Below are 56,671 nucleotides of genomic sequence, written 5' to 3'. Positions count from 1 at the left end.
TGCGCCGCACCGACCTCCGCTGGCTGCTGATCATGGACAACGCGGACGAGGTCGAGGGCGTCCTGCCGTACGTGCCGGACGGCAAGGGCCACGTGCTGATCACGTCCCGGAACCTCCAGTGGGTCGAGCGGGCCACCACCGTCCAGGTCGACGTGTTCAAGCGCGCGGAGAGCATCCAGCACCTCACCGAGCGGGTGCCGACCATGCGCGTCGACCAGGCCGACCGGATCGCCGCCCTGCTCGGTGACCTGCCGATCGCCGTCACCGCCGCCGCGGCCTGGCTGGCCGACACCGGCCACTCGGTCGACAGCTACCTCACCGAGATCGCCAAGTTCGGTCCGGGCGCGGTGATGGAGCCGAACAGCAACGTCTCCGTCGAGGCCACCTGGGAGCTGTCCCTCAACCACCTGCGCACCCGCAACCCGGCCGCCTACCGGGTGCTGCAACTCTGCTCGGTGTTCGCGCCGGAGATCTCCGCCGACCTCGTCTACAGCGACGAGTTCGCCGAGGCGCTCGTGCCGTTCCACCCGCAGGCGAAGGAGCGGCTGGTCCGCCAGCAACTGGTGCAGCAGGCCAACCGGCTCGCCCTGGTCCGGGTCGACCTGCGGGCCGAGAACCCGTCCGGTGGCGAGCGGGGCCGGGGCGGCCTGGTGCTCATGCACCGCCTGCTCCAGCACGCCGTCCGGTCCCGGATGACGGAGGCGCAACTCGACGAGGCGCGTCAGCAGGTCCACCTGGTGCTCGCCGCCGCCCGGCCCGAGGGCGAGGTCGACGACCCCGACGGCTGGCCCCGGTTCCGGGTCATCTGGCCGCACCTGGAGGCGTCGAAGGCGCCGCTGAGCCGCAAGGTTGAGGTGCGGGCGCTGATGATCGACCGGGTCCGCTACCTCCAGTTGCGCGGCGACCTGGAGACCGGCCGGCGGCTCGGGCAGGAGGTCGCGCAGACCTGGGAGCGGATGCTGGCGGAGGAGACCGACCCGCGGGCACGCGACGACCTGCGCCGCCAACTGCTGCATCTCCAGTTCAACCTCGCCAACATCCTCGCCTTCCTCGGGCAGTTCACCGAGTCCCGGGCGCTGGACGAGGAGGTGCTGGCGGCCCAGCGGGAACTGCTCGGCGAGGACCACCCGCACACGCTGATGACCGCCGGCGGGCTCGCCCGCGACCTGCGCGGCATGGGCATGTACAACGAGGCGCTGCGCCTGGACGAGATCACGTTCAACGCGTGGAAGCGGAACTTCACCGAGGAGCACCCGCGTACCCTCGCCGCGCTCAACAACCTCGCCAGCACGCAGCGCCTGATGGGCGACTTCCGGGAGGCCCGCAAGAACGACGAGATGGTGCTGGCCGGGCGCCGCGCGATCCTCGGGGAGAACCACCCGGACACGCTCGCCTCGTCGGCGTACGTCGGCATCGACATGCGCGACGCGGGCGACTTCGAGCAGTCGGTCACCCGCCTGCGCAGCGTCCACCGGGATCTGCTGCACACCGCCGGGGCCGAACACCTGATCACCCTGCGGACGCAGACGAACCTGGCGGTGTCGCTGCGCGCGGCCGGGCACGCGGTCGAGGCGGGCAAGCTCCTCGAAGCCGCGTACGAGCTGCTGAACGAGCGGTTCGGGCCGGACAACCCGGAGACCCTGACCTGCCGGCTGAGCCTGTCGATCAACCTGCTCACCGTCGACCTGTTCCAGCGCGCCAGCCGGGAACTCACCGAGGTGCACCGCATCTACCAGCGCAACCTCGGCCCGATGCACCCGCTGACCCTGGTCTGCATGGTCAACCTCGCCATGGTGGCCCGCCGCGCCGGGGACTTCGCCGAGGCCCGGCAGCTCGCCGGCCGGTCCGCCGACGCGCTCGCCGGCGTACTGGGCAGCGGGCACCCGTACCCGCTCTCCGGCTGGATGAACCAGGGCATCTGCATCGCCGAACAGCCCGACCCGCCGGAGGGCCGGGAGGCCGCGGACCTGGAGGCGCTGAGCCTGCTGCGGCGCGCCCACGACGGCCTGGTCCGGACCCTGGGCCGCGACCACACGAACACGCTGCGCTGCCGGGCGAACCTGGTGGTGATGCAGGAGCGGGTGGAGAGCGGCCGGCGGGCGGAGCTGGAGGCGGTCACCCGCGAGCTGACCTACCGGCTGGGCGAGAACCACCCGGCGGTCGAGGCCGTCCGGGAGAGCCGGTTGCAGCGGCGCATCATCGACCCGCATCCGATCTGACCGCGGCGCGCTCCACCGGGTCGGCCAGCCAGGCGAGGATCTCCGGCAGCACCTCCACCGCGCCGAAGTGCGCGCTGCGCGGCTGCACGTGCAACTGCGCGCCGGGGATCTGCTCGGCCAGCCAGCGGGTGTGGCTGGCCGGGGCGAAGTTGTCGTCGGCGCCGTGCCACAGCCGGACCGGCATCCGGATGTCCGCCAGCGTGATGCCCCAGTCGGCGCGCAACGCGAGCACGTCGTCGATCCAGCCGTGCGGCCCCTGGCGCAGCGCCTCGGCATAGGCGTCGGTGAGCTGCCGGCGGATCGGCACGCCGGCCACCACCCGGCGGTCGGCCTCGGTCATCTGCTCGACCAGCAGCGCCAGCAGCGAGCCCGGGTCGTCCATGGTCCGCTCGGCCCGCAGCCGCAACTGCTCGGCGAGCACCGGCACGTCGTGCTCGGCGGCGCCGTAGTCCCGGACGTTGGCGTCGGTCATGCCCCCGAACCAGTCCAGCCCGGCCGCGCCGGCCGGGGCGAGACCGACCAGGACGGCGGTCCGCCGTACCCGATCCGGCAGCAGCGCGGCGCAGGCCAGAGCGTGCGGGCCGCCGCCGGAGCGCCCCACCACCGAGAACCCGTCCAGGCCCAGGTCGTCGGCGATGGCCGCGACGTCCGCGGCGGCGTCCGCGACCCGGCGGCCGGGCAGCCGGCTGGAACCGCCATAGCCCGGCCGGTCGTACGAGATCAGCCGTACGCCCAGCCGGTGCAGCACGATGGACCGTGGTCGTGGACCGTTGCGGCTGCCGGGTGTGCCGTGCATCAGGAACACGGGCCAGCCGCGTTCCGCCCCGGCGATGTCGACCGCCAGGTTCCTCCTTCCCGTTCGGACGATGTGCTCTCGGTGCCGGGGCGAGTGTGCCAATCGGGGCCTCCGAACGGGTGGTGGTCGGTACGGGTGGCGTGGTCAGACCGCCTCGGCGGCCGGTACCTGGCCGGTGTGATCGGATCGGCCGGCCTGGTCGGCGGACGGGTCGGACGCTGCGAGGACGCGCAGCGTGTCGAGGGCGGACGCCAGTGAGACCTCGGCCGGCGCCCGGTCGTAGGCCCGCAGATAGTCCAGGAGCAGCCGGCACAGGCTCGCCTCGTCCAGGAACTCGTCCGGCAACCGGTGCGCGAGCAGGGCGTCCATCGTCCTCGGCGGGATCTTCGGCCAGGCCAGTTCGGCGTACTCGCTCAACGCCATCAGCAGCCACAACGCGGTGCGGTTGTCGACCCGCGCGGCGGCGAACTGCTCGGCCATCTCGGCCGACACCACGCCGTCCTCCAGCGGCAGCTCCGCGAGCCGGTCCTCGATGTCGGCGAGCACCCGGCGGACCCGGGGCACGTACCGCTGGGGCAGCCGGTGGAGCCCGTGCCGCAGGATGAGCGCGTGCAGCACCGCGTGGTCGTCGGTCGTGCCGAGCGAGTCGACCAGCTCCGGGAACTCGTCGATCAGGTACGGGCACGAGATGATCAGCTCGGGCGGCGCGGTCGGCGAGTCGGGCAGCCGGCTCAGCGCCACCCGGGTCAGCCCGCACACCACCTCGCGGGGCAACTGCGCGCCGTCCTCGGCGAGGCACTCCAGCAGGACCGTGGCGCTCGTGCTGGACACCGCCTCCGGTGACTCGGCGGCACGCGCCCACAGCCGCCGGTAGCTGCGCTCGTCGTACAGGATGAGCTGGTGGAGGGACGGCACCGGCCAGCGGCGGGTGGCGAGCGACACCAGGTCGGCGTGGAACCGGCCGGCCTCGAAGCTGTCCGGCTGCTGGCCGCGCCACGTCCGCGCGCCCGCCTGCAACTGGCCGTAGGTGGTGATGTCGCCGAGCAGCCGCGCCTCCTCGGCGGCCACGTTCACCGTCTCCCCCCGGCGTTCGCGCCGCCGCTCGGCGATGATCCGGCCGTCGGCGTCCCGGCCCAGCCAACTGATCATCGCGAGCTGGCCCTTCTCGTCCAGCCCCGCCCGCCACAGCCGGACCGTCGACACCCAGGTCGCCTCGTCCATCAGGTCGGTGTGGCGTACTCCGTCCGGTGACACCAGCGCGGCGAGCGCGACCAGGTTGGCGGTGTACGCGGCGAGCAGCCGCACCGGGTCGTACGGGGCGGGCCGGTAGCCGTCCACGCCGGCCAGGTTGGTCCGCTGCCGGGCCTCGGCCAGCAGGCCGGCGATGGTCTCCACGATCCCGTCCCGCTCCTGCGGGTGGCGGGAGGCGAGCTCGCGGGCGAAACCGACCACCGCCTCCCGCTTCACCAGCGGCTGGTGGGAGAGCAGCGCCCGGAACTGGCCGGTGTCCAGCTGGTAGCCGAAGCCGGCCGGGCTGCGGGTGTGCCGGCGCAGCACGGCCAGGCTCCGCAGCGCCCCGATGACGTACTCGGCGATCAGGAAGTCGCCGATCGTGGTGTGCAGGAACTCGTACGTGCGCCGGGCGTCCTCGCCCTGCACGTCGTCCGGGCCGTACACCACGAAGAACGCGGCGGTGACCAGTTGTTCCGGGCCGAGCACGTCGCCGAGTTCGAAGCGCGAGCCGTCTCCGGGCCCGGAGCCGAAGCAGTCCAGGTCGAGACGGAGCGCGGCCCGGTTCACCAGTTCCCGGTTGCGGTTGAACATGGCGAACGCGGTGATCGCCAGGTCGCGCCGGAGCTGGTGCTCGCGGGCCTCCCGCTCGTGGTTCGCGAGGGCGGTCGGCGCCTTCTCGCTCACCTGCCGCCTGATGAACGCGGTGAGCAGGCCGGTGAACAGGTCGGACCGGGAGATGGCGGCGCCGGGACGGCGGTCGGCCCAGTGCTCGTTGTAGTAGATCGCCAGCAGCGTGAGCAGCAACGGCTGACGGGCCAGCTCGCCGTGGGACAGCAGCTCCCGGGCGGACAGCCGGCGGTAGCCGGGCCGGTCCTCGTTCGCCGCGTTCACGGCGGTCAGCCAGGCCGTCACCTGGGCGTCGGTCAGGTCCTCCAGCCGGACCAGCACTGTGCCCTGCGGCACGCTGGCGCGGTCCATCACCAGGATCCGCGACGTGATGATCGGGATGACCGAGTAGCCCAGATCCCACTGGGCCTCCTGGAACTCGGCCACCCGGTCGATGTACTGGGAATGGGCCGTGCCGGTGACCTGGACGAGTTCGTCGAACCCGTCGAAGATCACCACGACGGTGGTGTGCTGGGTGGCCCGACGCAGGTCCGCCCAGCGGATGCGCTCGTCCATCACCTGCTCGATCGCGGCCTCGATCTGCTCGGTCGGCGACGTGTCCCCGGACATCCGGCGCAGCGGCACCACTATCGCGGTGAACCGGCTCGCCGGCAGCCGGGCCGCGATCACCCGGGTCAGCAGCGTCTTGCCGGCGCCCGGCTGGCCGAGGAGCAGCAGCGGACGGTGCAGGCTCGCCGGGTCGGTCAGATACTCGGAGAGGAACCCGACGAGGTCACCCCGGCGCGGCTGGTCCTCCCACCAGTGCTCCCGCTCCGGTGACGTGTGCTTGCCGTACTCGGCGGCCCGGAAGTCGGGGCTGATGAACCCGCTGTCCACGTTCGGCAGCCGCAGGTGGAAGTCGACGTCCTTGATCCGCAGCAGCGGCTGCCGGAACACCGCCGCCAGCGAGCCGGTGAGCCGGTCGAGCGACTCGCGGAGCAGGTCGGGCCGGTCGGCGGCCACCGGACCGGACAGCTCGGACAGGTTGCGGTAGAGCTGCGCCAGCGCGTCCAGCCGGGCCGAGACCTCGGTGGTGAGCTTCCGGTTGTCGATCAGGTTGTGCTCGATCGCCTGCCGGATCATCCGGAACCCGAACTCGGGGAGGTCCGCGGCGAGCCGGTCGAAGCGGTCCTCGTAGTGCCACATGGCCCGGCCCACCACGCGGGAGCGCATCGACGTGAGGTCGAGCCCGCGCCGCACCGACGGCCAGGCGGCGAGACCCTCGCAGAAGGCGATGGTGGCGTCGTAGAGCTTGACGTACGCGGCCTCGACGTCCCGCCGGGTGTCGTCCATGCCGTGCACGGAGGAGGGCAGCGGGAAGTAGCCGCCGTCGATCTCCTGCGGAAGCGTGTGGTGCCGCCGCTCGGCCGGCACCATGCCGACTTTTTCCTCGTCGGTCAGTTCCAGCCTGTCGAAGCCCGGCCCGACCTCGTCGCGGAATCCGTCGAAGAACGCGGAGAGGGCCAGCACGGTATGGCTGGCCTCCAGTAGCTCGTAATACGATTTTCCGCCGGTCGCGCGGATGCGCCCGGCCTGGTTTCCGGTGGCGTCCCGGACGAGCTGCATGAGCGCGTTCTTCGGGCCGAGCAGCGCGAGCGCCGTACCGCCGGAGAGGGCCCCGGCGCCCAGGATCCCCGCGCTGACAACCTTGTCGGTTTCGGTGATGCGCGCGCTGCCCGGGGCCAGCAGTCGTAACGCATCTCGATAGCTGAGGCTCGAACGGCGCGGCATGCCGCCCCTTCCGCTGCTGGCGATCGGGATTCTTCAAGGATAGAAACTTCAGTGACGGAAAGCTATCGATTCCTCACCGGGAGGCGGCTTTGCGACGACTTTTCCATTCATTCATCTCATTCATCCGGTAAATGCGGCCAAGGCGCCCGAGCGCTATGGTCGACGGGTGGACCACACACGGGTACGGCAGGCGTACGGGGCGGTCGCGACGCTCTACATCGAACTGATCGGCACCACCGGGCATGTGCACGCGGACGACCTCGCCCTCATCGGCCGTCACCTGACCGTCCGAACCGGCCCGGTGCTCGACCTGGGATGCGGGCCCGGTCACCTGACGGACCACCTCCGTTCGCTGGGCGTCGACGCCACCGGGATCGACATGGTTCCCGAGTTCGTCGCGCACGCGCGGGCGACGCACCCGGGCGGCGCGTACCGGCTCGGGTCGCTGGACGACCTCGCCGTCCCCGATCACTCCGTCGCCGGCATCCTCGCCTGGTACTCGCTGATCCACCTCCCGCCACCGGATCTCGACGCGGTGCTGGCCGAGTTCCGCCGCGCGATCGTCCCGGGTGGACCGCTCGTGGTCGGCATCTTCGTCGGTGACGAGTTGGGCGCCTTCGACCACAAGGTCGCCACCGCGTACCGCTGGCCGGTGGACGAGTTCTCCGCGCGGTTGCGGCAGGCCGGGTTCGCCGAGGTCGAGCGCCTGACGCGCCTGGACGACGAGACCCACCGGCCGCACGCCGCCGTCGCGGCCGTCGCGGCCGGCGGTTGATCGCCCGACCGTCGCTCCAGACGCGTCGTGACCCAGGCCGGGCCGCCGCGCCCGGAACCTCGGGATCGTCGTCGGGTCGCCGCCGGCCACCCGCCCGGCCGTACGCCTGATTCACTGTCGACGGACAGCCGTGAGTGACGGACGACAGTCCTGTTGACAGCGGTGATCGTTACGGCTGGAGTGATTCGCCATGGATGACACCGCCGAATCGCGGCTCGACAGTGAGCAGCCCGCCCTCGGAGACCACGACGACAAGACGAGCCGTACCGCGCTGGCGCTGGTCAACACCGTCAACAAGGTGGTGCGGAACGGCATCGGCCCGGTGACCGGCTCGGCGGCCTGGGCCGAGTCCCGGCTGCATCGGCATCGCCGCCGGCCCGGTCACCGAACCGGACACGGCACCGGAGAAGGCCGTCGCCCAGGAGGTGCCGACCGTGGCAGCGCCCACCACCACGGTCCCCACGGCCGAGGCCGGCACCCTGTCGCCGGAGCCGTCGCCCTCACCCACCACGGCCGCGCCGGCCAAGCCCGCGTCGAAGCCGGGCCCGCGCAAGACCACGGCGCCCGCCGTCTACTACAAGAACTGCGATGCCGTACGGGCAGCCGGCAAGGCGCCGCTGCTACGCGGCCAGCCGGGGTACCGGACCGGGCTGAATCGTGACCTCGACGGCGAGGCATGTGAGCCGGGTGGCGGCAACGGCGACTCCGGCGGCGGAAGCACCGGAGGCGGCAGCACGGGCGGTGGCGGCAGTTCGGGCGGCGGTGGCAACGACCCGCGCTTCAGCACCTGCAAGGAGGCGAACGCCAACGGGTACGGCCCGTACCGGCAGGGCAAGGATCCCGAGTACTACTGGTACATCGACCGGAACAACGACGGCACGGTCTGCGAGTGAGACGCGGCACCGGGGCGGACCGTTCGGTGCGCCCCGGTCGTCACTCCAGCTCGGCGTCGAACGCCCGTCGGGCGTGCTCGATCTGCGCCATGTGGGCGTCGGCACTGAGCGCGCCTTCCCGATCCAGATGGATTGCGGCGGTGGATGTTCCTCATCCGCTTGCGGGCGGCGCTGTCCGTGACGGCCGGCGGGGTGATCAAGGATCGAGATCGAGGGTCGCCCCGGGTGAGCCCGGTGACCTCAGGCCGTGGATCGGGACGGCAGTCCCGTGGATCGTCGTGGCGGTCGCGTGTGTTCGTCGTCGGCCTGCTCCGCACCGAGCCGTGATGCCGTCGACTCATCGGGTGCACCGCCGGGTGGTTGGCCGGCCCATGCGGCCGGCCAACCACCGGTGGACTGCGCGAGCCATACCCCGCTCGCGCCGGAGTTAGCCAGCTGATCCGGCCCAGTCCGGCTTCACCGCCATCATCTGGGCCGTCTTCGTCGGATCACGATCGACCAGTCCGCCGAGCACCTCGTCGATCCGACTCAGCGCGCCCTCGTCGAGCGGCTTCCCCGTGGCCGTCACGTTCTCCCTGATCTGCTCCGGCCTGGTGGCCCCCATGACGACTGAGGCGACTCCGGGCCTACTCAGCACCCAGGCGATGGCGAGCTGCGCGAGGGACAGCCCGGACGCCTCGGCGACCGGACGCAACTCCTCGACGGCGAGGAGCACCTTCTCGCCCAGGACCCGGTTGATGAACCGGGGAGCTCGACCGCCCGACGCCGCCCGCGAACCCTCGGGCCAGGCCTGACCGGGCCGGTACTTTCCGGTGAGCACACCCTGAGCCAGCGGCTGAAAAGCGAGTTGGCCGACACCCTGGCGCGTGCAGAGCGGAAGAACCTCCGGCTCGATGACCCGCCAGAGCATGTTGTATTGCGGCTGGTTGGACACGATCCGGCTCCGCAGCCCGAGTTCCTCCGCCATGGTGAAAGCAGCCTCGATCTGCGGCGCGGTCCACTCGGAGACACCCAGGTACAGAACCTTGCCCTGGCGAACCAGGTCGTCGAAGGCGATCAGGGTCTCGTCGAGCGGAGTGCTCTCGTCGAAGCGGTGGGCCTGGTAGACGTCGAGGTAGTCGGTATCGAGTCGCCGCAGGGACGCCTCGCAGGACTCCATGACGTGCTTGCGGGACAACCCCTTGTCGTTCGGCCCGTCGCCGGTGGGCAGGCAGACCTTGCTCGTGATCACCAGGGAGCTCCTCCTCGCCCCGCGCAGACCCTCCGCGAGCACCTCCTCGGCGGCCCCCTGGGCGTACACGTCGGCGGTGTCGAAGGTCGTGATCCCCGCGTCGAGCGCCGCCCGGATGCAGGCCAGCGCCTCCTTACGACCGGCCAGTTCGCCGTGAGTCAGCCAGTTGCCATAGGTGATCTCGCTGACCATCAGGCCGCTACGACCGAGCCGACGATGCTCCATGGATCTGTCCAGCCTCTCGTGGGTTCAGGGACGCACCGCCACCGGCTCTGCCGACATCGGTTCACCGAGGTGGCGCATTGCTCTGTTGTGGAACACTATGGCCTCTTCATCACCGATGGCGACCGCCTCGACCGCTCCGATGATCACCTCATGGTCACCGGCCGTGAACGTACTGTGGACGAGGCACTCCATCGCGAACACGGCGTCCGGCAGGACGGGACAGCCGTCCGGCACCAGCCTTGTCCAGGCGCCCTGAAACTTGTCGGTGGCCGTGGACGCGAACAGATGTGCCAGACCGCGATGTCGCGCATCATCATCGGGCAGGGCTCGATCAGGCGAGTCGCCGAACGGCTCGCCGACCGCGACCGGTTGCTCCACGAACTCACCATCGGCGACCGTACGGTGCGGGCGGTTCTTGAGCGTGGCTACCGCGCGCTGGGTGCCAGGCCGCGAGGACTCCTGCGCAAGATCGGCCTACTCGGCTGCGCGGAACTCACCGCCGACACGGCCGCCGCGCTGGAGGGAACTTCCACCACGGACGCCGGTTACCTGCTGGACGACTTGGCGGACGCACACTTCCTGATCCCGGCCGCCGTCGCCACATCGGGTGAGATGACCTACCGGTGCCTCGACATGGTTCTGGCCTTCGGGCGTGAGCGCGCCTTCAGCGAGGACGACGCGGAGGCCAGGGCGACCGTCCTGGAGAGGACGTGCGACCGACTGGAGTTCGTCAAAGGCCAGGTTCGTCGACGACGTCCTGGGGTATCGGTCTGATCCGACCGGCTGCCGTGCTGCGGGCGCTGTCCCAGGCCGCAGAAAAGATCAAGGCCTCTGGCCAGTGGAAACTCTGGCCAGAGGCCTTGATCGTGTAAGCGCGCCCGAAGGGACTCGAACCCCTACCCTTCTGATCCGTAGCCCGAACCCATCAGATGCTCTCTACGCTGCGCCCCGGGCGGGCCGCGCAGCAGGATGGCCAGGGACGGCTCGGCGAGGAACCCGACCACCAGACTGGTGACGGTTCCAACGGCACGGCGGCCGCCGTCAATGGTCAAGGTTTGAGGACCACCTTCTCGCAGTTGTCCTCCTTGTTCTTGAACATCTCGAAGCCGCGTTCCGCCTCGTCGAGCGGCAGGGTGTGGGTGATGACCCGGGTCGGATCGATTTCGCCACGTTCGATGCGCTGCAGCAGCGGCTTCATGTAGCGCTGCACGTGGCATTGACCGGTACGCAGAGTCAGCGACCGATTCATCCAGGCGCCGGCGGGGAACTTGTCCATCAGCCCGCCGTACACGCCGATCACCGAGACGACGCCACCGCTCCGGCACGACAAGATCGCCTGCCGCAGCGCGTGCGGGCGCTCGGTCTCCGAGCGGACTGCCTGCTTGACCCGGTCGTAGGCGTGGAGGGGCGCGCTGCCGTGGCTGGCCTCCATGCCGACCGCGTCGATGCACTTGTCCGGTCCCCGCCCACCGGTCAGTTCCAGCAACCGGGACCGCACGTCCACTTCCTCGAAGTTCACCGGCGTGTGGCCCGCCCGTTCGGCCATCTGCAGCCGGTACGGCTCCTTGTCGATGGCGATGACCTTCGCGGCGCCGAGCACCCGGGCGCTGTCCATGGCGAACTGGCCGACCGGGCCGGCGCCCCACACCGCCACCACGTCGGTGGGCTGGATGTCACACATCTCGGCGCCCATGTATCCAGTGGGCAGGATGTCCGAGAGGAACAGCACCTGCTCATCGGTCAGATCGGACTCGATCTTCAGCGGACCGACATCGGCGAACGGCACCCGCGCGTACTGTGCCTGACCGCCGGCGAAGCCGCCGGTCAGATGCGAATAGCCGAAGATCCCGGAAACCGGGTGGCCGAACATCTTCTCCGCGATCCCCGCATTGGGGTTGGAGTTCTCGCAGCAGGAATACAGCTCGGCGGCACAGGCGCCGCACGCGCCGCAGGCTATCGGGAACGGAACGACGACGCGGTCTCCGACGCGCAGCCGAGCGGGGTCGACGCCCCGGCCGACCTCGACCACTTCGCCCATGAACTCGTGACCCATGACGTCGCCGTCCTGCATCGTGGGCACGTACCCATCGACCAGATGCAGGTCCGAGCCACAGATCGCGGTGGAGGTGATCCGTACGATGGCATCGCGCTCGTTCAGCAGCCTCGGGTCCGGTACGTCACGGACCTTGACCTTGTTGCGGCCCGCCCAGGTGTTCGCCCTCACGCGTCCGCTCCCTTCGCGAGGTCGGAATCCGACGGCGGTTGCGCCGGCCGCTGCGGGAACTCCTTGCGGGCCCGCTTGCCCCACGGGGCGCCCTCGGACCGGACCACCTGGCCGGTCTCCAGCACCTGCTTGAGCCGGCGCAGGTCATCGTCGAGCTGCTGGTGTGGCTCCTCGCCGAAGTACTTGGCGACCACCTTGCCGACCGCACCACCAGGAATGTCGTACGACATGACGACGTGCACCTCGGTGCTGACACCGTCCGGGGCGGGCACGAACCGGACCGTGCCGGAGTTCGGCACGTCGGCTTTGCCGGTCGACCGCCACGCGATCCTCTCGCCGGCCGCCTCGTCGACGATCTCCGCGTCCCACTCGACGTTCTTGCCGAACGGGGCGCTGGCGGACCAATGGCTCGTACGGTCGCCGGTGGAGCGGATCTCCTTCAGGTGTGCCATGAACGTCGGGAGGTTGTCGAGGTCACGCCAGAACGCGTAGACCTCCGGCGGGGGTTTGCGGATGGTCGTGGTGGCTGTCAGCTCCATGGATCCTCCTTCGCGCGAACCCCGTGCCGCCCGCACTGAGCCGATTTGTCTCGACCGGGTCGCCTGCGCGGCCGTCAGCAGGTCGACCACGGTGATTCCGATGATGGCGCCCGTGACACCGACGAGGCGTCGCCGGCGGCGCCCGCCGCGGTGGGCGATGGCCAGTCCGAGCGCGGCCAGGTCCATCGCGTCGCCCACGACGCGGGTCCACGCCCAGATGCCCTTCCGCCGGCTCGTCAGGAGCCCGGCTGCGTGTACCAGCTCCCGCGCCCCGACCAGCTGCACCACCGCCCGGGACGTCGCGGAGTCGTCCACGCCGCTGATCCGGCGCACAGTGTCCGGCGCCGCCAGCTGCGCCACGCCCAGACCCAGACTCATCCAGCCGAGCCCGCGTCCCCGCCGCCGTACCTCGTCCTGCCTGGCCTTCGCTGTCTCTCGGACTGCCAGTCCAGTCACAGGTAGCCTCCGTATCCGGTCGCACCCCGGCCGAGATTCCGATTCACGACGGTCGGGCGCGACCCGTGAGGGCCGGGAATACCCCTCTGAAACCACCTCAACCAGCCGCTGTCAGGCGGAGCGGTGGCATTCCGGCCGTCGGGACGGTCGCCGCAGGGCTCAGGCCGTCGCCATTCGGCGGACGTCTTCGCCCTGGGCGAACTCCTCGACCATCTTGGCGCAGAAGGCCGGAAGGTCGCTGGGGTTGCGGCTGGTGACCAGTCCGTTGTCGACCTGTACCTGCTGGTCCACCCAGGTTCCGCCGGCGTTGCGGATGTCGGTGCGCAGGCTGGGGAACGAGGTGACGGTCCGGCCCTTGACCATTCCGGTCTCGACCAACGACCAGGGTCCGTGGCAGATCGCTGCCACCGGCTTCTGTTGTTGGAAGAACGCCCGGACGAAGTCCATCGCCTGTGGGTTCATCCGGAGCCGGTCGGGGTTGACCGTCCCGCCCGGCAGCAACAGGGCGTCGTAGTCCCCCGGATCGGCCTCGTCCAGGGTCCGGTCCACCCGATAGCGGTTGGCCGGATTGATGTCCTGGTTCATCGACTGGATCTCGCCGGACTGCAACGAGATCAGGTGGACCTCGGCCCCCGCCTGCTCCGCGGCGGCCCGGGACTGGGTGTACTCCACATCCTCCACCCCGTCCGCGGCGAGGCAAGCGACTCGCTTGCCGGTCAGTGGCTGCTGGCTCTGCGCCATTTCTCGGCCTCCCCCTCGCGGCGCCGCCCCGCCGGCGGCGCATCGCTCGAACGCGGTCGCCTTCCCGGTGCGGGCACGGGCAAACAGACCGGCGAACATCACTTGAGGGCGGAAATTGTGGCCACCTGCCCGCGTAGCGAGGACCCGGGCGGAGAAGGTCCGCTACGAGGTGTGCTGCCTGTCGCAGCGGGTAACGCAGGCAACCCACTGGTGCCCAGGCTGCTCCGGAAAGGTTACGACATGACCCTCGCTCTTAACGCGATCGAGCTACCGTCCGGCCAGACGATGCCCGTGCTCGGCCAGGGAACCTGGTACCTGGGGGAGAGCCCCGAGAGGCGGCAGGACGAGATAGCCGCCCTACGCATCGGGCTCGACCTGGGCATGACCATGATCGACACTGCGGAGATGTACGGTGGCGGCGCCTCCGAGGAACTCGTCGGCGAGGCGATCACCGGACGACGTGACGACGTCTTTCTGGTCGACAAGGTGCTCCCGTCCAACGCCAGCCGACGCGGTACGGTGCAGGCCTGCCGCCGCAGCCTGCAACGACTCGGCGTCGACCACATCGACCTCTACCTCCTGCACTGGCGCGGCTCGCATCCACTCGCGGAGACGATCGAGGCGTTCGCCGAACTCGTCGACGCCGGCGACATCGGGCAGTGGGGCGTGAGCAACTTCGATGTCTCCGACATGACGGATCTCCTGGAGGCGGGCGGGAACTCCTGCGCGACCAACCAGATCCTGTACAACCTCACCCGCCGCGGTCCCGAGTACGACCTGCTGCCGTGGCTACGCGAACACGGAATCCCGGTGATGGCGTACTCGCCGATCGAGCAGGGCCGGCTGCTCGGCCACCCCCAGGTCGCTGAGACCGCCGCCCGGCACGGGGTCACGCCCGCTCAGGTGGCGCTGGCCTGGGTGTTGCGGCAGGACAGGGTTGCCGCCATCCCTCGGTCGTCCAATCCCGAACACACCCGGGAGAACGCGGAAGCGCGCGACCTGCAGTTGAGCGAGGAGGACATGGCGGCACTCGACACGGCGTTCCCGCCGCCGACCGGCCCGCAACCGCTGGAGATGCTGTAGCGTCGCCGACCGTTCATGCGGACGGCGCCGGCCGAGGTCGGCGCCGTCCGCATAAGGAATCCAAGCTTTCTGGTGGGGTCCGCGCGGGCGCCCCGGCTCAGCTAGGTGCCGACCCGGCGGGTCTGGAGCCGTTCCGCCCTCGGCCCGGTCAACTGCCAGAACTCCTGCGGCAACTGGTCGACGACGTCCCCGTACTCCTTCGCTCTGATCGACTCACGAAGGGTGTCCAGCACGGCCCGTGCTCCGTCGGTGGCCACCTGGCGATCCACCCCGGCCCGTGACTGCACCCGTTCGAGGAATTCGGCCAGTCCGAACCGTTCCGGATCTTCGGTGGGCCTGGCCACCAGCCCTCGTAGTTCCTGAGGGAGTTGGGAGGCGAGATCCCTCGCCTGGCCCCCGGTGATCCTTTCCGCCAACGTCTCGAGCGTGGCGCGGGTGATCGGCTCCGCCTGCCCCGGTGGAACCTTCGGTCGTGCTGCCACGGACTGGATGAACTCGGTGTAGTTCACCTGGGATCCCCTTTCGGACGGATCACGGCGGGTACCCGCACCCGCCGGGGTGAAACGGCGGTTCGCCCTCCCGCAGCGCGGTGGTGGTGGCGGAGGGCGATCCCGACGAGGGCTCCGAGCCGGTCGGCTGACCGTCAGCTCCCCGATCCCGGGGGGCGACGCACGATCCGGCGGATGAGAGGCGCCTGGTTCAGACCGGCGCTGGTGACGGCGTAGAACACCGGCAGCACGACGAAGATCGCCAGGCCGGCGAGCGGTGCCACCAGGTAGCCGATGAGCCCTGCGGCGACGTAGAGGATGACCCCGACGAGTGCCCGCACCCGCTCGGCGGGGAAGTGCCCCTCACTCACCCCTTCCCTGAGTAGGTCCTTGCGCCGGGACAGATAGTGGAAGAACGTCAGCCAGCTCACGCAGAGCAGCGCGCCGATCAGCGCGTAGAAGGCGACGGCCACGCGTTGGTCCTGCTGGTCGTGCTCCTGCAAGGCGTCCGAGACGACGGCGGTCGGAAACGGCAGCAGCGCGGTGGTGAACAGGACGAAAAGGTTCACCCAGTGCAGTCCCCGATCGCTCTCCCTGATGCGATTGAACGCGCCCTTGTGGTTCAGCCAGACGACGGCCACGTAGGCGTACGAGGCGAGATAGGCGGCGTAACCCGGCCACTGCTCCAGCAGCCCCGACAGCAGGCGGCCGGGCGGTACTTCCGGCACCCGGAGATCCACCACCAGCAGCGTGATGATGATGGCCAAGACGGCGTCGCTGAACGCTATGGCACGGCTGGTGTCCGACCGGGTGCCGAGGTCGTCGGTTGGCCTACTCACGACCGGCGGCAACCCACCGACGCCCGCGATAACCGCCTCAATCAACCTGACGAAAAGCACGGATCATGAGGTGGGGGGGGCTTGACCCTGATCCTGGACACGGGGGTTATGCGGCCGGGGCCAGCGTAGCTGGCGCTGGGCGGGTGTTCTTCTCGTAGGTGATCGGTGATTGCTGTCCGAGCCTGGAGTGGCGTCGAACGGTGTTGTAGCGGTGCAGCCAGCGGAAGGCGGCGAGTCGGGCTTCGCGTTCGTCGATGAAGGCGCGGCGGCCCTGGAGGGTCTCGCGTTTGAAGGTCGCGTTGAACGACTCCGCGGCGGCGTTGTCGGCGGAGCTACCGACCGCGCTCATCGACTGCCGGACCCCTGCGGTGGTGCAGGCGGCGGCGAAGGCCCGAGAGGTGTATTGCGCTCCGTGGTCGGTGTGCATGATCGCCCCGTCGAGGCTGCCCCTGGTGCGCTGCGCTGCATGGAGAGCGTCGATGACCAGGTCGGTGCGCATGTGATCGGCGATCGCCCAGCCGGCGAGGCGGCGGGAGTGCAGGTCGATGACGGTGGCCAGGTAGAGGAAGCCGCGGTCTCCGACCGGCAGGTAGGTGATGTCGCCGACGTAGCGCTGGTTCGGCGCGCCGGCGGTGAAGTCCCGGCCGATCAGGTCGGGTGCCTTCGCCGCGGCCGGGTCCGGCACCGTCGTACGAGTTCGCCTGCGCAACCGCAGCCCTTGTACGCCGAAGCGGCGCATCACCCGCGCGACTCGCTTACGGTTGACCAGCTGCCCGGCATCGCGGAGTTCGGCGGTGATCCGTGGTGCGCCGTAGGTCCCGTCGTGAGCGGCGTGCACCGCCCGGATCCGGGCCGCGAGAGCGACGTCCGCGGCCTCACGCCCTGCCCTGGCGGACGCGGTGGACCGCCAGTAGTAGAAGCTCGAGCGGGACACCCCGAGGATCTGACACAACCGCTTCACGCCGTAGCGCTGCTGGTGGTCGGCGACGAACTGGAAGCGGTTCACCAGCGCGTCTCCCCGGCGAAATAACGGGCCGCCTTCCGCAGAATGTCCCGTTCCTCCTCCAGTTCCCGGATCCGCCGCCGCAACGCGGCGTTCTCGTCCTCCACCGAGCCGGCCGCCGGCGACCCCGCCGGCGCGGCCGCCGCACCCCGATGCTGGTCATCGGCGCGGACCCAACTGCGCAACGTCTCCCGATTGACGCCCAGATCGTCAGCGATCTGCGCGATCGTCGCCCCCGGCCGAGACCGGTACAACGCGACCGCGTCGGCCTTGAACTCGGCGGGGTAGTGCTTGTTCACCATCTGTCAGGGACTCCTGATCTCCCCGGACCATCACGATCCAAGGCTCAAGTGTCCAGGACCAGGGGGCAACTCCCGGGGGAAGCGGATTGCAAGAATTCGACTGCCAGGCGGTCTTGGAGCCGCGGTAGGGGAATCTTCACGCGGGGGTAGTGAATGAAGGCAGTCGTGTACGACGGGCCACGGACGGTCAGCGTCAAGGAGGTGCCGGACGCCAGGATCGAACGACCGACGGACGCCTTGGTACGCATCACGACGACGAACATCTGCGGGTCCGACCTGCACATGTACGACGGGCGCACGGATCTGCAGCCGGGCATGGTGCTCGGGCACGAGAACATGGGTGAGGTCATCGAGGTCGGCGAAGGGGTCGACCTGGTCAAGGTGGGCGACATTGTCTGCCCGCCGTTCAACGTCTCCTGCGGCGCCTGCGCCAACTGCAACCAGGGGCTGACCGCGTACTGTCTGGTGGCCAACCCGGCGCCCGGCATGGCCGGTGCCGCCTACGGCTACGCCGACATGGGTCCGTACGCGGGCGGTCAGGCCGAGTTGCTGCGGGTGCCGTGGGCCGACTTCAACTGCCTGGTCCTGCCGCCGGACGCCCGGGGCATGAGCAGGCAGAAGGACTACGTGATGCTCTCGGACATCTTCCCCACCGGCTGGCACGCCACCGAGCTCGCCTGTGTGCAGCCGGGCGACAGCGTCGCAGTTTATGGTGCCGGACCGGTCGGGTTGCTGGCCGCGTACTCCGCGATCATCAAGGGTGCGAACAAGGTGATGGTGGTCGACCGGCATCCGGACCGGCTGCGCCTGGCGGAACAGATCGGCGCCATTCCCATCGACGACTCCAAGGTGTCGCCGGTGGACCAGATCCTGGAGCAGACCGGCGGATGGGCGCGGACCGCGGCTGCGAGGCCGTCGGTCACCAGGCGCACGACCCGAGTGGCCAGGAGAAGTCGGCGCTGACCCTGAACAATCTCGTGCACTCGGTGCGGTTCGGCGGCACGATCGGCGTGGTCGGCGTGTTCTTCCCGAAGGACCCGGGATCCCCGGACCCGTTGCAGAAACAGGGGAAGGCGCCGTTCGACTACGGCATGTTCTGGTTCAAGGGACAGAGCATGGGCACCGGTCAGTGCAACGTGAAGAACTACAACCGGCAGCTGATGAACCTCATCGCGAACCACAAGGCCGAGCCCTCTTTCCTGGTGTCGCACGAGCTGAAGCTGGACCAGGCACCGGAGGGGTATCGGAACTTCGACTCCCGCAACGACGGCTGGACCAAGGTGGTACTGCACCCGGACGGCAGAGGCTGACCAGGGCTTTGGTCCCATGACGCGCGGAGGCGGCACTCGGTGTGGGTGCGGCCTCCGTCACGTTGGTCACCTGAGGAAGGCAGGCGCTGCACGAGTCGCAGGTGGATCGAGGACCGGCCCTGGCCGTCCCGGTCTCCCACACCGTCGTACGCAGCTGCCGCCGCATCGCCTGCCGATGGTCGTGACGGGCCCGGTTCCCGGTGGTCGTCGTCATGCTTCCGGTTGACCGCCGCGGACGTGAGCCGGCCGCCGGCCCCGGCGCACCGCGTCTGAGGCGGCCGCCACTCCGCCGGTCGCTGGATGACGGATTCGCGGCTCGGCTGCTCGTCGAGCGGTGACGTCCTCCGCCCGCGCGGTGTCGCCCGTACCACTGCCCCTACCGTCCGCGGGAATCGTCAGCGTGAGCCTGGCCCGATATGACAGGGTTTGTACCTGACGGAGTCGCCGCTCGGGCAGATGCGGCGACGGGTGGGTCGACTAGGGGCGCACATGAGGGCATTGGTCAAGGCGGGGGTCATCGCGATCGGAGGGCTGGCCCTCCGCAGGTTCCTACTTCCGGCAGGCCGGCAAGGGCCCTGGCAGCGAGCCCCGTTGATGCGACGCGAACCGCGGTGGCACGTGGTGACCGTGAACCCGGCCCAGGACGAGCTGACCCCGGAGTCGCCACTTCCGGAGCCACTGGCCGGTCTCGGTGACGCCGTGGAGGTGCAGATCCGCCGCGCCCCGGCTGACCGCGGCGTCGAGCTGGCGGTACGGCAGCGTGACGGCGCTCAGTCGCCGGTGACCGAGGGAGCCAGGCGACTCGCGGGTCGGGACCCCAACCAGGCGATCCGCGCCGCACTGCGCGAGGCGAAGCAGTTGCTGGAGACCGGCGAAGTGCTGCACCCCGACTTTCCACCCACCACCCAGACGACGGCGGTCAACAAACCGCTGCAGATGGCGACGCGGCAGGGGCGCCGGGAGGGGCGACTGTGAAGGCACTGCTGTGGCAAGGCGTCAACGAACTGTCGGTGGACGAGGTTCCGGACCCGACGATGCGCAACGAGCAGGACGCCATCATCCGGGTGCGCAAGACGGCGACGTGCGGCTCCGACCTGCACCTGCTGGGTGGGTACATCCCGTTCATGGAGCGGGGCGACGTCCTCGGACACGAGTTCCTGGGCGAGGTGGTCGAGGTCGGCCCGCAGGTGCGTGAGCACAAGGTGGGTGACCGGGTGGTAGTCTGCTCGTTCGTCTCCTGCGGCCGCTGCTGGTACTGCCGGCAGCAGCAGTACTCCTTGTGCGACAACGGCAACACCAACCCGACGATCACCGAGAACGTCTGGGGCTTCGCACCCGGCGGCTGCTACGGCTACTCCCACGCGCTCGGCGGCTTCGCGGGCAGCCACGCCGAATACATCCGCGTTCCCTACGCCGACCAGGGGGCCTTCACCGTCCCCGACGGGGTGAGCGACGAGCGTGCCCTCTTCGCCTCCGATGCCGCCCCGACCGGCTGGATGGGCGCGGACCTCGGTGGGGTCAAGGCCGGTGACGTGGTCGCGGTGTGGGGCGCGGGCGGGGTGGGCCAGATGGCCGCACGCGCGGCGGTCCTGCTCGACGCGGAGCGGGTGATCATCATCGACCGGTTCGCCAATCGGCTGCAGATGGCGGAGAAGTACCTGGGCGTGGAGACGCTGAACTACCAGACCCAGGACGTCGGCGGTGAGCTGCTGGAACGCAGCGGCGGGCGCGGGCCTGACGTGTGCATCGAGGCGGTGGGGATGGAGTCCCACAGCACGGGACCGCAATACCTGTACGACCAGGTCAAACAGCAGCTGCGCCTGGAATCGGACCGTCCGATCGCCGCCCGGGAGGCCGTCTACCACTGCCGCAAGGGCGGCAGCGTGTTCCTGCTCGGCGTCTACGCCGGCCTTGTCGACAAGTTCCCGCTCGGGGCGCTGATGAACAAGGGCCTCACCCTGCGCGGCGCCCAACAGCACGGACACCGCTACATCCCGATGTTGCTCGAACGGATGGAACGCGGCGAGCTGGTCACCGAACACCTCGCGACACACACCATGCCGCTCGACGAGGCACCGCACGGATACAACATGTTCAAGAACAAGCTCGACGGCTACGTGCGCGCCGTCTTCGAGCCCTCCCGATGATCGGCAGTGCACCGACAGTGAGGAGCAGCGGATGAACGGGCCCCTGGCCGACGAACCCGTCGGCGACCTCGAACTCGTGCACACCTTCACCGGACCCATGCCCACCTGGGTGAGCGTCTCGCACACCGGCCGAATCTTCGTGAACTTCCCCAAGTGGGGCGACGAGGTGCCCGCCACGGTGGTCGAGCTGCGCGACGGCCGCGAGGTGCCCTTCCCGGACCAGGCCTGGAACCAGCCTGCCGGGAACGACGACGCCGGCGCGTTCGTCTCGGTGCAGAGCATCCTGGTGGACCCGGCCGACCGGCTCTGGGTGCTCGACACCGGCAGCCCGATGTTTCAGCCCACGAAGCCGGGCGGGCCGAAACTGGTCCGCGTCGACCTGGACAGCAACTCCGTCGCCCAGGTCATCACCTTCCCGACCGACGTCGCGCTGCCCTCGACCTACCTCAACGACGTGCGGTTCGACCTGCGCAGGGGCGACGCCGGGATCGCCTACATCACCGACTCCTCGGACTCAGGCCGAACGGGATCGTCGTGGTCGACCTGGCCAGCGGCGCGTCCTGGCGACGGCTGCACGACCACCCGTCCACCAAGGCCGAACCGCTGTCCACCTACCGGCCTGTCGTCGAGGGACGGCCGTTCCTGGAACGCCCGGCCGACGGAGCGCCGAAGCCGTTGTCGATGGGGTCGGACGGGATCGCCATCTCCGCCGACGGCTCCCGGCTACACTACTGTCCCCTCGCCTCCCGCCGCTGGTGCAGCGTCGCCACAGACGCGCTCGCCGACCGCGACCTCACCGAGGACCTGGTCGCCGCCACGGTGGCGGACGAGGGTGACAAGGGCGGCGGCTCCGACGGCCTGGAGACCGACGACGCCGGCCGGTTCTACCTCACCTCGTACGAGAACAACGCCGTGCTGCGCCGCCGGCCGGACGGAGAGTACGAGACCGTCGTGCACGATCCCCGTCTGCTCTGGCCGGACACCATGTCCGTCGCCACGGACGGCCACCTCTACGTCACCGCGAACCAGCTGCACCGGCAGCCGAAGTACCAGCGGGGACAGGATCTGCGGCGCAAGCCGTACGCCCTGTTCCGCACCCGCATCGACGCCGGACCGGTCCTGCTGCGCTGAGCTGGCCGACGACCGGCCGGAAGTTCTGAGCTGGGGCTGATCGAGGGGTCGCGGGATCTGCGGCGGTGGTACGGCGAAGCGTTCCAGGTGGCGACGACCAGTTAGGTGTCCCCGGCCAGCCGGGTGGGCCGCGCTCGCCCCCCCCCTCGGGCCCTCCGTACCCCTCGGAGTGCGCACGCGCGGGATGATCACGCGGGCTCTGCTGACGGGAAGACAGGCGTGAGTGACGCGGCCGACCCATGTTCACTGCGGGTGCAGCCGGGCGCCAACGCCTGGCTGGGACGTGCGCTGACCAGCGTCGACCCGCCCGTTCGGGTTCTTGGCGACATGCCAGGTTATGCCGCGAAGGCGGTGCCGGTTGCGGTAAGTGTGGAGGAGGAGGAGGTGTCCGATGACGCTGCCGTACGCGACCTTGCCGGGCGACCTCGACCACCTGATCGCCGACGAGCACGTGGTGACGAACCGCCTCTTCGAGCACATCGAGGCCGGACGCGGTGACCGGCGCATGCTGGTCGACCAGGTGAGTTACGGCCGCGCCCTGCACGCCCATGCCGAGGAGGAGGTGTTGTATCCGGCGCTGGCAGAGATCGGCGCCGCCGCGGACGCCGAGGAGGGGCGGGACGAGCACCAGGCCCTCAAGAGGCTGCTCGTCCTGCTTGACCATGCGGATCCCGGCAGCCACGAATTCGAGCGGGCGCTGAACAAGCTGATCCGCGGTGTCCGGCACCACATCGAGAAGGAGGAACGGGAGTTCCTGCCGGCGCTGCGTCGGGCGGTGGGCACGGAGGAGATGGGGCGGCTCGGCGAGCGGTACCTCGCCGCCAAGCGGTCGGCCCCGGCCCGCTCACATCCCACCGTCCCGCCCACCGGACGCCGTCGCGGGCTCATGGACATGGCCGCCGGGTTCATGGACAAGGTACGCGACCGGGTATCCGGGCGCAGCAACGTCCTGTCGACCGACGCCTCCTGGCTGCTCGACACCCAGGCGCAGCGGATCCTCGACACCTGGTCCCGACTGGTCCTGGCCCCGTACGAGCTCCTCACCCTCGAGCAGGCCCGCCAGCAGCCGAGCCTCGCCGACGCGGCGATGAAGATCCTGCGGCAGGACGGGCGGCCGACGGACCCCGAGGAGGTCGGATCGGCAGCGGACGTCACCGTGCCCGGCCCGGGTGGTGATCTGGTCGTACGCGTCTACAAGCCGCTCGGCCAGACCCGCGATCCGGTGCCCGTCGTGATGTGGGTACACGGCGGCGGTTGGATCCTGTTCACGAACGACGACTATGACGCCTCCTGCCGCGCCCTGGTCAACCGGACGGGCGCGATCGTGGTGTCGCCGGAGTATCGCAAGGCTCCCGAGCACGTGTTCCCGGCCGCCCACGAGGACGTGCTGGCCACCTACCGGTGGCTCCGGACCAACGCCACCGGGCTCGGCGGCGACCCGTCCCGCATCGCCATCGGCGGCGAGGACGTCGGGGCGAACATGGCGGCCGCGACCTGCGGTCAGCTCAAGCAGGCAGGTGAGCCACTGCCCGTGGCGCAGGTGCTCGTCTGCCCGCTGACCACCACCGCCCAGTACGGCGCGTCCATGCGGGACGCCGCAGACGCCCGGCCGCTGAATCGTCCACTGCTGTCCTGGATGATGATGCACGCCTTCCGTGGCGTGACCGACAGCCTGAAAGACCCCAGGGTCGATCTGCTGCCGCTCTCCGCGCAGGCCCTCGCCGGTCTGCCGCCGACACTGATCGTCACCACCGACCGCGACGTGCTGCAGAGCCAGGGCGACGAGTGGTGCGCCCGCTTGGAGGCCGCCGGCGTGCGGGCCACGTCGGTCCGTTACGCGGGAGTGATGCACGACTTCTTCGGCCTTGCCACGGTGCTGGACAAGGCCGCGCACGCCCAAGAGGAGGTCGCCCTGCACCTGCGCCAGGCGTTCGGCGAGGCCCCGGCCGCACATCCGTTGGACGGTGCGCCAATGCGAAAGCCCAAGGTCATCGGGTGACGCTGGCTGGCATGAGGGCAACCATCTCGCCGTCGAAGCCGTGCAGACCCTGCACAGCGGCCCGATCGGGCGCACCCGCCTGCGCGTGGGCGAACACCGCGGCGCGAACATCGGCAAGATCGCTGCCGCCCGCAAACTCCTCACGCTGGTCTCATACGGGCTGCGCGATGGGTACCTCCGTTGCCTGGCCCGACAAGCATGACCACCAGCCCGGTGCAGCCAGGGCGCGAGGTCGTCGCCAAGGGTGCGCGGCGAAGGGCTGACCGGCAACCAGACCACCCGTTCCGTCGCACCGTCCAGTCCGGACACCGGAGAAGAGGGCCTTACAACCGAACAGCCCCCGTTCCCGGCGCGACGATGATGCGCCGCCCGGGCCCGAAAGGAGGTCCGCAAGGCGCTGAAGAAGGGGGCCGAGCTGATCTTCGTCTGTGGCGGCGACGGCATGGTGCAACGCTGCGCCGACGCCTTGCGGCTTTCGGCACCTCGTACCAGATGGGATCCTCGATGCCCGCGCCGGCCAGCTCCGCGCGCAGCTCGTCGAGGCCGGCCGCCGAGGGTCTTCCGGCGGTGGGCGACGACGGCGACCGTGCCCACCCGGGCGGCGGCCACCCGCTCGGCGCCCACCGCAGTGCTCGTGCTCGTGGCCGCCGGTGTCACCCAGCCGATCAGATCCCTACACGTCGGCTGCCCCTCACCGAGGCGCCGGCGGCTATGAATGCCACCCGGAAGGGGTGTTCTTGGCAGGAAATATTCCCTTTCCTCCCGGTGTGCATAGGCTCAGGCGTAACCCGTCCTCTGTACGTCATGACATGGGCGAGGAGTGCAGCGCGATGACGGTCGAGACCACGACGGTCGCGGCCTGATGCGCGCCGCGCTGATCATGCTGGCCACGCTGGCGGTGGCCGTGCTGCTGGACATCGGCACACGCATGCTCGTCCGTCGCGTCGACCACGGCCGCTACCGGTGGATCCTGGGACCACTGCGGAAGGCCTGCCGCCGTCCGGCGGGCGCCGTGCTGCTCCTCGGCGGGCTGTACCTCGCCCTGCCGCCGAGGCCGACCGGATGGCTCGGCGATTTCCGACACGCCTTGGGGCTGTCGCTCATCGGCGGCGTTGCCTGGCTGGTGATCAAGGCGTTGCACGTCGGCGAGGGCGTCACCTTCAGCCGGCTGCCGCCGGGGGCGGTCGCGGACCGCCGGATCCGGCGGGCCCGAACCCAGATCCGCCCCGTCCGACGCTTCACCGCGGTAGTGATCACGATCGTGGCCATCGGCCTGATCATGACCACCTTCCCGCCCATCCGCGCGTTCGGGATCTCCGTCCTGGGCTCGGCCGGCGTCGTCGGCGCGCTCATCGGCCTGTCCGCCCGGACCGCGCTGGGCAACGCGTTCGCCGGTATTCAGGTCGCCTTCTCGGACGGTCTGCACGTCGGCGACGTGGTGGTCATCGAGGGCGAGTGGGGCCGGGTCGAAGAGGTCAAGCTGACCAACGTGGTCATCCGGCTGTGGGACGACCGGATGCTCATCCTGCCGACGATGTACTTCACCGAGCGCCCGTTCCAGAACTGGACCCGGCACGAGACGCAGGTGGTCGGCAAGGTCCAGATCCACGTGGACCACACCGCCGACCTCAAGGACCTGCGCACGGAGACGCAACGGCTCGTCGAGTCCTCACCGCTGTGGGACCGGAGCCGGTGGGTACTGCAGATGATCGACGCCACCGCATCGAGCGTCGTGATCGAGGTGCAGGCCACAGCCGCCGACGGGGCCAGCGCCTGGGACCTCCGCTGTGACCTCCGCGAGGGCCTGATCGGCTACATCCGCGACAACCACCCGCAGTGGCTCCCCCGCACCCGCAGCGAGTACAAACCCTGACCTCCCCGCAAACCCACAGCCCGGTCGGGGTGGCGATCCGCCTGCGGCACCATCGACCCCTCCCGGGTGCGACCAGCGGAACGGCGGGCGCACGTCATGCCGAACGGGTCACGACTGGCCCAGGTTGGTGACCAGGTTCACGGCGACGGCCAGGATCCCGGTTCCGAAGGTGTACGAGAGCAGCGCGTGCCCGAGCGCGATCCGGCGCATGCGACTGCTGGTCGGTTCGTTCTCGCCCGGCGCGTAGGACATGCCGACCGTGAAGGCGACGTACGCGAAGTCCGCGTACGCCGGTGGATCGTCCCGCTTGAAGTCGATGCCGCCGTCGTCGCGGTAGTACAGCCGGGCGTACTTGAACGCGAAGACCGTGTTCACCAGCGCCCACGCCAGGACCACCGCGACGACACTGAGGATCACCAGCATGACAGCCACCATGTCCTGCTGGTTCGAGGCCCGGACGAGCCCCTCGGCCACGGCGGCGAGGCTGACGACCGACGCGATCAGGATTGCCGAGTCGGTGGAACGGGTGTGCCGCTCCGCCTCGGCAAGCTGCTCGGTCCGCTCCGGGCTCGCCGACCAGCAGGCCCGCCACACCCAGACGACGATCGTGCCCGCCGCGATCGTCCAGATCACCAGCGGCGTCAACTCCGGCGCCCCGACCAGCGCGGTGGCCGCCCCGGCGAGGACACCGGCGGCCAGCGACCACAGAGCACGCCTGACCGACAGCACGCGTCCCCACGCCGGATCCCCCGATCGCTGCTTCACCCGTTCAGCGTTCCGGCTCGACCTCGTGGTGCAGGGGAAACCCCGAGCGATCACCGGATCGGGCTGCGCCGAGGGTGGCGAGTCGACGGCGTTCCACGCTCGAAGCCGCCTCGCGGCTGGTCCCGCCGGCCGGCAACAGCCTGCGCGAGGGCAGTGGAGCCTGCGTCGAATCCCCGAATGGCCATCGGACCAGTCCGGTTTCGCGGAGAATGTGGTGGCGAACGAGCAGGCCCGGATCGAAGGCAGCGCAGGGCCAGAGGCGGAAGAGCCGGGAGACGTCGCATCGGCGGGCCGCAGGTTCCGGTGCGGGTTGGGAGTCACGGGTGTGGGCTGTCGCCGCCGGCGTTCTACTCATAGCCCTCGGGATCGTGGACGCGGTGATGACCGTGCTGCATCCCACCCGCCGCGGGCCGGTCACCCTCGTGACCGGAGCCGCGGTGTGGTGGGCCACCCGCTTGTTGGCTCGCTGTGCCGGACGTCCACGGATCCTGTCGAGCGCGTGGATGCTCGCCGTCCTGGCGGTCGTGGCGGTGTGGACGGCGCTCATGTGGGCAGGTTTCGCGCTGTTGTTCCTGCCGAACCTGGCCGGGCTCTCCTACTCGCCCTCGGTCTCCTACGGATCGCTGAACTTTCTCGACGCCTTGTACATGAGCGGCATGTCCTTGACGACGGTGGGCTTCGGCGACGTCGTCGGTGGAACGGCCACACTGCGTCTGATCACGGTCATCGAGGCCGCAGCGGGCTTCGGCCTGATCACCGCGGCCATCACGTACGTTCTGTCGATCTACCCGCTCACCTCACAGCTCAGTAGCGCGGCGCGGATGGTGCAGACCCAGGCCGACGACCCGGTACGGGCAGCGGAGCTGGTGGTCCTGGGAGGAGGCTCCTACCTGCAGAGCCTGCAGGAGAGGCTGATCTCGGTGGACGAGGACACGCAGCGCTTCCCGTTCCTCTACTACTTCCGGGCGAGCGACCCGTCGGCCACACTCCACACGTTCATCCGTGGCACCGCGATGGTATGCCTGCAGGCACGGTGGGGCATCTCCACGGACGCCGCCCCGTACGCCCGTGTGCAGGGGCGCGAACTGCAGCTTCGTCTTCAGCACGCCATCGACCGATACGCCATCGGGTTCCTGATGCGCGACCCCCGGTGCCTGCGCCGTCCGCTGGACGCCGACGACGCTCGTCGCGGCTGGCAGAGCCTGACTGCCGCAGCCGGCAACTGGGGCGTCAACCGCCCCGGCGAGGACGAGACGGATCTCGACGAGTTCGCCCGGTTCGTCGGATGCTGCCAGACCTTCCTGGACAATCTGGCCGAGCACCATCTGTACCCGCCCGCGCAGCTCCTACCTGCCGCCGACCACATCGACCCTCGCGCGCTCCGGTGACACTCACCCGGGCCGGCACCCTGTGGGCGACGCTGGTGATGGCGTTCGTTCTGGGGGCACTTCACCTGCTCGCACCGTACATCCGCCGGAGGCTGCCGGTGCCCACCCACGCGGCGGCCTCGCTCGGTGGCGGCATCGCCGCAGCGTACGTCTTCCTGTACCTGCTGCCGCGCCTCGCCGAGGGCAACCAGGCCGTGGCCCACGTGCTGGAGGAGAAGGTCGACGCCACCCCGGCGCGCGGATTCATCCTGTTCTTCGTGGCGCTGGTCGGCTTCTTCACGTTCTACGTACTGGAACGCGCCACCCATCGCTCAGACGGTCACGAGCAGGAGCCCACCCGGGTGGTCTTCGCGTTCCAGCTCGGCTTCTTCGCCCTCTACAGCGGGTTGATCACGTATACCCTGGCGACCAAGCTGCACGCCGGGCTCGGGCCGGCGGTGCTGTTCGCCGTCGCCATGGGGCTGCACGTGCTGGCCACCGACGGCGTGCTGGCCGAGCACTTTCCGGTCAGCCTCACCACCCGGTGGCGCCTCGTCCTCGTCGCCGGTGCCGGCACCGGCTGGCTGACCGCTGTCGTCGCCCAGCCCACCGGCGTGCTGATGAACCTGCTCACCGCGTTCCTGGGCGGCGGGATCCTGCTCAACGTCTTCGTCGACGAACTGACACCTGAGCGTCACTCCAGCCTCACCTGGTTCACCGCCGGCCTGGCCGCCTACTCCGGCCTTCTCGCGATCGCGACCCTCACCGGTACGGGCGCCGCCTGAGGGCGGCGACTCGCACCGCCCGTACGCCCCGCTCAGCGGCCTCGACCCACCAGCGAGGTGTCGAGCCCGCCATGCCGGCAGCCGCGCGGAAGAGGGGTGACCGCGGGTCAGGCCGTACCTTGGCGGTTGACCCGCCCCTCCCGGGCCGCCTTCGACCGGCCATGGTCGCGCTCGGTGCCGGCCGATCCGGTTGCGGTGCGCGCGTGCCGCTGGCCCGGCGAGTGCTCCACGGTGGCCCCCTGCCGGCCCCGCGCTCCGCTGCCCGGGTGCCGGCGGCCCCGCGCCGACTCGCCGCCGCTGTCATGCTTGTTGTGCTTTTGGCTACCCATGCCCGGTGGGTACCCGGCACCCGGGCGCCCATGCTTTCGAGCGGGACGGCTCGGCGAAGGATGCGACGCGATTCGGCGACCGGACGAACGGCACCGAATCGGCATGATCGCTGCTGTACTTTGCTGCCGTACCGCACGGAAAAGGGGCCGTCTCGGTCTCCCGAAACGACCCCTCGCCTGCTGTGCGCCCGAAGGGACTCGAACCCCTAACCTTCTGATCCGTAGTCGGGAGGAGAGGGCACCCGTGACCTGCAGTTATGTAAGTTTGTCCGGATCCGGTATGTAGCAGTGTCGACGGAACGTGACGCTAGACCACAGTTCCGTCCCCCACGGTGCCCCCCGGGGGGCACGGTTCCTGCGGTCCAGGTCCTTCGCCCACACCTCGATCCGTTGGCGAGCTTTCTGCCGCTCGGCGCGCCTGACTCACCAGGGACTCGATCATCTCCGACGGGTTGACGCCGCGGCGGTCGGCCTCCTTGGCCACCCACATACCATCGGCGGGGCCGAGCCGCACCGGGAACACAGACACCGCCGGGCGGGCCTCGTACACCACCTCGACGTTGGTCCAAGCGGTCACGGGCTCGTCCGCCAACCGCAGCGCCTCTTCACGAAGCGCCTTTTCACGACTCATGCTCATGGCCACCTCCGAACCATCTTCCGGCCCACTCACGTCTCATTCTTGTGCGGCTGCCTACCGCTGAGAAGGACAAAACCCCCGCCGGCCGTCAGCGTGGCCTGGCAACCCGGCCGATGTTGGCGAAAGGCAGCCAGCAGGACCGGGATCGGGGCGGCACCGGCCGCTTGCGGGCCACGTGGTTGGTCCGAGAGCTCAATCGGCAAGGTGAGCAGCGGCATCTCTTCGATTGGCTAAGCCACCTCGGCTGCGGGAGCGGCGGTGTCCCGGACGGAGTTGAGGATCGTGATCAGGCGGTCGACGTCGGCGGACGGGAAGATCGAGTCTGGGCCGTGCGGGGCGATGTCGCTGAACGGGGATTCGTAGAGCCGCGCGGGCTCCATCACGCCGTTCTGCGTGAGGTGGGTGATGATCAGGTTGACGAAGTTGATCTGGTTCGCGGTCAGGGTGCGACCGGCGAGGAACTCGCCGAACGCCTCGGCGGCCGCCTCCCGATCGAGGCCCACCAGCGACCGGATGAACAGGCCGAGCCCGTGTGCCGAGCGGCGGGCTTCGTCGATGTTCTCGGTGCCGCCGCCGCTGGCCGCGAGCATCCGTTCCAGCTCGTCGAGGTCTGTGGGCGAGAGCTGTTTGTTGCGGCGCAGCTTCTGCAATGCCAGGTGGTCCTCGTGGGCGCGCAGGTACACCCGGGCCTTAGCGCGGAACCGCTCGAAGTCCGTGCCGATCTTGATGTCGTTCAGCGTGATGACGGTGGGCTGACCGAGCTCGTCGGTGAAGTCGGTGTATACGATGGCCCGCTTGGACCTTTCGATCAACTTGACCAGCCCGCGGAGGCGGCGGCGCATCAGCTCCAGCATCGGCAGGGTGACGTCCTGCCACCACTCGTCGCCGGCCACCTCGTCCAGGAGCTGCTGCTGCTCGCGGACCGCCGGAATGCTGGTCTGCTCCAGCAGCGTCGAGGCGATGTCCTGCACCTGCCGGCGCAGCCGCTCGTAGGCGGGTTCCACGTCGAGCTGGCCGAGCTGCAGGCGCAGCACCATCAGGTCGAACCGCTTGGCCGCCTCGTCCTCGTCCTTCACGGCGGTCGGCAGGCCAGCGAGGTTGCCGCCGATCTCGTCCACGGCCTCGGGGCTGAGCCGGTGCCAGTGCTCGAAGTCGACGTAGTACTCCACCAGGCGCCGCTTCGGGCGGACGACGAAGTTGTCGAGGTGGATGTTCTCCACGCGGCGGTGGAGGTTGCGGGCGAGGTCCCAGCGCAGCGCCGCCTCGCTCTCCGTCCCGTCGGCCTCGTCCTCCGCGCCGACGTCGGAGGGGAGGCGCTGGTCGAGGCGGTAGATCAGTTCGAGCTGGGCCTTGAACAGCCGCTCGGTCAGCGACTCGCCCAGCGCGCCCTCTACCGCCTTCGGGTTGTGGTTGAAGAACTCGAAGTTCTGGCAGAAGTCGAAGATGAAGAAGTCCTGCTTGTCCTGGCCGGGGCCGTAGAGGTCCTTGCAGAGCCGGGTGCCGCGGCCGATCATCTGCCAGAACTTCGACTTCGACCGTACGATCTTGAAGAAGACCAGGTTGACGACCTCGGGTACGTCGATGCCGGTGTCGAGCATGTCCACCGAGATCGCGATGTGCGGGTCCTTCTCCTTCTGCGAGAAGTCGTCGATGAGGCTCTGGGCGTACTCGGTCTTGTGGGTGATGACCCGGGCGAGATGGCCGCGGTGCATCGGGTACGCGAGGTCGAATCGCTTCTGGACGAAGTCGGCGTGGGCGTTGTTCTTGGCGAAGATGATGGTCTTGCCGATCCGGTCGCCGCCCGCGACGTGGTGGCCGTGGGTCATCAACGTCTCCAGCACCTTGTCCACGGTGTCGGCGTTGAACAGCCACTTGTTCACCGCGTCGGGGTCGACGCTGTCCGGCGGTCCGTCGTCACCCCAATCGAGGGCGTCCCAGGCGTCCTTCTCCTCCTCGGTGAGGTCGTCGTAGCGGATGCCGTCGCGCTGGAACTTCAGCGGTACGGAAACCGCCCGCGGCGGCACGAGGTAGCCCTCGTTGACCGCGTCGTCGAGGTCGTAGTGGTCGGTGGGTACGCCGTCTTCGAGGTTGAACAGGCTGTAGGTGTTGCGGTCGATCTCGTTGCGTGGCGTGGCGGTGAGCCCGACGAGGAGGCTGTCGAACCAGGAGAAGATCGCCCGGTACTTCTGGTAGACCGAGCGGTGCGCCTCGTCGATGATGACCAGGTCGAAGTGGCCGGGGCCGAAGCGCCGCTCGCCGCTGGCGGTCTCGTTGATCAAGCCCATCATGGTCGGGTATGTCGAGACGTAGACCCGGCCCTCGGTGTTCTTCTCCTCGACTAGGTTGACCGTGGCGACCGCGGGTAGGTGTGCCTTGAAAGCGTTTGTTGCCTGCTTGACAAGGGCGTTGCGGTCGGCGAGGAAGAGCACCCGCTTGACCCAGTTGGCCCGCATCAGCAGGTCGACCAAGGCAATCACGGTGCGGGTCTTCCCGGCGCCGGTCGCCATCACGACCAGTGCCTGGCGCTGCCGCTGCGCCTCGAACGCCTCGCCGACGGCCCGGATCGCCCGGTGCTGGTAGTACCGCTCGACGATCTCCTGCTTGATGGGCACGTCCGCGAGCAGCTTGCGGCCGTTGCGGCGCTGGATCAGGAGCTGGAGCTCTTCCTTGGTGTAGAAGCCCAGCACCGGGCGAGGAGGATAGGCGGTGTCGTCCCAGAGCCAGGTCTCGTAGCCGTTGGTGTAGAAGACGACCGGGCGCTGGCCGTACCGCTGCTCCAGGCAGTCGGCGTACAGCTTGGCCTGCTGCTGGCCGACGGTGGCGTCCCGGCGGGTGCGCTTGGCCTCGACCACCGCGAGCGGCTTGCCGTCGTCACCCCACAGGACGTAGTCGACGTACCCGGTGCCCGTGGCGTTGGGCATGCCGGTGACCTCGAACTCGCGGTCCTCCGGGCGGTCGAGCCGCCAGCCGGCCTCCCGCAGCATGAGGTCGATGTAGAGGTCGCGGGTCTGCGCCTCGTCGTAGTCGTGGTCGTCGGGGCGGCCCTCGTTGGCGGCCTTTGCGGCGGCGATCTCGGCGCGCAGCTTCGCCAACTCGGCGTCGAGGGTGGCGGACTTCTCGCGTTCGGCAGCCAGCGCCGCGTCCTGGACTGCGAGCTTGTCAGCGAGTGCCTTCAGCTCGGCCTGGGTCTGCTGCCGGACCTGCGACGGGATCGGTCGGGGGATCAGGTCCGGGTTGAAGGCGAGCGCGCTCGCCGGGACCTTCGCTTGGTCGCGGGTGTAGTGCCGGGCGATCCAGTACATGACGTGGAACAGTTCGCGGACGACCGGCACGGCCTCCTTCGGCGTCACCGGCGTGCTCTTGTGAACGGCCGTGTTGCCCTGCTTGCGGATGATGTTCATCTTCGCCTGGAGGCTGTTGCCCACCAGGTTACGCAGAGACGGCTCGTGGATCATCGCCGACAGGTCGTCCTTGTACGGCTTGGTAAGCGTCGCATCGGCCTCGAAGAGCCAGATGAGGGCGAGTTCGAGCGTGCGCCGGGCGTAGAAGCACGAAGCCCGCGGGTCGGCGACGGCCAGCCGCTCCGCCCGCAGGGCCTCGTCGAAAAGCACGGGCCACTCAGTCCGCAGGAACGCGAAGTTGCTCATCCGAGCGTCAACTCCCCACAGTCGACAGCCCTCAATCTTCTCACGTCAGAGCAACCCTCGGAAGGCCCGATCCTGCAACGACGCAAACAGCGCTTCCAGCTCCGCCAGACTTGCGCGATGCGCCGCCTTCACGCGTTCCACGCCTCGAAGGCGCTTAACGAACGCTTGCTGCAGGGCGAGTGGCGGCAGCACGAGGGGCATGGCCTTGATGATCTCCATGTTCAGCCCCGCCATGATCGCTCCCTTCGCTGTCTGCCGGAGATAGCGTCGAGCGGCCGGGTGCGTCAGGAAGTATCGATGGAGAAACTCTGGCAGGCAGCGGGTGAAGTCCAGAGTGATGCAGCACAGATGCTTTGTATTGATGGCCCGTGGGATGTCTTCCGGTACAACAGCGCAACGGCCGCAAGTCCCCATGATGGTGATCAGGACATCGCCAGGATGCACGGTGTACCGCTCAAGCTGCTGGTACTTCTCCTCGCTGATGAACCTTCGTTCGTCCCAGCGGAACTCATTGCTGACTGCGTTGTCGATCCCAAGAACGGCGACCCCGTCGTCAACGAATTCGCTGTGCAGCAATTGGCTGCCGAACGGGCCCGTCCGTATCGAGCCCTTCCGCTGCTGAGCGACATCAGCAACCGTCACCGCCGGCCACTCGTCCGAGGCCTCGGTAGCGAACATGTCGAGGAAGATGGACTGGGTGAGGTCGTCGAGGTGAGCGAGGGCTTCACGGCGCTTAGCACGCAGCTCGTCCGCCCGGTCCAGCATCTCCGCAATCCTTCGCTGCTCCTGTAGGGGAGGCGTCGGGATTGAAAGACTGGCCAGAAAAGCTACCGGCACCCGCCGCTGGCCGGCACTGCCGGTCATCCGCCGCTCGCCGGCTATGCGGATCGCCGGCCTTCTCAGGAAATGGAGGAGGTAACGCGCGTCAAGCTGCGAACGGTTGGGCCTGATCACGTGGAACTCGGTTGAACCAACGCCGGTCGGTCGGCTGAGGCAGGCCTGGGCAATCTTTCCGTTCTCGAAGCAGGGTGTGATCTTGGCAACGAGGACGTCCTCATCGGCGAAGACTGTGTAGCCCCTACTCACCTCACCGAACAGCCGGTCCTCGCCACTCTCCGTGGATCCTGTCTCGGCGTCGACCGCAGACATGGGAACGAACGAGATCAGTTCGTCGGCTGCGGGACGGGTGACGAGCTTTGGGTTGACAGCGGCAACGTCGGCGAGCTTCGAAAATTTCGGTGTCCTCATCCGAGCATCGCCTTCAGGTCGGACATGCCCCGCTGGATATCGGACTCCAGACGTTCCAGGTCCATCAGGATGCCCAGTGGCGCCCGATGCTCGACCTCCTCGTGCACGATCTCCTTGTACTGGTTGAGGCTGAGGTCGTAGCCCTTCTCGACAATGTCGGCCTTAGGCACGCAGAAGCTTTGTTCCGTCCGTGCCCGCTGCAACTCGTCACCATCCCGCCGCAGCCACCGCGCTAAGGCATCCGGAAGGTTGTTCTTCGCGTGCTCCGCCTCGGCCAGCGGCACGTCCGGCACCGGCCCGAGCTTCTCTGCCGGTAGCAGCGGAATCCGCTTGTCGTCGAGGCTCCAGCCGTCTGCAGTCACCTCGTAGAACCACACGTTGTCGGTGCCGCCGCTGTTGGTCTTGGTGAAGAGCAGGATCGCGGTTGAGACACCCGAGTAGGGCCTAAAGGTGCCGCTCGGCAGCTTCACCACCCCCTCGAGCTTCTGGTCCTCGACCAGAAGCCGGCGCAGTTCCTTGTGCGCCTTGCTCGGTCCGGAGAGCACCCCGTCCGGCACGATGACCGCCGCTCGGCCGCCCGGCTTGAGCAGCCGGAGGAAGAGTGCGAGGAAGAGCAGCTCGGTCTTCTTCGTCTTGACGACCCGCTGGAGGTCCTTGGAGGTGCTCTCGTAGTCGAGGCTGCCGGCGAAGGGCGGGTTGGCCAGGATCAGCGAGTACTTCTCCGACTCGTTGCTGACGTTCTCGGCCAGGGAGTCGCGGTAGCGGATGTCGGGGCTTTCGACGCCGTGCAGCAGCATGTTCATGCTGCCGATTCGCAGCATCGTGCTGTCGAAGTCGAAGCCGTGGAACATGCTCTCGTGGAAGTGCTTCCGCTGCACCGCGTCGAACAGCGCGTTCGGATACGTTCGGCGGACATACTCTCCAGCCTCGACGAGGAAGCCCGCCGTGCCGCAGGCTGGATCGCAGATCTCGTCGGTCGGTGTCGGTGCTGTCATTTCGACCATCAGCTGGATGACGTGCCGTGACGTGCGGAACTGTCCGTTGTGGCCGGCCGTGGCGATCTTGCTGAGCATGTACTCGTAGAGGTCGCCCTTGGTGTCGCGATCCTCCATCGGGATGTGGTCGAGCATGTCGACCACGCGGGCGAGCAGAGCCGGGTTGGGGATGGTGAACCGGGCGCCCTTCATGTGGTGCGAGTACGTCGACCCGTCACCGCCGAGCGTCCGCAGGAACGGGAACACCTGATCCGCGACGATCTTGAACATCGTCTCCGGATCACGGTGCTTGAACTCGGACCAGCGGAGCTCTTGCTGGTTCGGCTGGAACCTCAGTGTGACCGGGGCGTTCGGGAAGCGCTCCGCCTTCTTCCTCTCGCGTATCTCCGTCTCGTCCAAGCGCTTGATGAAGAGCAGGTAGGTGATCTGCTCGATCACCTCCAACGGGTTCGAGATGCCACCCGACCAGAAGGCATCCCAAACGCGGTCGATCTTGCCCTTCAATTCACCGGTGATCACGTAGCTTCGGTCCCCACCCCGTCGTACTGCCAAGTCGACCTAGGTTAGTCCCGCATCCCCGCCGTGCGGGATCGGGCATTGGGGCGAAGACCCTCATGCCGAGCAGCGGCGCCGAGGAACAGCAACTCCGGCTGGGAGACGTCGCGCGGGTTGAGCCGCTACAGGTGGAGTGAGTTGGCCATCCGGCGGTAAACGGTCCGGGATGGGCCATCTGTCGCAGTGGGATCGGGCGGCGGACCCTGGACGACCGGATCACTGTCAACCGTCGCCGGAGGTGCCTTCGGCCACTCTCTGTTACGAGCAAGGAGCGTCGGCGGCTCGCGTGCCCCCCGGGGGGCACGCGAAAATGCCCCTCCGTCGATGAACGGAGAGGCATTTTCCCTGGTCAACCTTGTGCGCCCGAAGGGACTCGAACCCCTAACCTTCTGATCCGTAGTCAGATGCTCTATCCATTGAGCTACGGGCGCCTGGTGCTCGGCCAGTCTACACAACCGGCTTTTGCGCGGAGACTCCGGGATTCGAACCCGGGAGGGGCTTTAAGACCCCAACCGCATTAGCAGTGCGGCGCCATAGACCAGACTAGGCGAAGTCTCCCTGGTGACCACGAGGTCACCGCGCCCGAGGATACAGGCCCGCACCCGCCCGGGGCAAAGCGGATACCGGGACCGGCCCCCGTGACCGCGTTTCCGTCGTGTGCCAGATCACGTCCACGGCTACGCTCCACCGATATGCAGGAGCAGCCGCCGAGCGATCCGCCCCGTCGCGAGCCCGCAGCCAAGGCCCGTCGGAGCCGCTCCCCACGACCGACGTTCAACCCACCGGCACCGGATCCCGCCGCGGTGGACGCGACGAGCGACACACCGCCGCCCCGGCGTCCGCGCCGGACGGCGCCCACAGTCGTCTTCCAGCCGCCGGCACCGGCCGACGCCGCAGCGCCGGCCCCGCGCCCGCGTCCGGCCGCCGATTCCTCAGCAACCGATCCCGGTACGCCGCCCGCAGAGCAAGACACCCCGACCTCTGCCGCAACCGATCCGGCTACGCCTGCCGCAGAGCAGAACCCCGCTGGCCCTGCCGCGCCCGGCACCCGATCGGGTGACCCGGGGACGGCTGAGCCGCCGCCGGTACCAGGGAAGCCAGCTCCGGAAGCCGGGGAACGCGACCCCGCAGCGGCGACACGCCGGACGGGAGGCGGGGCGGCGGCGAAGAAGACCGCCCCGGTCGCGAAGAAGGCCGCTCCGGCGGCCAGGAAGACTGCTCGGAAGCGTGCAGGACCGGCCGCCGCTCGGGCCTCCGGGACCACCACCGGGCCGGCGACCGAGCCTGCCGCCCCGGAGCTTGCCGCTTCCGAATCCGAGCCCGCCGCCGCCGGCCAGGCGCCCCAGGCAGAACCGGCCGTCGTCCAGCGGGCGCCCGGACAACCCGGCTTCGCGCGTACGCCGGTGGAGGGCCGGCGGGCGGTGGGGCCGCGGCTGCGCGACCACCCCGGGTTCGCGCCGGAGCTGCTGGCCCTGGCGGCGGTCGACGCGCTCGGGCCGCGCGCCTCGGCGTGGGTGGAGCAGGTCCGGCGGGCCTACCCGGAGGCGGACGCCGACGGGGTGGCCCGGCTGGCGACCCGGCGGTTCGTGCGGATGGCCGGTACGGGTGGGGCGCTGGCGGCGGGCGCTGGGCTGTTCGCGCCGGTCGCGGAGCTGGCGACAGTGCTGTGGACACAGGCGAACCTGGTGCTGCATCTGGCGGCGGCGTACGGGCGGGATCCGGCGCATCCGGACCGGGCGGCCGAGCTGCTGGTACTCACGTTGGTGCATCCGGACGACGGCACCGCGCGGGCGGCGCTGGCGGCGGCTCGGGCGGCCGGCGCTCCGGCGGAGGGTCCGTGGGGGCGGGTGGCGGAGGCGGCCTGGCGGCTGGCCACGCCGGTCGCCGCGCAGGCGGGCGGCTGGCTCGGGCTGCGGCTGGCCGCCCGGTTGCTGCCGGGGGCGGCGGCGCTGGCGGCCGCGACCGGCGGTACGGCGACGGCCGAGCGGGTGGCCGCGCGGGCGGTCGCCCGGTACCGGCCCACCCGCGCCCGGTCGACGCCAGGAGGGCGAGGTGACGTCGGCTAGAGCCAGTCGAACCAGGACTTCGGCAGCATCGCGTAGCCGACGAACGCGACGATGTCGAGCAGCGTGTGCGCGACGATCAGCGGGGCGACCCGGCGGGTACGCAGGTAGAACAGCCCGAAGATCACGCCCATCACGGCGTTGCCGACGAACGCGCCGAAGCCCTGGTAGAGGTGGTACGAGCCGCGCAGCAGCGCGCTCGTGGCGAGCACCGCGCCGATCCGCCAGTTGAGCTGCCGCAGCCGGGTGATCAGGTAGCCGACCACGATCACCTCCTCCAGCACGGCGTTCTGCACGGCGGCGAGGATCAGCACCGGCACCGTCCACCAGAGGTCCGGCAGCGCGGCCGGGACCAGCGTGGCGTTGATGCCGAGCTGCGCCGCCGCCCAGAACAGCGCCAGCCCGGGCAGGCCGATGAGCGCGGTCAGGCCCGCGCCGCGGGCCAGGTCGGAGGCGGGCCGGCGGAAGTCGACGCCGAGCGTCCGCGCCGGGTCGCCGGGGTCACGCGCCAGCAGGTGTACGGCGAGCAGCACCGGCAGCAGCGCGAAGACGATGCCGAGCAGCTGGTACGTGAGGTCGAGGTACGGCCGGGCCGACGCGGAGGTGTTCAGGGCGGCGGTCTGCTTGGACAGTCCACCGGTCGCGGTCAGCTTGGCGATCAGTGAGACGAGCGCGTACACGGCCGACTGGCCGAGGGACAGACCGAGCACGAGCAGCGTCTCGGTGCCCAGCATCCGGCGGGAGACCGGGCGGGCCAGCTCGTCAACCGTCACCGGACCATGAAAGCACTTCGGCGACCGGGCCGGACGGTCGCACAGCCTGTGCGACCGGCGTACACGCTCCGTGGACATTCTATGGGGGCCGATCCGCCCGTACGGAGAAGGAGCGTGCCCCTGTGGAGAACTTCGCGCGGCTGCTGAAGGAGAGCTGGACCCTGGTCGAGGAGCACCGGGAGCGGCTCAGCGGTCACTTCTACGCCCGGTTGTTCCTCCTCGACCCGGAGCTGCGCAAGCTTTTCCCGGTGCAGATGAACGGCCAGGGGGACCGCATCCTGGAGGCGATCGTCACCGCCACCCAGACGGTGGGCGACCCGGAGAGCTTCGACGAGTACCTGCGGGCGCTGGGCCGGGACCACCGCAAGTACCACGTGGCGGCCGAGCACTACGCGACGATGGGCGTCGCGCTGCTCGACGCGCTGCGCAGCACCGCCGGGGACGGCTGGAACCTGGAGTACGACCAGGCGTGGCGGGAGGCGTACGCCGGCATCAGCGAGCGGATGCTGGCCGGCGCGGCGGCGGACGAGAACCCGCCGTACTGGCACGCCGAGGTGCTCACGCACGAGCGGCACGGCCCGGACACGGCGGTGCTGACCGTACGGGCGCTCCAGGATCCGCTGCCCTGGCGGGCCGGGCAGTACGTGAGCGTGGAGGTGCCGCGCTACCACCCGCGGGTGTGGCGGACGTACTCGGTGGCGAACGCGCCGAACGAGGAGAACGTGCTGGAGTTCCACGTCCGTACGCCGCCCGGCGCGGCGGGCTGGGTGTCCGGCGCGCTGGTGCGCCGCACCAAGCCGGGTGACCTGCTGCGGGTGGCCGCGCCGATGGGCTCGATGACGTTGGATCCGGAGTCCACCCGGGACGTGCTCTGCGTGGCCGGCGGCGTCGGCCTGGCCCCGATCAAGGCGCTGGTGGAGGAGCTGACCCGGGTCAACCGGACCCGCTGGGTGCACGTCTTCTACGGTGCGCGCCGCCCGGACGAGCTGTACGGGCTGCCCGGCCTGGAGGAGCTGGTGGCGTCCCACCCGTGGTTGTCGGTGACGCCGGCGTGCAGCGAGGATCCGGACTTCGGCGGCGAACTGGGTGACGTCTCCGAGGTGGTCACCCGGTACGGCCCGTGGACCACGCACGACTGCTACGTCTCCGGCTCGGCCGCGATGGTCCGGGCCACCCTGCGGGCGCTCGCCGCCGACGACGTCCCGCCGGACCACATCCGGTACGACACGTTCGGCAACCTCTGAACCTTGCTCCCCCCGAGCCGGGTCGCGTGCCCCCGCCCCCTGGGGCACGCGACCCGGCCCCCCGTTTCTCAGTAACGCCAGGGGGTGCCGGTCTCGCGGTACTCCTCCACTGGCACCAGCGGCACGCCGGGTGCCATCCGGTCGACGTAGAGCCGCCCCTCCAGGTGGTCGATCTCGTGCGCGACCAGCCGCGCCATCGCGTACTCGTAGGACGTGATCACCCGGCTGCCGTCCCACAGGGCGTGTTCCACGTCGATCCGCAGCGGCCGGGGCACCAGGCCGCGGTGGTCGAAGAAGGAGAGGCAGCCCTCGTACTGCTCGTCGGTCTCGGTCGCGGCGTCCACCACCCGGGGGTTGAGCAGCACCACCGGGTCGGCCGCCCGGTCGGCCGGGCGCACGAGCGCCGCGGACCAGCCGATGCCGAGCTGGGGCGCGGCGAGGCCGACGCCCTTGCTGAACGGGTGCAGCTCGTCCAGCCGGACCAGCATCGCGGCGAGCCGGTCGATCACCTCCCGGGCGTGCTGTTCGTCGGCCGGCAGGTCGAACTGGCGGGCCCGCTGCCGCAGCAGGTCGTCGCCGCGCTGCACGATGCCCACGGCCCGCATCCGGTCGCTGGCCCGCACCCGGGCGCCGCCGCTGGGCGCGTTGTCCGGTTCGGCGTCCGGCTCGGGGCTGCGGAACCGCCACTGCATCCGGTAGCGGGCGTTCAGCGGCGGGTCGTCGGTCCCCCAGTCGAAGACCACCCGGCCGCCGTCCACCGAACGCTGGATCGGGGTACGCAGCGGCCCCTCCTCCGCCGACAGCGAGGTCTCCGCGCCCCACACCTTGGGGTCGAGGTCCGCAGGCAGGTCGAGCCGCACCGCCAGGTGCCGGGTGGGCAGGCGTACGGCCCGCTGGAACCAGGGCCCCCACTTGTCCCGGCCGACGCGGTACGCGTACTCGATGGTGACCCGGTCGCCGGGGTAGAGCGGGAAGCGTCCCTCGTCGTTCTCGAACAGCAGCCAGATCTCCTTGAACGCGTCCCGGTCGTGCTTGGCCCGCCAGTGCATCGGCTCGCGTCCGTTGCCGTCGTCCCGGTACGCGGTCAGTTGCAGCTCGGCGAAGGTGAGCGGGTGTTCCCGGTGGTGCCGGTTGGAGCGGCCCGGGTCGTTGGGGTAGCGGTCGACGGCGACCCGGACCAGGTAGCGGGTGATCGGTTCGGTGCCGGCGTTGTACAGCTCCCGCCGGATCGCGCAGTGGTAGCCGTCACCGGTGTGGGTGAGCGTGGCCACCTCCCGTTCCACCACGAGGCCGGTGCCGGGTGGCAGCCACTGCCCGGGTACGGGTGGGTCGCGGTGCGCCGCTCCGGTACGGCCGTGCCGCAGCTCGTCGTACTCCCGGAAGCGCTGCCAGATCGCGCCGCTGGCCTCCAGGACGGCCTCGGCCCGGCGGGCGAAGTCCTCGGTGGGCCGGTGCCGGCGCCCCTCGACGTGGCTGACGTAGGACGGGTCGAAGCCCATCAGTGTCGCCAGCTGCTTCTTGGACAGCCCTCGGCCGGTCCGGTGCCGGGCGAGTTCCGCCGCGAACGAGTCCGCGGCACGCTCGATCGGTGAGGTCGTCATCAGCTTCCTCGTACGCGGGAAGACCATTTTCACGTTGGGTGGCCGAACGTGTACGGAAACTGCCTCGTATTCGACATTCACCTTGACTTTTCAGCGGCGTACGTCGATCCTTACGCCGTCCGCCGCCGGTTCTCCGGCGGCGTTCTCCGTCTCCGTCACACCACTTCCCCTCCCGCCGGGCGGGTGGTTAGGCTAGCCTTAGCTTGGGTCGACGGCAGGCGCCGGCCGCAGGGCGACAGGACAGGGGACGGCCAGGTGACTGCGGTGATGCCGGGGCGCGACGCCGCCACCCCGCTCGCCCCGGTGACCGCGACCCTGCGCGCCATGTTCGGCACCGACGACCTCCCCGGGCTCGCACCCGGCCTGCTGGTCCACGACGAGCTGGACCGCTGGTCCCCTGCCACCAGGCTGATCGACGGCACGCTGCTGTCCGGGTTCCTGACCGCCGCCGGCCGCCGCTGGGGCGGTACCCCGCACGCCTGCGCCGCGCTGGCGTGGAAGTCCTACAGCTACTGGACCGCGCTCCCAGCGGTGCTCGGCTGGGCGTCGGCCCGCCGGGTGCCGCTGCTCGATCCGGCCGACGTGCTCGTGCACTTCGAGGACCACCACCAGTTGCTCACGCTGGGGCTGCGCGCCTCGACCCCGGTGGCGGTGCTGCCCGGCGACCCGCTGGCGCTGGCCGGCGCTCCGGGCGTGCGGGTGGTCCCGGACGAGGCGGCGCTGCTCGGCGCGCTGCGCGCGTCCCTGCTCGACGCCCACTTCGCGCCGCTGATCGGCGCCATCCAGGGCGAGGTCCGGATCGGCACCCGTACGCTGCTCGGCTCGGTGGCCTCGGGCATCGCGCACGGCATCCTGCGCGCGTCGGACGCGCTGCCCGGCTCGTCCACGGCGGCCGTCGGCACGCTGCTCGACGCGCTGGACCTGAGCGATCTGGTCGAGCTGGTGCCCGGCCCGGCCGGCGAGCCGACGGTACAGCGGCGCACCTGCTGCCTGGCGTTCACGCTGCCCCGGCCCAAGGTGTGCCAGGGCTGCTGCGTCCGCCAGGGCTGACCGCTCAGTCGGCCAGCGGCCGGACGTCCCACAACCACACCCCTCCGGTACGCCTCGGCGTGATCCCGCTCAGCTCCGTCATCGCCCGGCGCAGCGCCTCGGCCTGCGGCAGCCGGGGGTCGAGGATCACCGCGCCGGCCCGCCAGTAGCGCAGGTCGTCCACGGCGGCCACCCGGTCCTGCGGGGTGATCGGCGGGACCGCGTCGGTACGCCGTACCGTCTCGAAGAACGTGCTGGTGGGACGCGGCGGCGCGGTGAAGAGGGCCATCCGGTCCCCGCCGGGGCGGGTGTCCGGATAGAGGAAGTAGCCGCGGGCCAGCGGCATGTCCAGCCGGGTCTCGGCGGACCAGCGCAGCGGGACCGCGTACGTGGTGTCGGGCAGCGGCAGCGTGACGATGCTCCGCCCGTCGGCGACGTAGGGACGCCAGGCGCCGGAGGTGACGAACGCCGGGGTCGGGTCGAGGCGCTTGGCCGGCAGCGGGGTGGGCAGGATCGGCACCAGCGCCATCGCGAGCACTGTGACCGTGGCGAACCGGATCTGGTCGCGCGCGTCCGGGTGCCGTGCGGCGAGCCGCCGGGCCCGGTCGGCGCCGAGCGCGAGCAGCACGCCGATGATCGGGGTGAGCGCGAGCGACCAGCGGGTGGGCACCACCGAGTGCAGTACCGGCAGGTTCTCCAGCGCGGCCCAGGGGCCGGGGATGCCGGTGTCCTCTCCGTCGTAGCGGATCTCCCGGCCGAGCGAGAAGAGGGCGAACACGAGGCCGGCCGCCGCGAGCCCGAGCACCACGGCGTTGCGGCGCAGCCACCAGACCAGCGCGATCACCAGGATCACCAGCGGCCAGCCGAAGAACGCGTTCTCCTCGGTGGCGTTCTTGACGAGCGGTTCGCTGCCCCGGGCGTCGCCCGCGATCGACTCCCGCGACCAGGCCACGTACGCGGCGAGGTCGGTGGAGTAGCCCCGGATCAGCGTGGAGAGCCCGCTGTACGCGCCGGGGCCGAAGAACTGGACCCAGAGCGGGTACGCGAGCAGCGCCCCGGCGACCACGGCGGCCACCCCGAGCCCGGCGGCGAACGGGCGTGCCGCCGACCGCAGGGCGGGACGGCCGAGCGCCAGCGCGAGCACCACCACGCCGAGCCCGATGGCGGTCATCAGCAGGATCTCCAGGTTGAGGAACGCCTGCCAGACGATCACCAGGCCGAGCAGGACGCCGTTGCGCAGCCACCGGCCGGGTTCGGCCAGGCGCAGCGTCCGCCAGATGATCAGCGGCACCACGTACTGGCTGACGATGTTGGGATGCGAGTTGGCGTGCGAGATCATCGCGGGCGCGAACGCGCAGAAGGCCGCGCCGATCCAGGCCGGGCCACGGGCTCCGACGACCACCCGGGAGAGCAGGAAATACCAGGACACCGCGGTCGCGGCGAGCCCGAGTGTGAGGAAAATCAGGAATGACCAGCGCGGACCGACCCAGAGCGTTATCGGGGTCAGGGGTATGGATACGGATAATACGGACGTATTCGCCATCAGATTGACGACGCCCGGCACATTCATCCGGTCCGAGGTGAACGGATAGGCGAAATCAGTGACGACCCGCGCACCGTGCGCCATCATCCATTCGAACTGCGCCTGATCGGTACGGTTGTCGCGGACCCCATTGCGCGGATCGACCCAGAGCCGGGCGGTCACCCAGAACGCGAGCAGCACGAAGCTGAGCACGGCGAGCGCGTCGATCCGCCTACCCTGCCCCGATTTCGCCGCACTCGCGTCGCTTTCCGGAGTAGTCATGACATTTCAGAGCGTAGTCAGGGTATGACGGGCACGTGCAATGTTCCGGGGAATCACGTACTATGTGCCGAGTTCGCCGACCGCTGAACAGTGCACCCCTCCGGATCACAATTCGGCCCCCCTCCGTCCCCCGATTTCCCCATCAGCCATCCAGATGGTTGACTCTGACGGTCCAGGCGCGGGTCAGTCATATCGTGAGGAATCGACGCATGGCAGAAATCACTGGGGATCAGCGCGTCCAGTCCGAGGTGCTCGAAGGCCTGGCGACGGCTGTCAACCACCGGCAGTGGTTCGTCGAGCTGGCGGTGCCCTACCTCGGTGACGACCCGATCGAGATCGGCAGCGGCCTGGGCGACTACGCCTCGGCCTGGGCCGCCCACGTACCCCGGATCACCGCCACCGAGGCCGACCCGGACCGGCTGATCCAGCTCAAGGAGCGGCTGTCCGACCACCCGGGCGTCGAGGTCCGGCAGATGCTGCTGCCGCACCACGAGCGCGGCGACTACAGCGCGGCCGTGTCCTACAACGTGCTGGAGCACATCGACGACCACGTGGGCGCGCTGCGCAGCATGCGGGATCTGGTCCGCCCCGGCGGCGCCGTGGTCATCATCGTGCCGGCGTTCCAGTTCGCCATGAGCCCCGCCGACATCGCCACCGGCCACGTCCGCCGCTACACGAAGAAGACGCTCGCCGCGGCGATGACCGAGGCGGGCCTCACCGTCGAGCGGATCCACTACGCCAACGCGCTCGGCCTGATCGGCTACTTCATGGCCACCAAGGTCTTCCGGCTGATGCCGAAGGAGGGCCCGATGGTCAAGGTCTACGACACCCTCGTGCTGCCCGTCACCAAGGCCGCCGAGCAGCGCGTCCGGCCGCCGTTCGGCCAGTCCGTCTTCGCGGTCGCCCGCGTACCGGCCTGACGTGTAAGGAAGGGCCCCTTATTAACAGACGTCTGTTAATAAGGGGCCCTTCCTTACACGTCACTCCTTGATCTGGTACGTCGGGCGGATGACCGCCCGGGCCAGGGTGTGGAACGCCAGGTTGAAGCCGACGAAGGCCGGGCTGGCCTCGGCGGGGATGTCGAGGCGGTCCACGTCCACCGCGTGCACCGCGAACACGTACCGGTGCGGGCGGTCCCCGGCCGGCGGCGCCGCGCCCCCGTAGCCGGTGTCGCCGTAGTCGTTGCGGACGCTGAACGCGCCGCCGAGGTCGGCCTCCCGCACGCCGGTGGGCAGCTCGGTGACGGAGGCCGGCACGTTCACCAGCACCCAGTGCCAGAAGCCGCTGCCGGTCGGGGCGTCCGGGTCGAAACAGGTGACCACGAAGCTCCTGGTCTCGGCCGGGAAGCCCGACCAGGACAGATGCGGGGAGACGCTCTCACCGCCGGTGCTGCCGTGCGCGTACCGCGCGTCCATCGGCTCGCCGTTGTGCACGTCGTCGCTGGTCAGGTCGAACGACGGCACCGTCGGCAGCAGCTCGTACGGGTCCGGGGCGATCGGTCGTTCCAGGGTCATCGAAACGGTCCTTCCGGGTACGCGAATGTCCTGCGCCCCTTCATACCCCGTTGTCCGCCCCGCCGTGCTGCCGGCGCACCATCTCGTTGATCCAGACCGGCGCGTACGGGGACGTGCAGCCCGGCGGCGTCGGATAGTCCTTGAGCACCCCGAGCCGCTCCCCGATGCCGATGGCGCGGTCCCGGTACGCGGCGTGCTCGATCCCGATCTGCGCCAGGCAGTGGTTCATCGCCCACTGAAGGCGCTCCGGCGCGTCCGCCATCTCCGCCTCGATCACGCCGAGCAGACCGGCCAGGTCCAGCCCGTCCGGATTCCGCGCCACCCGCTCGGTGGTCAGCGCCCAGCCGGCGCTCGCCACCACCGGATCCGAATCGGCCGACCAGGCCAGGCGCAACGACTCCGCGTGCGGGCTCTTCTTCACCACGTAGTTGACGAGCCAGTCGTGCACCTTCGGCGTCCGCGCCTCGCGCAGCATGGCGTCCAGCTCGTCCCGCCCGTACGCCTTCGGCCGGCAGATCAGCAACGCCAGCAGCCGGGCCGCGCTGTCGCCGGTCGCCCACAGCTCGCGGGCCAGCTCCTGCTGGGTCTTCAACCGCTTGGCGATCGCCCGCAGCTTGCCCAGGTTGACCCCGTGGTCGTCGCCGTGGCGCTCGTTGACCGCGCGGATCTTCGGGTCGTCGAGCGCGGCCAGCTCGGCCATCACCCCGGCCACCGTCATCGTCTCTGTCACCCGGCCTCCCGCCGTCCGTGCACTGCGCAGCCTACGACCGGGCCCGACGTTCCCGCGCCCCGCGACCACCTGTGACGCGGATCACCCTCCTCGCCCATGCTCAGCCCTCGCAGGCCGGGGTGCGCTGCCTCGCAAGTAGTCACTTACCCACCCTGAGACCCCCGAGGACCGCCTGGAGGAGCACACACGTACTCCTCCAAACAAGCGGCCTCGCCCAAAGACAGAGACGGCCCGTAGGCAAGATCCACGGTGGATTTCAGGGCATAGCCGGAGGCCCGGACCGTGGCTACGGTGGCCCGCATGCCAACACTGATATCGCCCACCACCAGCCTGTATGCCGCCTTCCAGGACTGCCGCGACGACTGGGGGCCCGGCCTGCACGAGGACGGCTTCGGCATCGGCCCCGAAGACGACCTGGACTCGCCCGAAGGCTTCGCCGACTGGGTGCGGCGACGTGTCCGGCTGGACCACGGGGCCGGGGCGCCATGCCCCGACGAGCGGCATGCCTCCTGCCGGTGGATCGTCGAAGACGGGCAGGTGCTCGGGGGTATCGCGATGCGGCACTGGCAGGACGACGACCTGGGCCAGATCGGCTACGGCGTACGTCCCTCCGCGCGCCGCCGCGGCCTGGCGAGCTGGGCCCTGGGTGAGATGCTCCGCGAGGCCCGCACCATGCTGGGTCTGCACCGGGTGCTCATTCCCTGCCTGGAGGACAACCTCGCCTCGGCGCGCACCATCGAGAGCCAGGGCGGCGTGTTCCAGGGCGTCCTCGACACCGGGCATGTCCGGGTCCGCCGCTACTGGATCACGCTCAGCCGCTGACCGGCTCACTGGCCGTCGGAGGTCGAGAAGGGCACCTTCTTGTACGCGGAGCGATAAGAGCGACCGACGAACGGCTACGGCAAGATCCGCCGCTGCACCGACCGCGACACAAAGATCGTGGACTTCTACCTGTAGCTGGCAGCCGCCCTCGTCACCAGGGGCGATGGTTACTTCCGGACCGACACGCCGATGCGGGCCGACACGCCAGGCCGGCGGGAGTGGGCGGAGGGTGTGGGATTCGAACCCACGAAGACATCGCTGCCTTACCGGTTTTCAAGACCAGCGCCATCGGCCACTAGGCGAACCCTCCCGGCACGCCCCCGAGGGGTGCGCGACCGGGACCAGTCTGCCACGAACGCCGTACCGGGCAAGCCGCCGTCCCACCCTCGCTGCGAGAACGTGTGCGGCAGGTCCACAGTGGCCGAGGGGCTGACCCGGCGGCTGCCCCGGGCGGTGCCATCCCCGGATCGGGCTCCGGCTGGACACTTCCGACCAGACCCCGGAGGAGACGGTGACGGAGATCCTCGCCCGCGCGTGGACCGACGGGCAGATCGGGTAAGACTGAACCATGCGCGCAGTCACGATCACGGAACCCGGCGGACCCGAGGCGCTCGTCTGGACCCACGTCCCGGATCCGGAGCCCGGCCCCGGTGAGGTGGTCGTCGAGGTGCGGGCCAGCGCGGTGAACCGGGCCGACCTGTTGCAGCGGCAGGGGCACTACCCGCCGCCGCCGGGCGCGCCCGCGTACCCCGGTCTGGAGTGTTCGGGGACGGTGCTTGCGCTCGGTCCCGGCGTGACCGGCTGGTCGGTGGGCCAGGAGGTCTGCGCGCTGCTGGCCGGCGGCGGCTACGCCGAGCAGGTCGCGGTGCCGGCCGGGCAGTTGCTGCCGGTGCCGGCCGGGGTGGACCTGGTCGACGCGGCGGCGCTGCCGGAGGTGGCCTGCACGGTCTGGTCGAACGTGGTGGACCTGGCCCGCCTGGCCGAGGGGGACGTGCTGCTGGTGCACGGCGGCGGCAGCGGGATCGGCACGTTCGCGATCCAGCTCGGCGTGGCGCTCGGCGCGACTGTGGTGGTGACTGCCCGCTCGGCGAAGCACGAGCGCCTGCGGGAGTTGGGCGCCGCGCACACGATCGACTACCGCGAGCAGGACTTCGTCGACGAGGTGCGCCGGGTCACCGACGGCCGCGGCGCGGACGTGATCCTGGACATCATGGGCGCGTCCTACCTGCCCCGGAACGTGGCCGCGCTGGCGACCGGTGGGCGGCTCGTGGTGATCGGCATGCAGGGCGGCCGCAAGGGCGAACTCGACCTGGGGATGCTGCTGGCGAAGCGGGCGGCGGTGCACGCGACCGCGCTGCGGTCCCGCCCGGTGGACGACAAGGCGGCGATCGTCCGGGGCGTACGCGAGCAGGTGTGGCCCCTGGTGGAGGCGGGCCGGATCCGGCCGGTGGTGCACGCCCGGGTGGACATGGCCGACGCCGCCGCCGCGCATCGCCTGGTGGAGACCAACGACCACCTGGGCAAGGTGCTGCTGGTCCGGTGAGGGTCAGCCCTGGCCGGGGCGCGGAAGCATGAGGCGCGGGCCGGGGCCCTCGGCGGCGAGCGAGTCCTCGGGGTTGTAGAGCGTGCAGCGCTGCAGCGACAGGCAGCCGCAGCCGATGCAGCCGTCCAGGTCGTCGCGGAGCTTGCCGAGCAGCCGGATCCGCTCGTCCAGCCGGTCCCGCCAGGCGCGGGACAGCGCGGCCCAGTCGTCGGGCGTGGGGGTACGCCCCGACGGCAGCGAGTCGAGCGCCGCGCGGATCTCCTCCAGCGAGACACCCACCTGCTGGGAGATCCGGATGAAGGCGACCCGGCGCAGCTCGGTGCGGGCGTAGCGGCGCTGGTTCCCGCCGGTGCGGGCGGCGTGGATCAGGCCGAGCCGCTCGTAGTAGCGCAGCGCCGAGGGGGCGACGCCACTGCGGTCGGCGAGCTGCCCGATGGTCATTGTTGCTTCGTGCATCACACGGCCTTGAGTTGAAGTTCGCTTCAAGTCCGAGGCTATCGGTATGACGACGACCACCGCCACCGACCTGGGCGCGCTGCTGGACCGGGTGCGCGCCGGCCGCGAGTTCGGCACCAACGTGTACTCGACGCTCGACGTGCTCCAGGTGCTCTACGACCGGGTGCTCCGGATCACCCCGGCCACCGTGGCCGACCCGGACCGGGACCGTTTCCTGCTCTCCAAGGGGCACGCGGTCGCCGGGTACTACGCGCTGCTCGCCGCCCGCGGCTTCCTGCCGGCCGGGTGGCTGGACGACCAGGGCGGCCCGGCGAGCCGGCTCGGCGACCACCCGGACCGCACGCTGGTGCCGGGCGTGGAGATCGGTTCCGGTTCGCTGGGCCACGGGCTCGGGCTGGGCGTGGGCACCGCGCTCGGGCTGCACGCCCAGGGCCGCACCGGACCCCGGGTGTACGTGCTGCTCGGCGACGCCGAACTGGACGAGGGCTCCAACCACGAGGCGATCGCGTACGCGGGCGCGACCGGGCTGGGCAGCCTGACCGCGATCGTGCTGGACAACCGCTCGGCCACGTACGGCTGGCCGGGCGGCGCGGCGAGCCGGTTCACGGTGAACGGGTGGAGCGCCGCCACAGTCGACGGGCGCGACCACGACGCCCTGCACGCCGCCCTCACCGGGCACGACGACCACCGGCCGCACGTCGTCGTCGCGGTCGTCACGGACGGGGAGTGACCATGAGCAGCACCATGCGGGACGCGTTCGTGACCAGCACCGAGGAGGTGCTCGCCGATCCGCGGACGACAGTCGTGCTCGCCGACATCTCCGCCGCCGCGTTCGAGCCGGCCGCCGCCCGGTACCCGGACCGGGTGATCAACGTGGGGATCCGGGAGCAGTTGATGATCGGGGTGGCGGGTGGGCTGGCGCTGACCGGGCAGCGGCCGATCGTGCACAGCTACGCCCCGTTCCTGGTCGAGCGGGCGTACGAGCAGATCAAGCTGGACCTCGACCACCAGGACGTCGGCGCGGTGCTCGTCGGCATCGGCGGCTCGTACGACCGGGCGTCGGCGGGACGCACCCACCTCGGGCCGGCGGACGTGGCGCTGCTGGACACGCTCGACGGCTGGACCGTGCACGTGCCGGGGCACCCCGACGAGGTCCGGCCGCTGCTGCGCGACGTCGTGTGCGGGCAGGACTCGGCGTACCTGCGGTTGTCGATCCGGAGCAACACCGCCGCGTACCCGCAGGCGGGTGACCTGCACGTGGTCCGGGACGCCGGGCCGGGTGCGCCGCTGCTGGTCGCGGTCGGCCCGGTGCTGGACGCGGCGGTGGCGGCGACGGCCGACCGGCCGGTCACCGTGGCCTACACCCACCGGCCGCGGCCGTTCGACACCGCCGGGCTGCGGGCGCTCGCCGGGACCGAGGTGATCCTGGTCGAGCCGTACCTGGCGGGCACCTCGGCGCGGGTGGTGTCGGAGGCGCTGGCGGACCGGCCGCACCGGCTGCTGGCGCTCGGGGTGGGCCGCAAGGACCTGCGCCGCTACGGCAGCGCCGAGGACCACGAACGCTGGCACGGCCTGGACGCGGCCGGGCTGCGCCGCTCGGTCGACGCGTTCCTCACCTGAGCGTCCCGGACCCGACGGAACCCCGCGACCTCGGCTCGTGCCGGGATCGCGGGGTTCTGTCGGTTCGGGCTCAGCGCGCGGCGGCGGGACCGGCCGGGCGGCGGCGGGCGCGCTCCCGGGCCAGGATCCAGATCGCCTCGACGCCGTCCTTCCAGGTGATCTTCTTGCCCTCCTCGCGGCCCCGCGCGCGGTAGCTGATCGGCACCTCGTAGGGGCGGATGCGGCGGCGCAGCAGCTTGCCGGTGACCTCGGCCTCCATGCCGAAGCCACGGGAGCGGACCTGGAGCGAGCGGTACAGCTCCAGCGGCATCAGCTTGAAGCAGGTCTCCAGGTCGCCGATGTAGGAGTTGTAGAGCACGTTCGCGGCGAGCGTGACGCCCTTGTTGCCCATCACGTACCAGAAGCTGTACGAGCTGTGGCTGCCGAAGGTCCGATTGCCGTAGACGACTGTCGCCCGGCCGTCGAGCACCGGCTCCAGCAGGCGTGGGATGTCCTGCGGGTCGTACTCCAGGTCGGCGTCGAGGATGACCATGTACTCGCCCTCGGCGCTGTCGACCGCCGTCTTGATGGCCGCGCCCTTACCGGCGTTGCGCTGGTGGGTGATCACCCGCAGGCGGGCGTCGTCCACGCGGCCGAGGATCTCACCGGTGCCGTCCCGGCTGCCGTCGTCCACGACGACGAGCTCGATCTCGCAGGGGTAGTCCACCGCCAATGCCTGCTTGAGGGCATCCGCGATACGTTCTTCCTCGTTGTAGACCGGCATGAGGATCGAGAGCTTCACGGAATCTCCACGGAGGCGATGGCAGGTCGGGGCATAGCGTAGCCTGGCACATCGCTCAGGTCACGACAGCCCAGGCACCCTATTCCTGGCGAAGTGGTACGACCACGAGCCGGGCCACGCTCCGGTCGCCGTCCTTCGCGCCGGCCACCCCGACCGTCGTACCGATCTTGATGTCGGTCGATCGGATCGTCGTCCGCCGCTCGACCACACGCAGTTTCTCACCGAACGTCCACTTCACCGTGAAACCGTCGGTGGACTTCACAGTCATCGACTTGTCGTCGATCGCGGTCACCTCGCCGCGCTGGACCGCGACCGTCTTCGTACCGCCGTCCCTGGTCTTCACCACTGCCTCGCCGTGCAGCGTGTTGCGCCGCAGCAGCACCCGGGCGCGGTGCCGCTTGTGCCCCTCCGTCGCCCGCTCGCCCTTGCCGTCCGGCCCGGCCTGCGACGTACCGGAGGGTGCCGGCGCGGCGACTGGATCCACGTCCAGTTCCCCGGCGTCGACGCCGAGCGCGGCGAGCGCCTGGCCGTCCGCGCCCAGGGCGGCGCTCACCTCGACCCCGTCGTCCGGCGCCGCGCCGGACCGGGTCGCGCCGCACCCGGCGAGCGCGAGCGCCGCGGCGGCGAGCAGTGCGGTGGCGCCGGTGACGATTCGCTGACGTCTCATCTGTGGTCCTCTCCTCGCGGTGACGGTCCGAGCGTTCCGCACGGACGCGAGGGGACGGTCAAGCCGATGTTCGAGCCGCGTAAGGATCCGGGGGCACCCGGACGGTGAAGGCGGCTCCGCCCTCCGGGGCGTGCCCGGCGGCGATGTCCCCGCCGAGCCGGCGGACCAGCCCGGCGGCGAGCGCCAGGCCCAGCCCGCTGCCCACCTTGCGCACCCCCCGGTACCGCTCGTGCAGCGCGCCCCGCTCGAACGCCACCCTCAGGTCGTCGTCGGTGAAACCGGGTCCGCCGTCCCGGACCTCCAGCACCCCGCCGCCCGCCGGGCCGGCGGCCCGGACCGCGAGCACCACCGGCGCCCCCGGAGGTGCGACCCGCAGCGCGTTCTCCAGCAGCCCGTCCAGAACCTGCCGGATCCGGCCCGGATCGGTGTACGCCGGCACCGGCACACCCGGCGTCTCCAGCCGGAACGGCACCCCGAGCGCCGCGCACCGGCCGGACCAGCTGCGTTCCGCGTCGGCGGCCAGCCCGGTCAGGTCGACCGGCACCGGTTCCAGGGGGAAGTCGACCGCCTCCAACCGGGCCAGCGCCAGCAGGTCGCGGACCAGCCGGTCCAGGTGCTCGGCCTCGGCGAGGACGGTCCGGCCGGTCGCCGGCACCGCGTCCGCCTCGATCACACCGTCGGCCAGCGCCTCGGCGTAGCCGCGGATCGCGGTGAGCGGGGTCCGCAACTCGTGCGAGACGGAGAGCAGGAACTCGCGCTGCCGCCCCTCGCTCGTGGCGAGCGCGGCGGCCAGGCCGTTGAGCGCGTGCGCCAGGTCGGCCACCTCGTCGGGCGGCTCGACCGGCACCCGGACCGCCCGGTCCCCGGCACGCAGCCGGGCGGCGGCGGTGGCGGCGGTACGGATCGGCCGGGCCAGCCGGCGGGCGAGCAGCAGTCCGGCGGCCGCCCCGGCGGCGAGTCCGGCGAGCAGCGGCAGCCAGAGTCCGCGCAGCACCTGCCGCCAGGGCGCGGCGCTACGGGCCCGGGTCAGCACCACACCGTCCCCACCGGGCAGCGACCGCGCCTCGACCAGCCGGCGTTCGCCCTCGATCAGTCGCCGGCCGGAGACGTTCTCGCCGCCGGCCACCCGCGTCACCAGCGGCCGGGGCAGGCCCGGCCGGTCGGCGCGGCCGTCCCGGATCACGTACACGTCGATCTGCTGCTGGCGCAGTTGCCGGATGAGCCGCTCCCCGGCGCCGTCGCGCTGGCGTACCGGCCGCACCCGCAGCACGTCGGCGGCGAGCCGGGCCTGGGCGGCGAGCGCCTCCTGGTCCCGGCGCTCCGCGCCGCGTACCGCCAGGGGCACCGCGACCAGCGCGGTGACGAGCACCGACACCAGCGCCACCGCGCAGGTGGCGAGCACGGCGCGGGCGGTGAGCGTCCGCCCGGGTCGTCGGCCGGGGCGGGCCGGACCGGTACGCGGGATCGGCACTGTGGGCTGCTCAGGCATCGGCGGCGTACCCGACGCCCCGATGGGTGCGGATCACGCTGTCCGGGCCGAGTTTGGCCCGCACCTGCGCCACGTGCACGTCGACCGTCCGGGTGCCGGCGTGGGCCGCGTACCCCCACACGCCCGCCAGCAGCTCCTCCCGGGTGAACACCCGGCCGGGCCGGGCCATCAGGTGGGCGAGCAGGTCGAACTCGGTGGAGGTGAGCTGCACCGGCGTACCGCCGGCGGTCACCGTCCGGCGGGCCGGGTCGAGTGTGACGGCGCCGAGCGTGCGGGGCTGCTCGGCGTGCGTGCCTGAGGTGCGGCGCAGCACCGCCCGCAGCCGGGCGAGCAGCTCGCGAGGGCTGAACGGTTTGGTGACGTAGTCGTCGGCGCCCAGTTCCAGGCCGACGACACGGTCCACCTCGTCGTCGCGGGCGGTGAGGAAGATGACCGGAGTCCAGTCGCCGGCCGCGCGCAGCCGGCGGCAGATCTCGGTGCCGGCCAGGCCGGGCAGCGCGATGTCGAGCACGCAGGCCACCGGGCGCAGGCGCCGCGCGGCGGCGAGCCCGGCCTCGCCGTCACGTTCCAGGTGTACGCCGAACCCGTCCCGGGTCAGGTAGAGCCGGACCAGGTCGGCGATGGCCGGCTCGTCCTCCACCACGAGGACGAGCCCGGGCGGGGCAGCGGTGGTCACCGGCTCATGATGACCGACCGGCGACCGCCCGGCCGGTCAGGGAATGTTCGGATCAGGTAAGGAGGAGGTCAGCGGGCCGGGGCGGGCCGCAGCACCGTCGGGCGGGAGACCGCCGGTGACTCGCCGATGGTCGCCACCACCCGCTCGGCCGGCGTACGCAGGCGGGTCCGGAACGCGTGGTTGAGCAGCGCGTCGAGCTGCCACACCTGCTTCGGGTGGTGGGTACGCAGGACGAAGCGCTCGCGTACCCCGTCGATCGCGGTGGCCGCCAGCTCCACGCTGTGCGCGCGGGGATCGGGGCTCCACGTCACGTTGCTCAGCTCGCGCAGTTCGGTGTTGAGGTGCAGGCGCAGCCGGTGCAGCACCCGGGTCTGCCGGGTGACCACCAGCCGCCGGTGGGTGAGGAGCATCAGGTAGTCGCCGCCGACCGGGTCGTCCGGGCGGCTGCACCGGGTGACCAGGATGGTCGCGTCGCCGGAGCCGACGCACCGGCGGAACACCGGCATGTGCCGGGTGACGGTCTGGGTCGCCAGGCCGGTCTCGGCGGCGGCCGGAAGGAACGTTCGCGAGAACACGTCCATGCCCGGTCCAACGAGCCGATGACCAGGGGTGATATGGGTCACGCCCAATTTCTGGAACTTCCACACGTGCAAGTCGCACCAGCGGTGCGACACCGGCGGCCGGTCGGATCAGAGCAGCTCGACGATCGTGGCGTTGGCCATGCCGCCGCCCTCGCACATGGTCTGGAGGCCGTAGCGGATGCCGTTGTCCCGCATGTGCTGGAGCATCGTGGTCATGATCCGCGCGCCGGACCCGCCGAGCGGGTGACCGAGCGCGATCGCCCCGCCCCGGGGGTTGAGCCGCTCCGGGTCCGCCTCGGTCTCGGCCAGCCACGCCAGCGGCACCGGGGCGAACGCCTCGTTCACCTCGTACACCCCGATCTCCTCGATGCCCAGCCCCGCGCGGCGCAGCGCCTTCGCGGTCGCCGGGATCGGCGCGGTGAGCATGGTGACCGGGTCGTCGGCGGCGACCACGGCGGTGTGCACCCGGGCCAGCGGGCGCAGGCCGTGCCGGCTGGCCCACTCGGCGGTGGTGACCGCGAGCGCGGCGGCGCCGTCGGAGATCTGCGACGCGGAACCTGCGGTGACCACGCCGTCGGCGCGGAACGGGGTGGCCAGCTCGCCGAGCTTGGCCAGCGAGGTGTCGCGGCGGATGCCCTCGTCGGCGGAGAACTTGCCGCCGTCGGCGAGCGCCACCGGCGCCAGCTCGGCCTCGAACGCGCCCGCGTCCTGCGCGGCGGCCGCCTTCTCGTGGCTGGCCAGCGCGAACTCGTCGAGCTGGGTACGCGAGAAGCGCCACCGCTGCGCGATCAGCTCGGCCCCGACGCCCTGGTTGAACGGCAGTGGCGAGTCCTCCGCGACGCCCTCGACGCCGCGGTAGCGCTCCAGGATCGCCGCGCTGAACGGCATGCCACCGGCGACGCTGGAGCCCATCGGCACCCGGGTCATCGACTCGACGCCACCGGCCACGACCAGGTCGGCCTGGCCGGAGAGGACCGTCGCGGCGGCGAAGTGCAGCGCCTGCTGGCTCGACCCGCACTGGCGGTCGAGCGTGGTGCCCGGGACCG

At 70.5% G+C, this 56,671-nt stretch carries 50 protein-coding genes, 4 tRNA genes and 1 pseudogene (2 of these 55 only partly in view); 25 read left to right on the top strand and 30 right to left on the bottom strand.

Annotated elements, in window-relative coordinates:
* On the top strand, positions 1-2,219 hold the 3' portion of the coding sequence (gene fxsT, locus ABIH81_RS09215) for an FxSxx-COOH system tetratricopeptide repeat protein (RefSeq protein ID WP_349879897.1). 1,717 nt of this gene lie to the left of the window's left edge; the window shows 2,219 of its 3,936 coding nt (coding positions 1,718-3,936); its start codon lies beyond the left edge, outside the window; its stop codon occupies positions 2,217-2,219.
* Here fxsT and ABIH81_RS09210 read toward each other — a convergent pair.
* Entirely contained in the window at positions 2,197-3,117 is a 921-nt protein-coding gene (locus ABIH81_RS09210; protein ID WP_349879896.1) for an alpha/beta hydrolase, read from the bottom strand. The genes fxsT and ABIH81_RS09210 overlap by 23 nt on opposite strands.
* A 42-nt stretch (positions 3,118-3,159) precedes the next feature.
* Positions 3,160-6,645: an AAA family ATPase gene (locus tag ABIH81_RS09205; RefSeq protein ID WP_349879895.1), complete on the bottom strand. Its 3,486-nt coding sequence runs from the start codon at positions 6,643-6,645 to the stop codon at positions 3,160-3,162.
* A 166-nt stretch (positions 6,646-6,811) separates the two neighbouring features.
* Here ABIH81_RS09205 and ABIH81_RS09200 point away from each other — a divergent pair, with 166 nt between their 5' ends.
* Both ABIH81_RS09200 and ABIH81_RS09195 read left to right on the top strand, forming a co-directional pair.
* Positions 6,812-7,420, top strand: a complete 609-nt coding sequence (locus ABIH81_RS09200) for a class I SAM-dependent methyltransferase (RefSeq protein ID WP_349879894.1) — start codon at positions 6,812-6,814, stop codon at positions 7,418-7,420.
* A 434-nt stretch (positions 7,421-7,854) separates the two neighbouring features.
* Complete coding sequence (locus ABIH81_RS09195; RefSeq protein ID WP_349879893.1) at positions 7,855-8,313, top strand: excalibur calcium-binding domain-containing protein; 459 nt, start codon at positions 7,855-7,857, stop codon at positions 8,311-8,313.
* Between the two features lie 427 nt (positions 8,314-8,740).
* Here ABIH81_RS09195 and ABIH81_RS09190 read toward each other — a convergent pair whose 3' ends face one another.
* Both ABIH81_RS09190 and ABIH81_RS09185 read right to left on the bottom strand, forming a co-directional pair.
* On the bottom strand, positions 8,741-9,769 hold the full coding sequence (locus ABIH81_RS09190; RefSeq protein ID WP_349879892.1) for an aldo/keto reductase family protein: 1,029 nt from the start codon (positions 9,767-9,769) through the stop codon (positions 8,741-8,743).
* A gap of 24 nt (positions 9,770-9,793) precedes the next feature.
* Positions 9,794-10,147, bottom strand: a complete 354-nt coding sequence (locus tag ABIH81_RS09185; RefSeq protein WP_349879891.1) for a flavin reductase — start codon at positions 10,145-10,147, stop codon at positions 9,794-9,796.
* Between ABIH81_RS09185 and ABIH81_RS09180 the strand changes: the two genes are divergently transcribed.
* The gene (locus tag ABIH81_RS09180; RefSeq protein WP_349879890.1) at positions 10,139-10,543 is read left to right on the top strand and encodes a hypothetical protein; all 405 of its coding nucleotides are present in this window, start codon (positions 10,139-10,141) and stop codon (positions 10,541-10,543) included. The genes ABIH81_RS09185 and ABIH81_RS09180 overlap by 9 nt on opposite strands.
* Before the next feature lie 99 nt (positions 10,544-10,642).
* On the opposite strand, the gene ABIH81_RS09175 is transcribed toward ABIH81_RS09180, so the two are convergent.
* From ABIH81_RS09175 to ABIH81_RS09160, 4 genes are all read right to left on the bottom strand, one after another.
* Positions 10,643-10,724 (bottom strand) — tRNA-OTHER (locus ABIH81_RS09175).
* Positions 10,725-10,817: 93 nt separating this feature from the next.
* Positions 10,818-11,993 (bottom strand): zinc-dependent alcohol dehydrogenase, encoded by a 1,176-nt coding sequence (locus tag ABIH81_RS09170; protein ID WP_349879889.1) that lies wholly within the window; start codon positions 11,991-11,993, stop codon positions 10,818-10,820.
* Positions 11,990-12,910: an SRPBCC family protein gene (locus ABIH81_RS09165; protein ID WP_349879888.1), complete on the bottom strand. Its 921-nt coding sequence runs from the start codon at positions 12,908-12,910 to the stop codon at positions 11,990-11,992. Before ABIH81_RS09165 ends, ABIH81_RS09170 begins: the two co-directional genes overlap by 4 nt.
* Before the next feature lie 237 nt (positions 12,911-13,147).
* Positions 13,148-13,729, bottom strand: a complete 582-nt coding sequence (locus ABIH81_RS09160; RefSeq protein WP_349881049.1) for a type 1 glutamine amidotransferase domain-containing protein — start codon at positions 13,727-13,729, stop codon at positions 13,148-13,150.
* A 240-nt stretch (positions 13,730-13,969) separates the two neighbouring features.
* Here ABIH81_RS09160 and ABIH81_RS09155 point away from each other — a divergent pair, with 240 nt between their 5' ends.
* A complete protein-coding gene (locus tag ABIH81_RS09155; protein WP_349879887.1) occupies positions 13,970-14,812 on the top strand; it encodes an aldo/keto reductase in 843 nt (280 codons plus the stop codon).
* A gap of 101 nt (positions 14,813-14,913) precedes the next feature.
* Here the strand turns inward: ABIH81_RS09155 and ABIH81_RS09150 are convergent, their stop codons facing one another.
* The 3 genes from ABIH81_RS09150 to ABIH81_RS09140 all read right to left on the bottom strand — a co-directional run bounded on the left by ABIH81_RS09150 (position 14,914) and on the right by ABIH81_RS09140 (position 17,444).
* Positions 14,914-15,321, bottom strand: coding sequence for a DUF2267 domain-containing protein (locus ABIH81_RS09150; RefSeq protein WP_260041797.1), 408 nt, complete (start codon positions 15,319-15,321; stop codon positions 14,914-14,916).
* Between the two features lie 134 nt (positions 15,322-15,455).
* The gene (locus ABIH81_RS09145) at positions 15,456-16,199 is read right to left on the bottom strand and encodes a TMEM175 family protein (RefSeq protein ID WP_349879886.1); all 744 of its coding nucleotides are present in this window, start codon (positions 16,197-16,199) and stop codon (positions 15,456-15,458) included.
* Between the two features lie 46 nt (positions 16,200-16,245).
* Positions 16,246-17,444 (bottom strand): IS3 family transposase gene (locus ABIH81_RS09140; protein ID WP_349879885.1). Its coding sequence is split into 2 segments (ribosomal slippage): positions 16,246-17,156 and positions 17,156-17,444, totalling 1,200 coding nucleotides; the frame shifts between segments, so codons are not numbered across the junction.
* A gap of 153 nt (positions 17,445-17,597) precedes the next feature.
* Between ABIH81_RS09140 and ABIH81_RS09135 the strand changes: the two genes are divergently transcribed.
* From ABIH81_RS09135 to ABIH81_RS09090, 10 genes and pseudogenes are all read left to right on the top strand, one after another.
* Positions 17,598-18,407, top strand: a complete 810-nt coding sequence (locus ABIH81_RS09135; RefSeq protein WP_349879884.1) for an alcohol dehydrogenase catalytic domain-containing protein — start codon at positions 17,598-17,600, stop codon at positions 18,405-18,407.
* Positions 18,332-18,754: a hypothetical protein gene (locus ABIH81_RS09130; RefSeq protein WP_260041793.1), complete on the top strand. Its 423-nt coding sequence runs from the start codon at positions 18,332-18,334 to the stop codon at positions 18,752-18,754. The genes ABIH81_RS09135 and ABIH81_RS09130 overlap by 76 nt, the downstream gene beginning before the upstream one ends.
* Before the next feature lie 594 nt (positions 18,755-19,348).
* A complete protein-coding gene (locus tag ABIH81_RS09125) occupies positions 19,349-19,729 on the top strand; it encodes a hypothetical protein (protein WP_260041791.1) in 381 nt (126 codons plus the stop codon).
* Positions 19,726-20,901 (top strand): zinc-dependent alcohol dehydrogenase, encoded by a 1,176-nt coding sequence (locus tag ABIH81_RS09120; RefSeq protein ID WP_349879883.1) that lies wholly within the window; start codon positions 19,726-19,728, stop codon positions 20,899-20,901. The genes ABIH81_RS09125 and ABIH81_RS09120 overlap by 4 nt, the downstream gene beginning before the upstream one ends.
* Before the next feature lie 31 nt (positions 20,902-20,932).
* Positions 20,933-21,358, top strand: a pseudogene (locus ABIH81_RS09115) (L-dopachrome tautomerase-related protein); the annotation flags it as partial.
* Between the two features lie 77 nt (positions 21,359-21,435).
* The gene (locus ABIH81_RS09110; RefSeq protein WP_349879882.1) at positions 21,436-22,032 is read left to right on the top strand and encodes an L-dopachrome tautomerase-related protein; all 597 of its coding nucleotides are present in this window, start codon (positions 21,436-21,438) and stop codon (positions 22,030-22,032) included.
* Between the two features lie 391 nt (positions 22,033-22,423).
* Positions 22,424-24,031 carry an alpha/beta hydrolase fold domain-containing protein gene (locus tag ABIH81_RS09105; RefSeq protein ID WP_349879881.1) on the top strand — a complete coding sequence of 536 codons (1,608 nt, stop codon included), beginning with the start codon at positions 22,424-22,426 and terminating at the stop codon, positions 24,029-24,031.
* Between the two features lie 40 nt (positions 24,032-24,071).
* Positions 24,072-24,233 (top strand): hypothetical protein, encoded by a 162-nt coding sequence (locus tag ABIH81_RS09100; RefSeq protein ID WP_349879880.1) that lies wholly within the window; start codon positions 24,072-24,074, stop codon positions 24,231-24,233.
* A 195-nt stretch (positions 24,234-24,428) separates the two neighbouring features.
* Positions 24,429-24,746, top strand: a complete 318-nt coding sequence (locus ABIH81_RS09095; RefSeq protein WP_349881048.1) for a hypothetical protein — start codon at positions 24,429-24,431, stop codon at positions 24,744-24,746.
* 147 nt (positions 24,747-24,893) lie between these two features.
* Positions 24,894-25,904 carry a mechanosensitive ion channel domain-containing protein gene (locus ABIH81_RS09090; RefSeq protein ID WP_349879879.1) on the top strand — a complete coding sequence of 337 codons (1,011 nt, stop codon included), beginning with the start codon at positions 24,894-24,896 and terminating at the stop codon, positions 25,902-25,904.
* Between the two features lie 108 nt (positions 25,905-26,012).
* On the opposite strand, the gene ABIH81_RS09085 is transcribed toward ABIH81_RS09090, so the two are convergent.
* Positions 26,013-26,669, bottom strand: coding sequence for a DUF1345 domain-containing protein (locus ABIH81_RS09085; protein ID WP_349879878.1), 657 nt, complete (start codon positions 26,667-26,669; stop codon positions 26,013-26,015).
* A 380-nt stretch (positions 26,670-27,049) separates the two neighbouring features.
* Between ABIH81_RS09085 and ABIH81_RS09080 the strand changes: the two genes are divergently transcribed.
* Together ABIH81_RS09080 and ABIH81_RS09075 are read left to right on the top strand one after the other, a co-directional pair.
* Positions 27,050-28,057 carry an ion channel gene (locus ABIH81_RS09080; protein ID WP_349881047.1) on the top strand — a complete coding sequence of 336 codons (1,008 nt, stop codon included), beginning with the start codon at positions 27,050-27,052 and terminating at the stop codon, positions 28,055-28,057.
* The gene (locus tag ABIH81_RS09075) at positions 28,054-28,821 is read left to right on the top strand and encodes a hypothetical protein (protein WP_349879877.1); all 768 of its coding nucleotides are present in this window, start codon (positions 28,054-28,056) and stop codon (positions 28,819-28,821) included. The genes ABIH81_RS09080 and ABIH81_RS09075 overlap by 4 nt, the downstream gene beginning before the upstream one ends.
* A gap of 1,196 nt (positions 28,822-30,017) precedes the next feature.
* Here ABIH81_RS09075 and ABIH81_RS09070 read toward each other — a convergent pair.
* From ABIH81_RS09070 to ABIH81_RS09050, 5 genes are all read right to left on the bottom strand, one after another.
* Complete coding sequence (locus ABIH81_RS09070) at positions 30,018-33,398, bottom strand: DEAD/DEAH box helicase family protein (protein WP_349879876.1); 3,381 nt, start codon at positions 33,396-33,398, stop codon at positions 30,018-30,020.
* A gap of 81 nt (positions 33,399-33,479) precedes the next feature.
* The gene (locus tag ABIH81_RS09065; protein WP_349879875.1) at positions 33,480-34,682 is read right to left on the bottom strand and encodes a restriction endonuclease subunit S; all 1,203 of its coding nucleotides are present in this window, start codon (positions 34,680-34,682) and stop codon (positions 33,480-33,482) included.
* A complete protein-coding gene (locus ABIH81_RS09060) occupies positions 34,679-36,196 on the bottom strand; it encodes a class I SAM-dependent DNA methyltransferase (protein ID WP_349879874.1) in 1,518 nt (505 codons plus the stop codon). The genes ABIH81_RS09065 and ABIH81_RS09060 overlap by 4 nt, the downstream gene beginning before the upstream one ends.
* 394 nt (positions 36,197-36,590) lie before the next feature.
* Positions 36,591-36,663, bottom strand: a tRNA-Arg gene (locus ABIH81_RS09055).
* 36 nt (positions 36,664-36,699) lie between these two features.
* Positions 36,700-36,790 (bottom strand) — tRNA-Ser (locus tag ABIH81_RS09050).
* An 845-nt stretch (positions 36,791-37,635) separates the two neighbouring features.
* Here ABIH81_RS09050 and ABIH81_RS09045 point away from each other — a divergent pair.
* Positions 37,636-38,298 (top strand): hypothetical protein, encoded by a 663-nt coding sequence (locus ABIH81_RS09045; protein WP_349879873.1) that lies wholly within the window; start codon positions 37,636-37,638, stop codon positions 38,296-38,298.
* Here the strand turns inward: ABIH81_RS09045 and ABIH81_RS09040 are convergent.
* The gene (locus ABIH81_RS09040; protein ID WP_349879872.1) at positions 38,295-39,068 is read right to left on the bottom strand and encodes a CPBP family intramembrane glutamic endopeptidase; all 774 of its coding nucleotides are present in this window, start codon (positions 39,066-39,068) and stop codon (positions 38,295-38,297) included. The genes ABIH81_RS09045 and ABIH81_RS09040 overlap by 4 nt on opposite strands.
* A gap of 122 nt (positions 39,069-39,190) precedes the next feature.
* Between ABIH81_RS09040 and ABIH81_RS09035 the strand changes: the two genes are divergently transcribed.
* A complete protein-coding gene (locus ABIH81_RS09035) occupies positions 39,191-40,312 on the top strand; it encodes a globin domain-containing protein (protein ID WP_349879871.1) in 1,122 nt (373 codons plus the stop codon).
* 68 nt (positions 40,313-40,380) lie between these two features.
* On the opposite strand, the gene ABIH81_RS09030 is transcribed toward ABIH81_RS09035, so the two are convergent.
* The gene (locus ABIH81_RS09030; RefSeq protein WP_349879870.1) at positions 40,381-41,913 is read right to left on the bottom strand and encodes a peptide deformylase; all 1,533 of its coding nucleotides are present in this window, start codon (positions 41,911-41,913) and stop codon (positions 40,381-40,383) included.
* 267 nt (positions 41,914-42,180) lie between these two features.
* On the opposite strand from ABIH81_RS09030, the gene ABIH81_RS09025 reads away from it, so the two are divergent.
* Positions 42,181-42,963, top strand: a complete 783-nt coding sequence (locus ABIH81_RS09025) for a hypothetical protein (protein WP_349881046.1) — start codon at positions 42,181-42,183, stop codon at positions 42,961-42,963.
* Positions 42,964-42,967: 4 nt separating this feature from the next.
* On the opposite strand, the gene ABIH81_RS09020 is transcribed toward ABIH81_RS09025, so the two are convergent.
* Positions 42,968-44,746, bottom strand: a complete 1,779-nt coding sequence (locus ABIH81_RS09020) for a hypothetical protein (RefSeq protein ID WP_349879869.1) — start codon at positions 44,744-44,746, stop codon at positions 42,968-42,970.
* A 209-nt stretch (positions 44,747-44,955) separates the two neighbouring features.
* Between ABIH81_RS09020 and ABIH81_RS09015 the strand changes: the two genes are divergently transcribed.
* The gene (locus ABIH81_RS09015) at positions 44,956-45,666 is read left to right on the top strand and encodes a class I SAM-dependent methyltransferase (RefSeq protein WP_349879868.1); all 711 of its coding nucleotides are present in this window, start codon (positions 44,956-44,958) and stop codon (positions 45,664-45,666) included.
* Between the two features lie 60 nt (positions 45,667-45,726).
* On the opposite strand, the gene ABIH81_RS09010 is transcribed toward ABIH81_RS09015, so the two are convergent.
* Positions 45,727-46,260: a YbhB/YbcL family Raf kinase inhibitor-like protein gene (locus ABIH81_RS09010; protein WP_349879867.1), complete on the bottom strand. Its 534-nt coding sequence runs from the start codon at positions 46,258-46,260 to the stop codon at positions 45,727-45,729.
* Positions 46,261-46,300: 40 nt separating this feature from the next.
* Positions 46,301-46,990 (bottom strand): DNA alkylation repair protein, encoded by a 690-nt coding sequence (locus tag ABIH81_RS09005; protein ID WP_349879866.1) that lies wholly within the window; start codon positions 46,988-46,990, stop codon positions 46,301-46,303.
* 300 nt (positions 46,991-47,290) lie between these two features.
* On the opposite strand from ABIH81_RS09005, the gene ABIH81_RS09000 reads away from it, so the two are divergent.
* Positions 47,291-47,812, top strand: a complete 522-nt coding sequence (locus tag ABIH81_RS09000) for a GNAT family N-acetyltransferase (protein WP_349879865.1) — start codon at positions 47,291-47,293, stop codon at positions 47,810-47,812.
* A 223-nt stretch (positions 47,813-48,035) separates the two neighbouring features.
* Here the strand turns inward: ABIH81_RS09000 and ABIH81_RS08995 are convergent.
* A tRNA-Ser gene (locus ABIH81_RS08995) sits at positions 48,036-48,122 on the bottom strand.
* A 258-nt stretch (positions 48,123-48,380) separates the two neighbouring features.
* Between ABIH81_RS08995 and ABIH81_RS08990 the strand changes: the two genes are divergently transcribed.
* A complete protein-coding gene (locus tag ABIH81_RS08990) occupies positions 48,381-49,355 on the top strand; it encodes an NAD(P)H-quinone oxidoreductase (protein ID WP_349879864.1) in 975 nt (324 codons plus the stop codon).
* Between the two features lie 3 nt (positions 49,356-49,358).
* Here ABIH81_RS08990 and soxR read toward each other — a convergent pair whose 3' ends face one another.
* Entirely contained in the window at positions 49,359-49,811 is a 453-nt protein-coding gene (gene soxR / locus ABIH81_RS08985) for a redox-sensitive transcriptional activator SoxR (RefSeq protein ID WP_349879863.1), read from the bottom strand.
* Between the two features lie 46 nt (positions 49,812-49,857).
* Here soxR and ABIH81_RS08980 point away from each other — a divergent pair, with 46 nt between their 5' ends.
* Together ABIH81_RS08980 and ABIH81_RS08975 are read left to right on the top strand one after the other, a co-directional pair.
* Complete coding sequence (locus ABIH81_RS08980) at positions 49,858-50,541, top strand: transketolase (RefSeq protein ID WP_349879862.1); 684 nt, start codon at positions 49,858-49,860, stop codon at positions 50,539-50,541.
* 14 nt (positions 50,542-50,555) lie between these two features.
* Positions 50,556-51,431, top strand: coding sequence for a transketolase (locus ABIH81_RS08975; RefSeq protein ID WP_349881045.1), 876 nt, complete (start codon positions 50,556-50,558; stop codon positions 51,429-51,431).
* Positions 51,432-51,501: 70 nt separating this feature from the next.
* On the opposite strand, the gene ABIH81_RS08970 is transcribed toward ABIH81_RS08975, so the two are convergent.
* The 6 genes from ABIH81_RS08970 to ABIH81_RS08945 all read right to left on the bottom strand — a co-directional run.
* Positions 51,502-52,212 carry a glycosyltransferase family 2 protein gene (locus tag ABIH81_RS08970; protein ID WP_128137102.1) on the bottom strand — a complete coding sequence of 237 codons (711 nt, stop codon included), beginning with the start codon at positions 52,210-52,212 and terminating at the stop codon, positions 51,502-51,504.
* Positions 52,213-52,291: 79 nt separating this feature from the next.
* Positions 52,292-52,879, bottom strand: coding sequence for a hypothetical protein (locus ABIH81_RS08965; protein WP_349879861.1), 588 nt, complete (start codon positions 52,877-52,879; stop codon positions 52,292-52,294).
* 58 nt (positions 52,880-52,937) lie between these two features.
* Positions 52,938-54,368 carry a HAMP domain-containing sensor histidine kinase gene (locus ABIH81_RS08960; RefSeq protein ID WP_349879860.1) on the bottom strand — a complete coding sequence of 477 codons (1,431 nt, stop codon included), beginning with the start codon at positions 54,366-54,368 and terminating at the stop codon, positions 52,938-52,940.
* Positions 54,361-55,044, bottom strand: a complete 684-nt coding sequence (locus ABIH81_RS08955; RefSeq protein ID WP_349879859.1) for a response regulator transcription factor — start codon at positions 55,042-55,044, stop codon at positions 54,361-54,363. Before ABIH81_RS08955 ends, ABIH81_RS08960 begins: the two co-directional genes overlap by 8 nt.
* A 68-nt stretch (positions 55,045-55,112) precedes the next feature.
* Positions 55,113-55,625, bottom strand: coding sequence for a hypothetical protein (locus ABIH81_RS08950; RefSeq protein WP_349879858.1), 513 nt, complete (start codon positions 55,623-55,625; stop codon positions 55,113-55,115).
* Positions 55,626-55,733: 108 nt separating this feature from the next.
* Positions 55,734-56,671 carry the 3' portion of an acetyl-CoA C-acyltransferase gene (locus tag ABIH81_RS08945; RefSeq protein WP_013289257.1) on the bottom strand. Its footprint extends 235 nt past the window's final position, so only the last 938 of its 1,173 coding nucleotides appear in the window; the start codon falls outside the window, past its right edge; its stop codon occupies positions 55,734-55,736.

Origin of the sequence: Micromonospora sp. HUAS YX12, assembly GCF_040215685.1 — a bacterium.
Classification (GTDB): Bacteria; Actinomycetota; Actinomycetes; order Mycobacteriales; family Micromonosporaceae; genus Micromonospora; species Micromonospora tulbaghiae.
Note: the sequence above shows the minus strand (reverse complement) of the source record. Positions and strands in the feature narration are given on the sequence as shown.

What these genes read in the sequence shown, in the direction of transcription:
- ABIH81_RS09190 (WP_349879892.1), bottom strand. Translation starts at nt 9,769, where the DNA reads ATGGAGCATCGTCGGCTCGGTCGTAGCGGCCTGATGGTCAGCGAGATC.
- ABIH81_RS09020 (WP_349879869.1), bottom strand. Translation starts at nt 44,746, where the DNA reads ATGACTACTCCGGAAAGCGACGCGAGTGCGGCGAAATCGGGGCAGGGT.
- ABIH81_RS08965 (WP_349879861.1), bottom strand. Translation starts at nt 52,879, where the DNA reads ATGAGACGTCAGCGAATCGTCACCGGCGCCACCGCACTGCTCGCCGCC.
- ABIH81_RS09160 (WP_349881049.1), bottom strand. Translation starts at nt 13,729, where the DNA reads ATGGCGCAGAGCCAGCAGCCACTGACCGGCAAGCGAGTCGCTTGCCTC.
- ABIH81_RS08950 (WP_349879858.1), bottom strand. Translation starts at nt 55,625, where the DNA reads ATGGACGTGTTCTCGCGAACGTTCCTTCCGGCCGCCGCCGAGACCGGC.
- ABIH81_RS09090 (WP_349879879.1), top strand. Translation starts at nt 24,894, where the DNA reads ATGCGCGCCGCGCTGATCATGCTGGCCACGCTGGCGGTGGCCGTGCTG.
- ABIH81_RS08980 (WP_349879862.1), top strand. Translation starts at nt 49,858, where the DNA reads ATGACGACGACCACCGCCACCGACCTGGGCGCGCTGCTGGACCGGGTG.
- ABIH81_RS08975 (WP_349881045.1), top strand. Translation starts at nt 50,556, where the DNA reads ATGCGGGACGCGTTCGTGACCAGCACCGAGGAGGTGCTCGCCGATCCG.
- ABIH81_RS09205 (WP_349879895.1), bottom strand. Translation starts at nt 6,645, where the DNA reads ATGCCGCGCCGTTCGAGCCTCAGCTATCGAGATGCGTTACGACTGCTG.
- soxR (WP_349879863.1), bottom strand. Translation starts at nt 49,811, where the DNA reads ATGCACGAAGCAACAATGACCATCGGGCAGCTCGCCGACCGCAGTGGC.
- ABIH81_RS09105 (WP_349879881.1), top strand. Translation starts at nt 22,424, where the DNA reads ATGACGCTGCCGTACGCGACCTTGCCGGGCGACCTCGACCACCTGATC.
- ABIH81_RS09065 (WP_349879875.1), bottom strand. Translation starts at nt 34,682, where the DNA reads ATGAGGACACCGAAATTTTCGAAGCTCGCCGACGTTGCCGCTGTCAAC.
- ABIH81_RS08990 (WP_349879864.1), top strand. Translation starts at nt 48,381, where the DNA reads ATGCGCGCAGTCACGATCACGGAACCCGGCGGACCCGAGGCGCTCGTC.
- ABIH81_RS09030 (WP_349879870.1), bottom strand. Translation starts at nt 41,913, where the DNA reads ATGACGACCTCACCGATCGAGCGTGCCGCGGACTCGTTCGCGGCGGAA.
- ABIH81_RS09130 (WP_260041793.1), top strand. Translation starts at nt 18,332, where the DNA reads ATGGGCGCGGACCGCGGCTGCGAGGCCGTCGGTCACCAGGCGCACGAC.
- ABIH81_RS09155 (WP_349879887.1), top strand. Translation starts at nt 13,970, where the DNA reads ATGACCCTCGCTCTTAACGCGATCGAGCTACCGTCCGGCCAGACGATG.
- ABIH81_RS09080 (WP_349881047.1), top strand. Translation starts at nt 27,050, where the DNA reads ATGACCGTGCTGCATCCCACCCGCCGCGGGCCGGTCACCCTCGTGACC.
- ABIH81_RS08960 (WP_349879860.1), bottom strand. Translation starts at nt 54,368, where the DNA reads ATGCCTGAGCAGCCCACAGTGCCGATCCCGCGTACCGGTCCGGCCCGC.
- ABIH81_RS09010 (WP_349879867.1), bottom strand. Translation starts at nt 46,260, where the DNA reads ATGACCCTGGAACGACCGATCGCCCCGGACCCGTACGAGCTGCTGCCG.
- ABIH81_RS09000 (WP_349879865.1), top strand. Translation starts at nt 47,291, where the DNA reads ATGCCAACACTGATATCGCCCACCACCAGCCTGTATGCCGCCTTCCAG.
- ABIH81_RS09015 (WP_349879868.1), top strand. Translation starts at nt 44,956, where the DNA reads ATGGCAGAAATCACTGGGGATCAGCGCGTCCAGTCCGAGGTGCTCGAA.
- ABIH81_RS09025 (WP_349881046.1), top strand. Translation starts at nt 42,181, where the DNA reads ATGCCGGGGCGCGACGCCGCCACCCCGCTCGCCCCGGTGACCGCGACC.
- ABIH81_RS09125 (WP_260041791.1), top strand. Translation starts at nt 19,349, where the DNA reads ATGCGACGCGAACCGCGGTGGCACGTGGTGACCGTGAACCCGGCCCAG.
- ABIH81_RS09165 (WP_349879888.1), bottom strand. Translation starts at nt 12,910, where the DNA reads ATGAGTCTGGGTCTGGGCGTGGCGCAGCTGGCGGCGCCGGACACTGTG.
- ABIH81_RS09135 (WP_349879884.1), top strand. Translation starts at nt 17,598, where the DNA reads ATGAAGGCAGTCGTGTACGACGGGCCACGGACGGTCAGCGTCAAGGAG.